54 protein-coding genes and 3 pseudogenes (1 of these 57 running past the window's edge) are annotated in these 56386 nt (G+C 56.0%); 35 read left to right on the top strand and 22 right to left on the bottom strand.

Annotation, left to right across the window (positions count from 1 at the left end; genetic code table 11):
• A partial coding sequence (locus tag DSM25558_RS16440) for a LysR substrate-binding domain-containing protein (protein WP_244554202.1) occupies positions 1-227 on the top strand: 227 nt, incomplete at its 5' end.
• 546 nt (positions 228-773) lie between these two features.
• Here DSM25558_RS16440 and DSM25558_RS16435 read toward each other — a convergent pair.
• Positions 774-1874 carry an RHE_PE00001 family protein gene (locus DSM25558_RS16435; RefSeq protein WP_077105771.1) on the bottom strand — a complete coding sequence of 367 codons (1101 nt, stop codon included), beginning with the start codon at positions 1872-1874 and terminating at the stop codon, positions 774-776.
• A gap of 187 nt (positions 1875-2061) precedes the next feature.
• Here DSM25558_RS16435 and DSM25558_RS16430 point away from each other — a divergent pair, with 187 nt between their 5' ends.
• The 4 genes and pseudogenes from DSM25558_RS16430 to DSM25558_RS16415 all read left to right on the top strand — a co-directional run.
• Positions 2062-2349, top strand: coding sequence for a type II toxin-antitoxin system Phd/YefM family antitoxin (locus tag DSM25558_RS16430; protein WP_077105770.1), 288 nt, complete (start codon positions 2062-2064; stop codon positions 2347-2349).
• Positions 2346-2723, top strand: coding sequence for a type II toxin-antitoxin system VapC family toxin (locus DSM25558_RS16425; protein ID WP_077105769.1), 378 nt, complete (start codon positions 2346-2348; stop codon positions 2721-2723). The genes DSM25558_RS16430 and DSM25558_RS16425 overlap by 4 nt, the downstream gene beginning before the upstream one ends.
• A gap of 7 nt (positions 2724-2730) precedes the next feature.
• Complete coding sequence (locus DSM25558_RS16420; RefSeq protein ID WP_077105768.1) at positions 2731-2979, top strand: type II toxin-antitoxin system Phd/YefM family antitoxin; 249 nt, start codon at positions 2731-2733, stop codon at positions 2977-2979.
• Positions 2976-3263: pseudogene (locus tag DSM25558_RS16415) on the top strand (integrase); the annotation flags it as partial. The gene DSM25558_RS16420 and the pseudogene DSM25558_RS16415, both read left to right, overlap by 4 nt.
• A 65-nt stretch (positions 3264-3328) precedes the next feature.
• On the opposite strand, the gene DSM25558_RS16410 reads toward DSM25558_RS16415, so the two are convergent.
• The 5 genes from DSM25558_RS16410 to DSM25558_RS29430 form a co-directional block, all read right to left on the bottom strand.
• Entirely contained in the window at positions 3329-3895 is a 567-nt protein-coding gene (locus tag DSM25558_RS16410; RefSeq protein ID WP_077105767.1) for a recombinase family protein, read from the bottom strand.
• Positions 3896-4130: 235 nt separating this feature from the next.
• Positions 4131-4949, bottom strand: coding sequence for a diaminopimelate epimerase (gene dapF, locus DSM25558_RS16405; RefSeq protein ID WP_077105766.1), 819 nt, complete (start codon positions 4947-4949; stop codon positions 4131-4133).
• Between the two features lie 109 nt (positions 4950-5058).
• Entirely contained in the window at positions 5059-7968 is a 2910-nt protein-coding gene (locus DSM25558_RS16400; RefSeq protein WP_077105765.1) for a Tn3 family transposase, read from the bottom strand.
• Positions 7969-8164: 196 nt separating this feature from the next.
• A complete protein-coding gene (locus DSM25558_RS29435) occupies positions 8165-8818 on the bottom strand; it encodes a transposase (protein ID WP_244554231.1) in 654 nt (217 codons plus the stop codon).
• Positions 8819-8829: 11 nt separating this feature from the next.
• Positions 8830-9603, bottom strand: coding sequence for a transposase (locus tag DSM25558_RS29430; RefSeq protein ID WP_244554229.1), 774 nt, complete (start codon positions 9601-9603; stop codon positions 8830-8832).
• A 63-nt stretch (positions 9604-9666) separates the two neighbouring features.
• Between DSM25558_RS29430 and DSM25558_RS16390 the strand changes: the two genes are divergently transcribed.
• On the top strand, positions 9667-10245 hold the full coding sequence (locus DSM25558_RS16390) for a nucleotidyltransferase family protein (protein ID WP_077105764.1): 579 nt from the start codon (positions 9667-9669) through the stop codon (positions 10243-10245).
• A 244-nt stretch (positions 10246-10489) separates the two neighbouring features.
• Positions 10490-11272, top strand: a complete 783-nt coding sequence (locus DSM25558_RS16385; RefSeq protein WP_244554228.1) for a LysR family transcriptional regulator — start codon at positions 10490-10492, stop codon at positions 11270-11272.
• Between the two features lie 263 nt (positions 11273-11535).
• Here DSM25558_RS16385 and DSM25558_RS16380 read toward each other — a convergent pair whose 3' ends face one another.
• The 5 genes from DSM25558_RS16380 to DSM25558_RS16360 form a co-directional block, all read right to left on the bottom strand.
• Positions 11536-12621: an ABC transporter ATP-binding protein gene (locus DSM25558_RS16380; protein ID WP_077105762.1), complete on the bottom strand. Its 1086-nt coding sequence runs from the start codon at positions 12619-12621 to the stop codon at positions 11536-11538.
• 3 nt (positions 12622-12624) lie between these two features.
• Positions 12625-13509, bottom strand: a complete 885-nt coding sequence (locus DSM25558_RS16375; RefSeq protein ID WP_077105761.1) for a carbohydrate ABC transporter permease — start codon at positions 13507-13509, stop codon at positions 12625-12627.
• The gene (locus tag DSM25558_RS16370; protein ID WP_244554227.1) at positions 13506-14366 is read right to left on the bottom strand and encodes a carbohydrate ABC transporter permease; all 861 of its coding nucleotides are present in this window, start codon (positions 14364-14366) and stop codon (positions 13506-13508) included. Before DSM25558_RS16370 ends, DSM25558_RS16375 begins: the two co-directional genes overlap by 4 nt.
• A gap of 114 nt (positions 14367-14480) precedes the next feature.
• Positions 14481-15725: an ABC transporter substrate-binding protein gene (locus DSM25558_RS16365; RefSeq protein WP_083716525.1), complete on the bottom strand. Its 1245-nt coding sequence runs from the start codon at positions 15723-15725 to the stop codon at positions 14481-14483.
• Between the two features lie 36 nt (positions 15726-15761).
• The gene (locus tag DSM25558_RS16360) at positions 15762-18155 is read right to left on the bottom strand and encodes a beta-glucosidase family protein (protein ID WP_077105759.1); all 2394 of its coding nucleotides are present in this window, start codon (positions 18153-18155) and stop codon (positions 15762-15764) included.
• Between the two features lie 240 nt (positions 18156-18395).
• On the opposite strand from DSM25558_RS16360, the gene DSM25558_RS16355 reads away from it, so the two are divergent.
• Complete coding sequence (locus DSM25558_RS16355) at positions 18396-19433, top strand: AraC family transcriptional regulator (RefSeq protein ID WP_077105758.1); 1038 nt, start codon at positions 18396-18398, stop codon at positions 19431-19433.
• 380 nt (positions 19434-19813) lie between these two features.
• Positions 19814-20674: pseudogene (locus DSM25558_RS16350) on the top strand (site-specific integrase).
• Here DSM25558_RS16350 and DSM25558_RS16345 read toward each other — a convergent pair.
• Complete coding sequence (locus DSM25558_RS16345) at positions 20563-21180, bottom strand: IS110 family transposase (protein ID WP_256387075.1); 618 nt, start codon at positions 21178-21180, stop codon at positions 20563-20565. The pseudogene DSM25558_RS16350 and the gene DSM25558_RS16345 overlap by 112 nt on opposite strands.
• 64 nt (positions 21181-21244) lie before the next feature.
• Here DSM25558_RS16345 and DSM25558_RS27835 point away from each other — a divergent pair, with 64 nt between their 5' ends.
• The 3 genes and pseudogenes from DSM25558_RS27835 to DSM25558_RS16330 all read left to right on the top strand — a co-directional run bounded on the left by DSM25558_RS27835 (position 21245) and on the right by DSM25558_RS16330 (position 23272).
• A complete protein-coding gene (locus tag DSM25558_RS27835) occupies positions 21245-21787 on the top strand; it encodes an oxidoreductase (protein ID WP_083716523.1) in 543 nt (180 codons plus the stop codon).
• A 132-nt stretch (positions 21788-21919) separates the two neighbouring features.
• Positions 21920-22703, top strand: a pseudogene (locus DSM25558_RS16335) (IS110 family transposase); the annotation flags it as partial.
• 191 nt (positions 22704-22894) lie between these two features.
• The gene (locus DSM25558_RS16330; protein ID WP_077105756.1) at positions 22895-23272 is read left to right on the top strand and encodes an alpha/beta fold hydrolase; all 378 of its coding nucleotides are present in this window, start codon (positions 22895-22897) and stop codon (positions 23270-23272) included.
• 597 nt (positions 23273-23869) lie between these two features.
• Here the strand turns inward: DSM25558_RS16330 and repC are convergent.
• The 6 genes from repC to DSM25558_RS16300 all read right to left on the bottom strand — a co-directional run bounded on the left by repC (position 23870) and on the right by DSM25558_RS16300 (position 29873).
• Positions 23870-25084: a plasmid replication protein RepC gene (gene repC, locus DSM25558_RS16325; RefSeq protein ID WP_077105755.1), complete on the bottom strand. Its 1215-nt coding sequence runs from the start codon at positions 25082-25084 to the stop codon at positions 23870-23872.
• A gap of 162 nt (positions 25085-25246) precedes the next feature.
• A complete protein-coding gene (repB, locus tag DSM25558_RS16320) occupies positions 25247-26218 on the bottom strand; it encodes a plasmid partitioning protein RepB (protein WP_077105754.1) in 972 nt (323 codons plus the stop codon).
• A 105-nt stretch (positions 26219-26323) separates the two neighbouring features.
• The gene (gene repA / locus DSM25558_RS16315; protein WP_077105782.1) at positions 26324-27520 is read right to left on the bottom strand and encodes a plasmid partitioning protein RepA; all 1197 of its coding nucleotides are present in this window, start codon (positions 27518-27520) and stop codon (positions 26324-26326) included.
• A 355-nt stretch (positions 27521-27875) separates the two neighbouring features.
• Complete coding sequence (locus DSM25558_RS16310; protein WP_077105753.1) at positions 27876-28325, bottom strand: hypothetical protein; 450 nt, start codon at positions 28323-28325, stop codon at positions 27876-27878.
• Between the two features lie 77 nt (positions 28326-28402).
• On the bottom strand, positions 28403-29071 hold the full coding sequence (locus DSM25558_RS16305; protein WP_077105752.1) for an acyl-homoserine-lactone synthase: 669 nt from the start codon (positions 29069-29071) through the stop codon (positions 28403-28405).
• Between the two features lie 79 nt (positions 29072-29150).
• The gene (locus DSM25558_RS16300; protein WP_077105751.1) at positions 29151-29873 is read right to left on the bottom strand and encodes a helix-turn-helix transcriptional regulator; all 723 of its coding nucleotides are present in this window, start codon (positions 29871-29873) and stop codon (positions 29151-29153) included.
• A 766-nt stretch (positions 29874-30639) separates the two neighbouring features.
• On the opposite strand from DSM25558_RS16300, the gene trbB reads away from it, so the two are divergent.
• The 19 genes from trbB (at position 30640) to epsC (ending at position 49248) form a co-directional block, all read left to right on the top strand.
• Positions 30640-31632, top strand: coding sequence for a P-type conjugative transfer ATPase TrbB (gene trbB, locus DSM25558_RS16290; protein WP_077105781.1), 993 nt, complete (start codon positions 30640-30642; stop codon positions 31630-31632).
• Positions 31622-31987 carry a TrbC/VirB2 family protein gene (locus DSM25558_RS16285; protein ID WP_077105749.1) on the top strand — a complete coding sequence of 122 codons (366 nt, stop codon included), beginning with the start codon at positions 31622-31624 and terminating at the stop codon, positions 31985-31987. Before trbB ends, DSM25558_RS16285 begins: the two co-directional genes overlap by 11 nt.
• A complete protein-coding gene (locus tag DSM25558_RS16280) occupies positions 31980-32279 on the top strand; it encodes a conjugal transfer protein TrbD (protein ID WP_077105748.1) in 300 nt (99 codons plus the stop codon). The genes DSM25558_RS16285 and DSM25558_RS16280 overlap by 8 nt, the downstream gene beginning before the upstream one ends.
• Positions 32280-32282: 3 nt before the next feature.
• A complete protein-coding gene (locus tag DSM25558_RS16275; RefSeq protein ID WP_077105747.1) occupies positions 32283-34721 on the top strand; it encodes a conjugal transfer protein TrbE in 2439 nt (812 codons plus the stop codon).
• Positions 34696-35484 (top strand): P-type conjugative transfer protein TrbJ, encoded by a 789-nt coding sequence (trbJ, locus tag DSM25558_RS16270; RefSeq protein WP_083716521.1) that lies wholly within the window; start codon positions 34696-34698, stop codon positions 35482-35484. Before DSM25558_RS16275 ends, trbJ begins: the two co-directional genes overlap by 26 nt.
• A 4-nt stretch (positions 35485-35488) precedes the next feature.
• A complete protein-coding gene (locus DSM25558_RS16265; RefSeq protein ID WP_077105746.1) occupies positions 35489-35740 on the top strand; it encodes a TrbJ/VirB5 family protein in 252 nt (83 codons plus the stop codon).
• 16 nt (positions 35741-35756) lie between these two features.
• Complete coding sequence (gene trbL / locus DSM25558_RS16260) at positions 35757-36863, top strand: P-type conjugative transfer protein TrbL (RefSeq protein WP_077105745.1); 1107 nt, start codon at positions 35757-35759, stop codon at positions 36861-36863.
• Between the two features lie 40 nt (positions 36864-36903).
• Complete coding sequence (gene trbF / locus DSM25558_RS16255; protein WP_077105744.1) at positions 36904-37569, top strand: conjugal transfer protein TrbF; 666 nt, start codon at positions 36904-36906, stop codon at positions 37567-37569.
• A gap of 18 nt (positions 37570-37587) precedes the next feature.
• Positions 37588-38409, top strand: a complete 822-nt coding sequence (gene trbG, locus DSM25558_RS16250; RefSeq protein WP_077105743.1) for a P-type conjugative transfer protein TrbG — start codon at positions 37588-37590, stop codon at positions 38407-38409.
• Positions 38410-38412: 3 nt separating this feature from the next.
• A complete protein-coding gene (gene trbH, locus DSM25558_RS16245; RefSeq protein WP_077105742.1) occupies positions 38413-38868 on the top strand; it encodes a conjugal transfer protein TrbH in 456 nt (151 codons plus the stop codon).
• A 13-nt stretch (positions 38869-38881) separates the two neighbouring features.
• A complete protein-coding gene (gene trbI, locus DSM25558_RS16240; protein ID WP_077105741.1) occupies positions 38882-40225 on the top strand; it encodes an IncP-type conjugal transfer protein TrbI in 1344 nt (447 codons plus the stop codon).
• The gene (locus DSM25558_RS16235) at positions 40226-40840 is read left to right on the top strand and encodes a hypothetical protein (protein WP_077105740.1); all 615 of its coding nucleotides are present in this window, start codon (positions 40226-40228) and stop codon (positions 40838-40840) included.
• Between the two features lie 411 nt (positions 40841-41251).
• Positions 41252-42652, top strand: coding sequence for a KamA family radical SAM protein (locus DSM25558_RS16230; protein WP_083716520.1), 1401 nt, complete (start codon positions 41252-41254; stop codon positions 42650-42652).
• A 67-nt stretch (positions 42653-42719) separates the two neighbouring features.
• Positions 42720-43895, top strand: a complete 1176-nt coding sequence (locus DSM25558_RS16225; RefSeq protein ID WP_083716518.1) for a SidA/IucD/PvdA family monooxygenase — start codon at positions 42720-42722, stop codon at positions 43893-43895.
• Positions 43896-44143: 248 nt separating this feature from the next.
• Complete coding sequence (locus tag DSM25558_RS16220; protein ID WP_077105739.1) at positions 44144-44512, top strand: cupin domain-containing protein; 369 nt, start codon at positions 44144-44146, stop codon at positions 44510-44512.
• Positions 44505-46109, top strand: a complete 1605-nt coding sequence (locus tag DSM25558_RS16215; protein ID WP_077105738.1) for a class I tRNA ligase family protein — start codon at positions 44505-44507, stop codon at positions 46107-46109. Before DSM25558_RS16220 ends, DSM25558_RS16215 begins: the two co-directional genes overlap by 8 nt.
• Positions 46110-46113: 4 nt before the next feature.
• The gene (locus DSM25558_RS16210; protein WP_077105737.1) at positions 46114-47283 is read left to right on the top strand and encodes an NAD(P)/FAD-dependent oxidoreductase; all 1170 of its coding nucleotides are present in this window, start codon (positions 46114-46116) and stop codon (positions 47281-47283) included.
• Between the two features lie 41 nt (positions 47284-47324).
• Positions 47325-48446, top strand: coding sequence for a type 1 periplasmic-binding domain-containing protein (locus tag DSM25558_RS16205; RefSeq protein WP_083716514.1), 1122 nt, complete (start codon positions 47325-47327; stop codon positions 48444-48446).
• Positions 48412-49248: a serine O-acetyltransferase EpsC gene (epsC, locus tag DSM25558_RS16200; RefSeq protein WP_200800771.1), complete on the top strand. Its 837-nt coding sequence runs from the start codon at positions 48412-48414 to the stop codon at positions 49246-49248. The genes DSM25558_RS16205 and epsC overlap by 35 nt, the downstream gene beginning before the upstream one ends.
• Positions 49249-49256: 8 nt before the next feature.
• On the opposite strand, the gene gcvA is transcribed toward epsC, so the two are convergent.
• The gene (gene gcvA, locus DSM25558_RS16195) at positions 49257-50135 is read right to left on the bottom strand and encodes a transcriptional regulator GcvA (RefSeq protein WP_083716512.1); all 879 of its coding nucleotides are present in this window, start codon (positions 50133-50135) and stop codon (positions 49257-49259) included.
• Positions 50136-50369: 234 nt separating this feature from the next.
• On the opposite strand from gcvA, the gene DSM25558_RS16190 reads away from it, so the two are divergent.
• Positions 50370-51059, top strand: a complete 690-nt coding sequence (locus tag DSM25558_RS16190) for a glutathione S-transferase family protein (protein WP_083716511.1) — start codon at positions 50370-50372, stop codon at positions 51057-51059.
• A 58-nt stretch (positions 51060-51117) separates the two neighbouring features.
• Positions 51118-51876, top strand: a complete 759-nt coding sequence (locus DSM25558_RS16185; protein ID WP_077105734.1) for a GntR family transcriptional regulator — start codon at positions 51118-51120, stop codon at positions 51874-51876.
• On the opposite strand, the gene DSM25558_RS16180 is transcribed toward DSM25558_RS16185, so the two are convergent.
• A complete protein-coding gene (locus DSM25558_RS16180; RefSeq protein ID WP_077105733.1) occupies positions 51868-53106 on the bottom strand; it encodes an MFS transporter in 1239 nt (412 codons plus the stop codon). The two genes, DSM25558_RS16185 and DSM25558_RS16180, sit on opposite strands and share 9 nt — an antisense overlap.
• Before the next feature lie 99 nt (positions 53107-53205).
• Between DSM25558_RS16180 and DSM25558_RS16175 the strand changes: the two genes are divergently transcribed.
• A complete protein-coding gene (locus DSM25558_RS16175) occupies positions 53206-54114 on the top strand; it encodes a LysR substrate-binding domain-containing protein (protein WP_077105732.1) in 909 nt (302 codons plus the stop codon).
• A 26-nt stretch (positions 54115-54140) separates the two neighbouring features.
• The gene (locus DSM25558_RS16170) at positions 54141-54344 is read left to right on the top strand and encodes a hypothetical protein (protein ID WP_077105731.1); all 204 of its coding nucleotides are present in this window, start codon (positions 54141-54143) and stop codon (positions 54342-54344) included.
• Positions 54345-54617: 273 nt separating this feature from the next.
• Here the strand turns inward: DSM25558_RS16170 and DSM25558_RS16165 are convergent, their stop codons facing one another.
• Both DSM25558_RS16165 and DSM25558_RS16160 read right to left on the bottom strand, forming a co-directional pair.
• Positions 54618-55328 (bottom strand): lysozyme family protein, encoded by a 711-nt coding sequence (locus DSM25558_RS16165; RefSeq protein ID WP_077105730.1) that lies wholly within the window; start codon positions 55326-55328, stop codon positions 54618-54620.
• A 13-nt stretch (positions 55329-55341) separates the two neighbouring features.
• Positions 55342-56386, bottom strand: partial view of a conjugal transfer protein TraB gene (locus DSM25558_RS16160; protein ID WP_077105777.1) — the 3' portion only. 98 nt of this gene lie beyond the right edge of the window; only the last 1045 of its 1143 coding nucleotides appear in the window; the start codon falls outside the window, past its right edge; it ends in the stop codon at positions 55342-55344.

The raw sequence follows: 56386 nt of genomic DNA, 5'->3' as shown, positions 1-56386 counted from the left end.
CTTTGAACGACGACCGGTTGATCATCGAGGCCGCGCTGGGAGGGGCCGGCCTCGCCTATGCGTTCGAAAGGCAGGTGCTCGATAGCATCCAGTCCGGCGCGCTTGTGCGCGTCTTGGAAGACTGGTGCGAGCCGTTTTCCGGGTTCTTCCTTTACTATCCCAGCCGCAAGCTGATGCGGCCCGTGATGCGGGGGTTTATCAACGGCATTCGCTCTTCATGTCTCTGAGAGGGAACGGTAGAGGCTATGTCTTCGACTGCGGTCAGAAGGAGCACATAGCGGTTGTCGCAGATGTCCCGATTAAAGTTTCAGTTTTGCGGCTGATATTTGCAACGTCGCAGAAGTAGAACTTTTGCAACAGCCGCCGCTGCGCCTCACGGCTCGCCAATAAACTCCACGCCGATATCAGCCAGCTTTCGCCAACGAAAGACGCAGTTCTTCCGAGAGCCGTCTTCCAAGAACAGCTCGAAGCTGTCCGGAATTCCGACGTTCACCCATCGCTCGTCCTGTCGCAGCCATCAAGTTTCAGGGACTTCCGCCAACCAGTAATACGTGCATCTTCATCCTTTTCAAGGGCGGGATGAAGACTTGCGCGGACGATCCCCAACCGTCCGGAAGGACCCTCGCATTGCGGCTTGGATGGCTAACGTCCCGCCGCCGGCCGCGGACACGGCTCGTCTGACATTAGTCGAACCCGCCGGGTCGGAAGTCCAAGTCACCGTCGTCGGGATCGACATCCACGATGCGGTTTGATGAGATTGCCCGGTGCCCAGCTTATAGAATTCCCCAAGCCCGAAACCGCCCCCTTCCCGTCATCTCCCTGAGCGGCAGCTGCGCAGCTAGATGCCGTGCGCCCTGCGGCGTGACGCCAAGCTCCTTGGCGATGAGGTTGGCAGACACAACGGGCCGCGCCACGACAAGGTCGACGAGCCGTGACAGGTTCGAATTGGTCCGTTTGGCGGATGCCTGACGCTCCAGCTGCTGGCGGGCCAGCAGAATGCGGTCATGCTCCTTCATCCCAAGTTCCGCCGCCGCCGCGAACGCTTCGAGCAGCGCCAGCAGCCGCGTCATCCGACTTCTGGAATGCCGCAGTTCGCGTCGGACGCTGCGCAGCCCGAAATTGAGCGCCGGCAGGTGGGCGGGAGTCGTGCCCTCGCGGCGCAGGAGTGAGGCGACCAGCTGGCGGCCGAGCTCGGTGCGGTGCTTTAGCACTTCGATCGCGCTCCACGCATCGAGCAGGATTACGCCGCGCAACACCGGTGAGAGGCCCTCGGTTTCGTTAAGCCCCACACGCCACTGTCCCATTCGCTCGTCTTCATCCCAGTCGGCGTCATAGACCAGTGGATCGCCGGCATCAGCCGGTCGGGGGATGGCCGACCCGTTGAGAACCGCGGTGCTGCGCGCCAGCACCGCGTCAATCTCGGCGAAGTCGTCGCCGTGCGGGTCACCGTCCAGCGTCAAACCGCCGTCATCTGCGCCGACTAGGCTCGTCAAACCGGATCGAGCCGGAACGGGCTCGTCACCTGGCACTCCCCTGCCCCGCAAACGAGCAATGCCGGCGGCGCTCAGCGCCCAGTCGGGCGGATGGGCAAAAATCTGCCGGCGGACCCGCAGGATCGAGTGCGCAATGGTCAGTTCGTGGGTCGGCGTGCGGATATCGAGGCGCGCATCGTGCAGGACGATGTCCTCAAGGTGAACGAGTTCGCCGTCGACCCAGAGCGACGCGATGGCGTCGGCAAAGTTCTGCCGCTCGAGAAAGCCGTCGCGGATCGGCGAGCGGGCTACGCGCTCATCCAGACGTGCCAAAGCTTCACCGGCACGGGCGGCGGGGGCATTCAGCTCTCTCATATCGATTTTGGCGAGATCATAAGACATTGAAATAATTATGCGCGATTTCCGCAACGAAAGCAAACTTGCCCGTCGCTAGCGTCATAGATTGCCGCGCCCAGCGATGTACCTAACCATCGATAAGTACTCCTTATCGATTCTTATCCGTACGTCTTGATTGTACACTTAGGCACCCCGTGATATACTCGCTTCCATAATGAATTCGGAGCTCACAATGCCCCAGACCAGCTACAAGATCAGCGAAGCCCGCAAGAATTTTGCGGAAGTCCTCGAGCGCGCCAATCAGGGTGAAGAAATCGTGATTATGCGCGGCAATGAAGTCTACGCCCGGATTGGACCGGCCGTCGATGGCAATAAGCGTCCCTTTGGCCTTTTGCGCCATCGCGGCCTTCCCGACGACCCGTTCGACACTGTTGATGCCGAGCAGGCTGCGATCGACGCAGGCGACTGGAACGACGAGACCGGTGTCTGGCAGGGCAAGCCTGGCGAAACAGCGCAATGAAGATTCTGCTCGATAGTCATGCGATCTACTGGTGGGCAATCGGAAGCGAAAGGCTTTCTGCACGGGCGCGCGCGCTGATCGAGGACAAGACGAATGTCGTTCTGGTCAGCGCCGTTTCGTTCTATGAGCTGGATAACAAGATGCGGCTGAACAAGCTCGACCTGAAGCCACAGGAGTTGCGGGCAGCCGTGACAGCCAGTGGCCTCCAGACTCTTGCCATAACCGATCTGCATGCCGAATTGGCAGCAAGCTTCGACTGGGTCCATCGCGATCCCTGGGATCGCATTCTTGCGGCGCAGACAAGACTAGAACACTGCGTGCTGATCTCAACGGATGTCGTGTTCGACACTGTGCTGCACGAACGGATCTGGTGAGGTAGGGATGAAAGTGTTTGTTGAAATCGAAGAGGCCGCAGAACGGCTTGAGGATTTGATTGAGCTGGCGCTGCTCGGTGATGAGATCGTGATCTGCAGAGACGGGACGCCGGCTGCCACCTTCATACCGATCGAGAAAAAAGAAGAGGCGATGGACAAGATCCTGGCTCTTGCTACAGAAGGTCGCAAGAACGTTCCAGTCGGGGCCACATCCAACCACGACGACGTTTATGATGAGCATGGATTGCCAATATGAGTGGTCTTGATCGCCGCTTACGTGAACTCGACACGATTGCAGCGGTCCTGCCGCTCGAACGTCGGGATGAGCTGGCTGAGCTTTTGACCGATCAAGATATCGAGACGCTTCGCCATCTGGTCAATGAGGGCATGGGTGCCAACACGCTGCGGGCACTGACGTCAGACCTTGCTTATTTGCAAGCCTGGTCGCTAGCGGCAACCGGAACCTCCCTCCCCTGGCCTGCACCTGAAGCTCTCCTGCTCAAATTCGTTGCCCATCATCTGTGGGATCCCGAAAAGCGTATTAGGCCCAGTCGGCCCGAAGCTGCGATTTTGGCCAACTCAAAGAACAGGTGGAGAACTCGTGATCACATAGAGTCTGATGGCGAACCTTGATCTTCCAAGGCGCGGTAGACAGTCATCCTGGAAATGTTCAGCTCACGAGCAACGGCGGCTTTCGTTGCGCCAGCCGCGATCCGCCTGCGGATTTCCGCGTCGTCGACATTCTTCTTCCTGCCCGTGTAGATGCCGTCAGCTTTTGCCGCGTCGATGCCCGCGCGTTGCCTGTCTTTGATGAACTTGAGTTCCATGTCGGCCACCATACCGAGGATGGTGATGACCATTCGCCCCATGCTTCCGGCTGTTGTGACTTCGGGCTCTAGAATGCGGAGTGACGCGCCCTTTTCGTCAAGCTCATGAACGAGATTGAGAACGTCGCGTGTGGAACGGCCGAGCCGATCAAGCCGTAGAACCACCAGTTCGTCGCCCGCGTGCAAAAACTGCATGATGGTTTCCAGCTCGGACCGCCCCTTTCGGGACGCCCCTGATCCGGTTTCCGAGCGGATGATTTCGCAACCTGCGGCCTTCAGACGCTCGTTCTGAATATCGAGATCCTGATCTGTGGTGCTAACGCGAGCGTATCCGATACGGGCCATAGCGATTCTGTAACATTAGGGTGGTTTCGATTGTGTAACGTCACTTTGATCGAAAATCCACCCTTTTGTTACACTCCGTCCACGTCACATTTGAATGTCACTCTAGGGCGTACCCAAAAGTGATGCTGGGCAAAGGGCTTTCGCAAAAGCCACCCACTTCCGGCGGCCTTTTGCGAACGATAATTGCGACACGAATTTGAGCGCGCTTCCAGCTCCCGATATTTCCAGTGAAAAGTCAGGAATTTTGCGAAAAGTCGTCAGACCAAACACCGCTAAAACTAGGCTCGATCGGCCCAGTCAAAAATACGCTCCCCGCGCCATCCCACTTCACCCTAACGATTCCGCCATCACATTCGACTTCGACATCGTTGTCCAGCAAACCGCGCCGGATGCCGTTAACGACTGCACCGCAGGAACATGATCCCGAGCCAAGCGGCATGCCGCCGCCGCGCTCCCATATGCGGAGACGAATCCGCGCGGGACTGATGACTTGAACGAAGTGAACATTAGTCTTTTGTGGAAACAACGGGTGTGATTCAGTTGCGGGTCCAAGCATCTCCACATGCACCGTTTCCACATCTTCGACGAAGAAGGTGCAATGCGGATTTCCCATACTGCAGGCGGCGGGATCACCCGGCAGAGGCAGCTTCAGAGTATCTGTTTCCTCGGCGATTGGAATATCCTGCCACCGTAGAAGCGGCTCGCCCATATCAACTGAAATCAGGCCATTCCCTTCCTTCGAACACGTCAGGAGCCCGCGATTGGTTCTAACGGCTATGGAAGAAAAGCCCGTTTCGAGCAGCAACTTCCATGCAACGCCTCGGGTGGCACTACCACAAGCATCAAGTGTTGAACCATCGGGGTTCCAGAACGTAAGCCGAGCCGCTGCGTCGTCGCAATCCGACAAAATTGCGAGTTGATTGAAACCTATCCCACGGTTTCGATCTCCTAGTCGTTTGGCAGTATCTTTATTGAAGAAGTTTGCCTGCCCGCGTAGGTCAACAATGACAAAATCGTCCCCGTTCGCATGCATCTTCTGGAAATTGAAAGGCATTTCTTGTTCCCAAATCCAACTCATTATGAATGATCACATCGTTGCAAAAGTCTCAACAAAAGTTGGAATTTCGCGCCTGAGTTTTGCAACACTCATTCTGCACCGATGCTTACGCGGCGATTTTGCCGAAATCTATCCGGTTGTCCAGATCGAGATCGAACCGACCGTAGGGATTGACGTGGGCATAGATCAGCGGCGTGAGGCCGCGATAATCTTCCTGTGCCATACGGCCGTGCCAGACTGGCTCGGCAAGCACCGTTTGCAGCATGCGCGTGTTCACATAGACGAGCGAGGCTTGCAGAAGATGCAGGGCCAGCGCCGAAACCTCCTGCTCATCGATGCGGTTGGTCGCCATTTCGCCGCCCTTGCCGAAGAAGACGAAGCCGTTGGCGCTGTTCCAGTTTTCAACGACGTTGAGCCCCTCATGGATTTCCCGGCGGAACGGTTCTTGGCGCAGGTAACGGCATAGAAAGATCGTCTTGACCGCCCGCCCGAGTTCGCTCAACGCCTTGTAGGTCGGATGCATCACTTCCGCCCGCGCGAAGCGGCGCAGGATCGCCTCCGGATCGGCTGTGCGCGTCTGCATGGCAGCAGCATATTTGACCATTTCGTCATATTGCTGCTCGATCTCCTCCCAGTTGATCGGGTTGGAAAGAATAGGAAGTAGGTTCGGCAATCTTGTCCGGGAGCACGCATCCGGTAGCGCCAGCTTCTGCCGGGCAATCGCCTTCAGGCGGGGGGCGAGTTCAAAGCCGAGCAACCGGCAGAAGGCGAAACCAACGGCGCTCTGGCCGTGGCTGTCGACATATTGCCGCTGGATTTCCAGATCGGTACAATGTCGAAGAACCCCTTCGATCATCGATGCAACTTCCGACGACGAGCACCGTTTGAGTTGAGAATAGACGCAGGTGGCACGCTTTTCGACATGCCAGTAGATCATGACGCCGCGCCCGCCATAGCGGGCGTGCCACTCGGTCATCAGGTTACGATCCCAAGCCCCGAACTTCGTGGAATCAGATGCGCAGGCCGTTCCGGCGTCACCCCAGACCGCTGCATTGCGAATTGCAAGCGTGGCATTGGCAACCCGAAAGCAAGCTTCCCGCAAAGCGCCCGCGTGAATGAAGCGGCGATGCACATGAAGAAGTTCCTCATAGCTGGCATCCGTGGTGGCTCCGGCGACCCGCTTCAGCCCGGCATTGGTGCCGAGGCCATAGAGGCAAAGAAGCAGTCGTTGATCCAGAACAGGCTTGGGAAGGGCGACACGGGAGGCCGAGGTCTCGAATGCGTCGAGAAATCCGGTGTCGAGGGCTGCTTCCTTCAGGACGTCGAGGAGGCCCGTCATCGGCCAGCGTTGACCAATCTCCGATTTGATCGCTGCCAGACCCTTCGGTTCCGGCGCTGGCTTGAACGGCGTGATCGAAATCCTGTTTTCGCCGCGCCACAGGATTCTCACCTTCTCGTTTCGCGGGATTGTTTCGTTCAGAAGCAGTAACTCGTGTTCCAACTCCTTGCGAACCATTGCCACAAATTCGCATGCGTCCTGTGTCAGGTTCAGCTTGGAAAAATAAGAGGAGCGTCGAGCCGCAAAATCCTTCGGCAGATCATCATCGGGATTGCGGTAACGGTCAGCGCCGACAACCCAGATTTCCTTGGACCGGATGCATTCCCGCAGTTGGGTCAGGACGCAGAGTTCATAGCTGATCCGGTTGACGCGACCATTTCCATCGATGACCGAATTGCGCCACTTTGCCGGGATCACACCGTCTATCGGCACATCCTTCTGCGGCACGAACCGGCACCCGTCCTCCAGCTTCGCTCTGATCCAGTCGAGGGCAGACAAAACTGGTCGCCAAACCGCATTGTTCGACCGGAACTCCAGCACGGAAAGCAGGCTTGGTAGCATCCGGCGATAATGATTGGCCCATGAATTGCGCATGACTGCATAGATGCGGCGGTCTAGCGCACCCTTGGCACTGCTTTCCTTGATGATCGCCGCCAGCTTTTCCTTGCCGACAACCGGAAAGATAACATCGCAGATGCGACCGTCCGGATCGTCAATCGATGCGGTTGCAATGTCGACGAGCAGCCGTTCCTTGCCATAGACCCGTTCGACATCCTTGGCGATGTCACCCACCACCTTCCGTTTCGACCGGGTTGTGATCTTGTGCACCGTTTCCACAAGCAGTTCGACCATTGCATCGGTCATCGCCGTTTCCCGCGCCATCAAATACACCGCATAAAGCGCAAGCTGGCGTGTCTCCGTGTGACGGCGCATCTCCGACGCCTTTTCGCCGGAAACGCGGCGGGCAACACGCTCGATCCACACCGGGTTGATGTTCGAAAACATATTCCGTGGGAGGTTCAGTTTCCGGATGAACGCCAGCCGAGCGGTCACCTCAAGAATGTTGTCGAGCGTTGCTCGCCCCGCATCGGCCTTTATCGCATTGAAGCCCGTCGGCCCTTCCGCGTCAGCCAGGGAGCTTTCCATCGCCACTACAGTCTCAGGCGGAAGCGCGGCGTTCACCTCATGAAGCCAGCCGTCGAGATATTGTTGCCGTTGCGAACGAACGAGCCGTTCAAGCTCCTTGGCAGACGGACCATAGATATTGCGATCCCGGCACCAGAGGAAGACCGCCTCAAGCATGGCGCTGACGGATTGTCCGGACGGGCAAAGCTCGCCGATAATCCAGCAAGAAAGCGCTTCGCGGTCTCGTCGCGTCATGCGGCCAAAGCCGAGATACTGCAAAATTTCTGCGCAATGCCGACGTGCTGTCCTCCCGCCGAAATCATAGCTGGACAGCTCGTCGGCTCGGACGCCGATCTGCTCAGCCAGGTATTCGACAGCATCGTTTGGGATCAATGTGCCATCGTCAGCGAAAAAACCGCGTGCGCTGAAAAACTTCAACTGCGAGGCCAAGCCGAGCCTCGTCGCGGCCGGTTTGGAATTGATGAAATCAATGTCGGCGAAGCTCAGGCTCCATTGGCCGACAATGTCCGAACTCGAAATACCCTTACTCATTAAAACGCTCCTCAAATTGGAGCGCAATGTCACGACCGGGCACTTCTCGGGTCAATCCTCCACGCCGCGTTCCCACAACGTTCTGCGAGTTGGCCAAAGTCACAGCTTCGGGCCGACTGGGCCAACGAGCTCGATAAGGCACTGCTGAGCACTTTGACACCGTATTGGGATCGGAAAGTCCGCACAGAGAGGGCTGTCATGGCCTGACGGCGGCGATCAGACCCGCAACGCCGACAAGGGTAATGGCTCTTTTGATGTTGTAGGCCAGCGCCGTCAGGCTGAACTCCCCGCGCACGTTTTCCAACCTGCGCATCAGGAATGTGCCTTGGTTCATCCATTGTTTGATCGTGCCGAACGGATGCTCGACGCTTTCGCGCCGCCGGTCCAGAATGTCGGGCCGGACGGCGAGACGCGCCGCCATGCGATCGAGCACCGCCTCCTTCTCAAGGCGCGACACGCGACGGAAGCTTCTGGTGCAGCGTTCGCGCAGGCTGCAAGCCTTGCAGGCATCGCGGTTGACGTAGTCGATCTTCACATTGTCGCGTGACTTGCCAAAGTGACGAGGTGAGAGCACCTGGCCTGCTGGGCAAAGGTAAATGTCCTTGTCCGGATCGTAGCGGAATTGCTCCTTGGAAAAGAAGCCCTGAGCGACGGCCGGACCGCGGATCGGTTTGGGAACATAGGCGGTGATCCCGGCCTTCTCGCAAGCCTCGCTATCCTCGATCTTGAAGTAACCCCGGTCCGCCACCGCCTCGATCCTGTCAACGCCGAGCGTGTCCATCGCCGCCTCAACCGTCAGCGCTAGAAGCCCCATGTCCAGCACTTGGTTGCAGACCTCCTGCTCGGCGATCAGCTTGTGCTTTACGTCAACGGCGAGTTGTAGCCTACGCCGATCTTGGTCATGCGCGCCATGGCGCGGGCATCGGGATCGGTCAACGAGATCTGGTCCTCGCCGGTTTTGTCCAACTCGTCCAGCAGCGCGTTGTGACGGTCACGCTTGTCTTTGATCGCCGCGATCTTTTCCGCGAGTTTGCCATCGCCGCGGCCGCAATCGCCGCCATTGCTGCTGGCTTTCTCCTCTTGCGCATCGCCCTCATCGAGCCGCTTCATGTAGTCAGCCAGTTTCTCATCGGCCTCGTTGATGAACTTGGTCAACGCTCCCCGTGTGAAGTTGCGATCTTTGTTGTTCACCGCCTTGATGCGCGTGCCATCGACCGCCAGCAGTTCCCGTCCGAACAGATCGAGCTGCCGGCACAGGATGACAAACTCCCGGAATACCTGCTTGAAGGCCGATCGGTTCACACGGCGGAAATCGGCGATGGTGCGGAAGTCAGGCTTCAAGTGCCTCAGTAGCCAGATTACCTCGATATTGCGATGGGCCTCCGCCTCCAGCCGCCGGCTGGCTCGCACCCGGTTGACGTAGCCATACACGTAGAGCTTCAGTAAATCGGCTGGATCGTAACCTGGACGGCCGGTCTCTTTCGCAGCCACCCGGACAAAGCCATCGGCAGCAAGATCAAGGCCATCCACGAAGGCCTCAATGAAGCGTACCGGGTTGTCCGGGCCGACGTAATCATCAACCGCTTCCGGCAGAAGCAGCAATTGCGTGCGATCTGTTCCTGAAAGGTGTGCCATGGCAGAATCTAGCGCAAGAGAGTGCTATTTGGAATCAGCCAAGCTGTTTAAAGGAAAATTTATGTGAGCGAAGAAATACATCTGGAATTACAAGCGATCGTCTCCAAGAGCCCCCTCCTTTCTTCGGTCCTTGGCAACTGGGATGAGATTGCCCTGCCTGATTCCTGGCTTGTGGCTGGTGCTATCGCCCAAACGGTTTGGAACCACGTTTTTGGTTTCCCGCACGCTTATGGCATCCAAGACATCGATATTGTTTATTTCGATCCCGATGATCTTTCCGAGGACTCGGAAGCCGAACACTCGGCCCGCATCCGAGCAGCACTCTCTGGATTGCCAGTCTGGATAGATGTGAAAAACCAGGCCAGAGTACACTCTTGGTACGAGGCTAAGTTCGGGTATCCAATTAATCCGTATACCTCGACAGCCGAGGCCATAACCACTTTTCCGACAACTGCGGCAGCCGTGGGGCTACGCCCTGGCCACGCGAACCTGGAGCTGTGCACTCCATATGGACTTTCCGACTTGCTTGGTGCTGTCGTCCGCCCAAACAAAAAGCAGATCACACGCGAAATATACGAAAAGAAGATCGATCGCTGGATCAAATTGTGGCCCGAGCTCACGATCGTCGGCTGGGATCAATAATTGCGGCAAGCAGAGTTTTTGGACGGTCTGTGGGAGTTTTGCGACATAATCCATTCAACCGGTCTCTGGAGGTTTACCTCACAGGCGCGCGAGCGTTCAACCATATCCGCCCTCGTGGTTGCATCAGCGTGATCGCTACCACTAACCGGACTTTCCCATCAACTTCGGAACGGTCCGGGACTGGGCTAGACAACAGCATTATGAACCGCTCTGATATTTGGATAGTTCATGCTAGTTTTATTGCATGACACCAATGCATCCATCCCAAAGCCGCGCCGAATTCTCGCTGACCCATATCGATCTTAATCTACTGCGAGTGTTCGATGTCCTCATGCAAGAGAGAAGCGTCACCAAAGCGGCTTCTCGTCTCGGGAGAACGCAATCGGCAATCAGCCATTCCCTTGCGAAGCTTCGGGAGATATTCAAGGACGAGCTGTTCTCGCGAGATGCGGGCGTCATGGAGCCAACACCGCGCGCACGCGAGCTAGCCGTTGGGTTGTCTCGTGCCTTGGCGGATATACGATCCGTAGTCGACCGGCATCTCAATTTTAAACCCGAAGAGACCCAACGGAACTTTCGCATCGGTCTCTCGGACTACACGGCCGTCGCGATTTTGCCCCGCCTGATCGAGGCCTTTTCCAGCTCTGCGCCGAATGCCACTTTGAATGTGTTGCACGTCCGGGAAACAGATGTATCGGGATTGCTTCGGAACGGCGAAATCGAGTGCGCTATTCTCGGCAATTCGACCTTGCAGAATGGCCTGCTTGCGGTCGAGGAGCTATCAAGGGATGAAATGGTCTGTGCGGGATGGCGTGGCAATCCGATGCTCGACGATATGACAGTGGAGAATTATCTCGCGTTACCACACCTGCAAATCTCTGCTGACGGAACAGCCGTGGGTATCGCAGACGTTACGTTGAAGGCAATGGGACTATCGCGTCGGGTGGTTGCTACTGTGCCCTGTGATCCGGTGCCCAAGGTTCACCCCTTTCGGCGCAGAAGAGTGACCCCAGATGCTAGGAAGTAAGGTGCTGATGTGCATTAATTTTTTGTTATCCCAGCTGGGGTCATCTTTCGGCACCTATGGCGGGGTCAAATGACTCGCCGAAACACATCTATGACCTTTCAAATTTTATGGCTATTAAGCCTTAATGCCGAGGTGGCCACATCTCGTCGAACGAGCCAATACGGTCGCCGACCTGATCCGGCGCGAATGCATGACTGGTTAAGATGGGCATCGAGCTTCCCCGTTCCCGAAATTTTGATTCCACCCGGAAACGAAAACGACAACTATAGGCGTTCTTCAGTTCTGGTGCAGAACACATGAAGTCGGGCTGGATCGAGAGAAACCCGTATGGCGCCCTCGAGGGTAGGCGCATGCGACGCCGGCAGCTTCATCGACCAACGCAGATCCTGTATGTTCAGCCAGACTATGATCTCTGATCCCTGCATCTCCACGGCTTCCACCGCAGCGTCCACCACTATACTGGCCGGAATGTCGGACGAGGCAAGGGCGATGTGCTCGGGACGAATGCCAACGATGACGTCCGTGTCGGACATCGCCTCGTTCTTCAGGTGGTAGTGATTCAGGGGCAGCGACAGTCCCCCATTCGTTGTCGCGGTACGCCTGGATGCGTCGTAGCGACCTTTGACCAGGTTAATCGCCGGATTGCCGAGAAATGTCGCGACGAACAGTGTCGCCGGATTGTGGTAAATCTGCATGGGGCTGTCGAATTGCTCGATCCGTCCCGATTGCAAGACCGCCACGCGATCAGCCATCGTCATGGCTTCGACCTGATCGTGGGTCACGTAGACCGCCGTTCCATGGAGCTTTTGAAACAGTCGGCGGAGTTCGAGCCTCATCGTATTCCGCAGCTTCGCATCCAGATTAGACAGAGGTTCGTCGAACAGGCATATCTTGCTTCCCCGCACGAGCGCACGTCCGATCGCCACGCGCTGACGCTGCCCGCCAGAGAGATTTCCGGGCTTGCGATCCAGCAACACATCGATCTGCAGTAACTCGGCCGCCCAAGCTATGCGCCGCGCGATCTCGTCGTTCGGCAGTCCCGCGACCTTCAAGCCAAACTCCAGGTTCTTGCGCACCGTCTTCGTTGGATAAAGGGCGTAGGACTGAAACACCATCGACATGCTTCGGTCTTTGGGTTCAAGATCCGTTACATCCTTTTGGTCTACGAAAATCCGGCCGGAATCGATGTCATCCAGACCTGCGATGGCGCTGAGCAAGGTGGATTTTCCACATCCAGACGGTCCTAGCAGCACGACGAACTCGCCCTCTTTCACATCAAAATCGACGTGGTCCAGAACGGTGAGACCACCATAGGATTTTGAAAGGCCCTGTATGGAGAGAAAGCTCATGATTTATCCTTTGACCGCGCCTGCCGACAGACCACGTGCGAAATAGCGCCCCGCGAGAATATACAGCGCAAGTGGCGGCAGCGCCGTCAGCACTGTCGCAGCCATGTTAACGTTATATTGGCGGATGCCGGTCGTCGTGTTGACGACATTGTTGAGTTGAACCGTCATCGGGAAATTGTCGCTACCGGCAAATGTCAGCCCTAATAGGAAGTCATTCCAGATTCCCGTCGCCTGCATGATCACAGCGACAATGACAGCATTGAGAGACATCGGGAAAATGATGTCGAAGAAGATTCGGAAAAATCCCGCTCCATCCATTTTGGCAGCCTTTACCAGTTCATTCGGCAGGCCGGCGTAGAAATTGTAGAACAGGATGCTGACGTAAGGGAGGCCGAGCGCTATATGGATGATGACGATACCTGGTAAGGTTGCATAGATGCCGATTGTACTGAGGATTTTAACCAGCGGATAAAGCAAAATCTGATACGGAATGAACGCACCGAGGAGCAGGGAGCCGAGCAGCCAGGCACTCAGTCGCCCCTTGTGTTGGGAAAGCGCAAAACCGGTTATCGCACCGACCAAGATCGATAACACGACAGACGGGATGGTTATCATCACGGAATTGCGGAAACCGACCTGCAGCCCCTTACATTCAAGGCCCGTGCAAGCGCTGAACCACGCCGTCTTCCATGCAGTGAAATCTACCGCATGCGGCAGCGTGAAAATGGTTCCGGCTCGGATTTCGTCCATAGTTTTGAAGGAGGTCATCAAAACGACGACGAGAGGCATCAGGAAGTACAGCGCGGCCAAGCCGAGAAAGAAATAGATGACGCCGATGCCGACAAGTTTTTTCCCAGACGTTTTCCTCAAGCGGAGAAGACTGCTCATTGGGCGGCCCCTTTCCGGATACGGGTAACTAGAAAATACGGAATCAACGCGCAGATGACGGACAACAGCATGATAACGGCACCGGCAGCACCTCGGGCGATGTTCCCGCGTACGAACAGAAGATCGACGACGTACTTCGCCGGCACATCGGTGCTGTTTCCAGGGCCGCCTCCCGTCATCGCCACCACCAGATCATAGCTCTTGACCACGGCGGTCGCGAGGAGAACGACGCAGGTCACCAGCAGCGGTTTCTGCATTGGCAAAACGACGCTAAGATAGGCGCGGGGAAGCGAAGCCCCTTCCATTCTCATCGCACGCCAAATGCCTTGATCGACGGACCTTAGCCCGGCCAGCATAATGATCATCACGAGGCCGGCCATTTGCCAAACGGCGGCGATCGATACCGTGTAGATAGCGTAGTCGCGCTGAACGATCCAATCGAAGGTAAACGTCTCCCAGCCAAGCGATCGTACAAATTGTTGGATGCCTGTCGTGGGGTTTAAGAGCCATTGCCATGCCATGCCAGTGACCACGAACGACATCGACATCGGATAGAGATAGATCAGCCGGAACACAGCTTCGCCGCGCGATCGGCAGTCGAGGAGGACCGCGAGAAATGTCCCCAGGACAAGCGACGCGGTGATGAAGATGCCGCCGAAAACGAACATGTTGGCAAAAGACGTTCGCCATCTGGACGATTGCAGAAGCGTTACATATTCCGCAAAACCCTGCAGCCGATAAACCGGCACGAGGGTCGAGGTCGTCAGCGAAATATAGGTTGTCCACAGAATCGCCCCGTAAAAACAGATCAGCACGATGATGCTCACGGGGAGGAGAACGAGCTTCGCACCTGACATCATGATGATCCGGCCTTCCTATGCGCCATTCGGTACGTATCCATAATATTCATTCAACATCCCCAGCGCCGGTCCGGCGCGGGGGAAGAGTCAGATTACATCCATCGTTGACGTTTATTTGTCGTTTGCAACGATCTCGCCGAAGCGGGTGGCGGCGTCTTCAGGTTTCATGTCCCGATTGTCCCAGAACTCGGTCACAAGATCCCGGATGTCGCCGACGCCGCTCGCGGTGAACGACATGTCCGAACTTGGCAGCAGCGCCTTGGGATTGCCGAGCTGCTCGACGACCTTCTGCGAGCATCCGTCGAAGCCCTTCATATCGACATTCAACACAGGCGGAACGGCGCCTTTGGCCAAATTAAATGCGATCTGGACTTCCGGGGCAATGATGACACCGGCCAGCTTGTCTCGGGCCTTGACGTCCACATTCTCGCCTTTTGGAAAGACGATCGCATCGACGCTGACTTCGAGCGCGCCATTGGCCCCGGGCGAAATGGCGCAACCGTAGTCGACATCGGCCTTCTTTCCAGCGGCCAAGAACTCGCCCTTGGCCCAGTCTCCCATGATCTGCATTCCTGCCTTGTCGGCGATCACGAGCCCGGTCGCGTCATTCCAGTTACGGTTGGCAACGCCTTCATCGACATAGTCCCGCAGCCGCCCGAATGTCTGGAAAGCTTTAATCATGGTCTCGCCGGACGCTGCCTCGGCATTGTGTTCGGAATAGACGATGCGATAGAAATCCGGCCCGCCCTGACCGATCAGGATCGTGCGGAAAACCAATGCCTCCTGCCAAGCCTGGCCGCCGAAAGCGAGCGGCAAGTAGCCCTTCGCCTTGATCGCGTCGGCGACCGTGAAAAATTCGTCCCAGGTTGCGGGAGGCTTCACGCCGACCTCATCGAAGATCTTCTTGGAATACCAGAGCCAGTTGCTCGTTCCAAGGTCGACGGGCAGGGCGTAGAGCTCGTTATCGACGCTGACGCGCTCGCCAAGAAGTGGTGGAAACAGCTTCGGCCACTGGTCTTTCAGCGACGGCAAATCGCCGATGGGCGCCAGCAGACCTTGCGTGGCCAGATCCTTGACCTCGCCCAGCGAAACGACAGCAGCCCCCGGTGCTTCTCCGCCGGCAACCCTGGTGAGAAGCGAGGCTCGCTGTGCCTCCGACCCGGTCACGGCGCTGTCCTTCCATGTCCCTCCACGCTTCTGATAGGCATCAGCAATGGTTTTCAGTGCTGTAGCTTCGCCACCCGATGTCCAGTAGTGCAGAACGTCGATGGTTTGCGCCATGGATGACGTCGTTCCCAGCATCGTGGCAAGGTAAAGGCCTCCGATGCGAAGGCAGGATTTATAAGATTTACGCATGGTCGATTCCCCTTTTATGATTGAGTTCTTCGTCCGTCAGTTGTGCGGTTGCCCACGCATGGACCCCCGCGGCTTCGCCACCCTGGTCCAGCCATTGGTGGTATTGATGTCCTCCAAAACTTCCTGCAGCGCGGTTTCCGAGATTGCATCTCCGGCAAACCATGAAATGGAATTGTAAATCCCGTGGAAGGACGTCTCACAGAAGGTCAGCAGTTTGTCGGCCGTTTCGCGATCGAGAGACAGCCTGTCCAGGAAGAAGGACACCAGCTTCTGGTGAGCGACGGGATCGGCTAGAAACAGGTATGGCTGGGTATCCATAGTGAAATGGAGCGAGCGGTAGGTAGGCTCGATCCTGATTCCATGACTGAGACGGATATCGCGCGACGATGCGCCGACGTCAAAATGAATCATACCGCTGTCGAGAACCCAGGCTCGTTGTGCCGTATCGTAGTACCGCAAGTCGGACGCATCGATCTCGAACTCGACGCGACGGCTTTCTCCAGGCTCCAGCGCAACCTTGCCGAACGCTTTCAGTTCGCGCAATGCACGCGGTGCCCTTCCGGATTCCGGCCGGATATAAACCTGGCAGATTTCCTTTCCGAACCGCGAGCCCGTATTGGTCAGGTCGAACGCGAGCCTGACGCACTCTCCATCAGACACTGTATCCTGGTCGATCGTCAGATCGGAATAGGCAAACTGCGTATAGCTCAGGCCGAAGCCAAAGGGGAAAAGTGGCTCGATGTCACGCTTGTCGTAGTACCGATAGCCGACATAGATGCCCTCGCCATAGTGATGGTGATTGTTGTCCCCCGGATAGTGAAGATAGCCGGGTGTATCGCTCAGGCGCTTAGGGAATGTGACGGTCAGCTTCCCGGACGGATTATGGTCGCCGAAGAGGATGTCCGCCACGGCCTGGCCCACGCCCTGCCCACCGAAAAAGGTGGCGAGAACCGCAGACACTTCACCGATCCACGGCATTTCTACCGCATCCGGAGACGCCAGCACGACGATAGTCCGGGGATTGGCCTTTGCCACAGCGGCAATCAGTGCATCCTGTCCAAGATCGAGATGGAGATCGCGACGATCTGATCCTTCTCCGTCGTAGCCGTAGCTGGTGTTTGCAAACACGATAACCACATCAGCCTGCTCCGCTCCTTGAACCGCAGATTGATGCTGCGCCGCTGCGCTTTCGCCCGAGGCACCGTCGAAAGCATGGAAGGAAACGTCGACGCTGTCGCCAGCGCGTCTCCGGATGGCATCGAGAGGTGCGTCGATGAAGAACGGACGCGTGGTTGCACATCCCGAGCCCTGGATAACCGGCTGGATTGCGGCGTCGCCGATAATAGCGATCCGCTTGACGTCAACCATCGGCAAAAGGCCATCGGCGTTCTTCAAAAGCACCGCCGACTCGGCCGCCATTTGACGGGCCAGTGCGTGGTGATGTTCGAAGTCGGCCGAAACAGTTCTGTTCTCACCGGCTTTCAGTCTACGCACCAGTTCCAGCACCCGCAGGCACGCGCGATCGGTGACATCCAGCGGCAAGCGTCCAGCCTCAATTCCCCTGAGAATCTGTCTTTTGCGCGCCGCCCGCTCGGGCATATCGAGGTCGTTGCCAGCCAAAAGCGCAGCGACCGAATCCTTGATCCCGTTCCAGTCTGACATCACGAGGCCTCGATAGCCCCACTCCTCGCGAAGAACGGTGCTCAGTAGCCATTCGTTTTCCGACGCATGGACGCCGTTGACGCGATTGTAGGAGGTCATGACCGTCCAAGGATCACCCTTGCGAATGGCTCGTTCAAAACCCGAAAGGTAAATCTCGCGCAACGCGCGCTCGTCCACGTCGGAACTCATCGTAGTGCGCTGAACCTCGGAATTGTTGCAGGCGAAATGCTTGAGCGATGCGCCGACCCCATTGTCCTGCAGGCCGCGAATGACGGCAGCGGCGATGTCGCCGGAGATGACCGGGTCCTCGGCATAATATTCGTAGCTGCGTCCGGCCAGGGGCGTCCTGCGGATGTTGATGCCCGGCCCCAGCAGGAGGTTGACACCGAATGTCTGGCACTCCGCCGCAAGCGCCGAACCGAGCGAGTAGGCGAGATCGACATCCCATGAGCAAGCAAAGGCCGAACCGTTGGGAAAGCATGTCGCCGGGCGCGTCGTGCCGAATTCGCCTTCGACATCCCGGTCTGCCTTCTGGTTGACGACAGCGAGAAATTGCTCGAGATTCCTGCGCTCGTCATTCTCGCCTTCGATCTGCTCGATCGAGTAACGCACGCCATAGGTACCGTCCGTCATGAGAACCTGGGGAATGTTCAGGCGATAGTTTGCCGACGTTCTCCAGAGCCCGCTCCCGCTCAGAGTGGCAACCTTTTCCTCTGCAGTCATCTGTCCGACGAGTGCATGAAGTTTGTCGTCAGATTCATTCCACACTGCCAGTATTCCTCCAAATCAATGCCTTCAGTACATCGATTATTGACTTTCGATGCGCGGCACGCTCACATGGCCGTCTGCGGCCTAATCTTCTGAAGAGCATGCCAAGCTCCCATCACAGCACTCTAGCGCCTGTTGGAGCGCGGAAATAGATGCATTCCTTGTCGGAATTCACATCTGTTTTTGATATTTATCCGGATATGTGACCTGATACACTGAGATCGGAAACGGGAGGCCAAAATGGGTATTGAAGCTTGGCGAGGAACAGATAGCGATCCGGTGACGAGCCACGGGTTCCGTCAACCGATCCTCAATCAGATTTCTCGAACGCGCTCGTTCTTGCACAGTGCGATGGATATTCCGTTCCACTGGCACCGGGAGATGGAAATCCTGTTTGTCTTACGGGGGAGTGTACAGATCGTTCTCGAAGGGCAAATTTGCCACCTTGAAACAGATGATGTGATGATCATCAATGCTAACGTACCGCATAATTCCTTGTCCATAGCGCCGGACACTCTCATCTGCGGGCTGCATATCGACACGGCGCACTACCAGTCGATGGGTATCGCTGAATTCGCCAACCGGGCTTATAAATGCAAAAGCTTCCTACACGACAAATCGTTTCAAGAAAAACTGCGTCCGGTGAAGGCCTTTATGGCTCGCATTCTGCTTGATGACAGGAAGAATCCAAACAATTCGGCGATACAATTTTCGATGGTGATTGCGCTCTGTAGCTACATAGCCGCCACCTTTTCCTTCGATGCAAGACCGAGCCACTCGTCGGGAGCCGACAGGTCAGGACCTCTCCGCATTCGACGGATCATGGAAGCGATCGGCATGGGAGAGGATGTTGCGTCGTTGACGGATTTGGCCCGGAAGGAAGGGATCACACTCAGCCATCTGTCCCGCCTCTTCAAGAAACAGACCGGCATGCACTTTCGCGATTATCTACAAAATACGCGACTCGATCATGTCGCTTGGGATATTCTACACAGGAAGGGTCCCATTGCCGACATCATGCGCGAGCGCAATATCGGCAATCCGGCGCAGTTCTATCACAGATTCAAGGATCGCTTCGGCTGCAGCCCAGCAACTTTTCGCCGCACCATCCCGCTTGCACCCACGGGAGGGCTGGCCATATTGGACATCAAGGACGAGGCGATGGGGCTTTTAACTAGGCATCTGCAGGACATCGCGCCGGGCATCAATCAAACAGTGTCACCAAACCCCAGATTCAACCAAACGCATTTGGACGTTGTAACATTTCATCAGTTTTGAGGCTTAATTTTAATGGTGATTACCCGATAGGCGGTTAGCTAGAACTTGGCCGATAGAGGCCGATAAAGAATGAAACTGAACGCCTGCATTGGTCAATTCGTCTCGATCTCGTTGGTTTTCACTCCGCCCAGGTCGGTGAACGAGGCGATGCCCTCTTTGATTTCATTATCGGGGGACCCTGAGCGCTGTTTTCGGGAATACGATTCGAGGTCGGGCTTCAGTCTAGGCGGTGTGGACGGATTGCCGCATGTTTGATTTCTGCGATTCCCTCCAGATTGAACTAAGCCGCTGATCGCGGCGATTGGTGGCGGGCTTTGACGAGAGCGCCCTGACTGAAAGGATGGTTGTGTTGCAACCCACCCTTCAGACAGGAGGCCCCGATGGCTGAGATAAGCCCTCTTCGCCGCCGGATGATTGAGGACATGACGATCCGCAATTTGTCCCCGGCGACCCAAAGATCCTACATCAGTGCAGTCCGGAAGTTCAGCCGCTATTTCTCTCGATCACCTGATCTTCTTAATCTCGACGACATTCGCACATTCTAGGTTCACCTTATCTCGACGGGGATATCGTGGGCATCCTTAAATCAGATCGTGTGTGCTCTCCGATTTTTCTATGGCATTACCTTGGGCCAAGACGATGTCCCTGAGCGGATTCCGTATGCGCGCGAACCCCGCAAGATCCCTGTTATTCTGTCGGCGGACGAGGTGGCTCAATTTCTTGAGGCCGTCTCCAGTCTTGAGGCTCGTGTAGCGCTGACCACAGCTTATGCCGCTGGCCTTAGGGTCGGCGAGGTCTGTGGTCTGAAGATCGAGGATATCGACAGTTCCCGGATGGTGGTCCATGTTCGTCATGGCAAAGGCACCAAAGCCCGATACGTCATGCTGTCAAACGAGCTGCTGGGCATTTTACGCAGTTATTGGCGTCTATCGCGACCCACCGGGTTCCTTTTTCCAGGGCGCGATGCCGACAGGCCGATCGAACCGACCTTTTTGAACGCCGCCTGTCGCTCAGCGGTTGCCGCTACTGGCCTTTCAAAGCGGGTCACCGTCCATACGTTGCGGCATTCCTTTGCCACGCATCTGCTAGAGAATGGCACCGATATCCGGATCATCCAGGTCTTACTAAGTCATGCAAAACGCCAGTCCTTCACCGCATCTTCGATCGCCAGATCCAGCGTGCTGATACGCTCCTTAATCTGGCGAATGGCGCGTTTCAGTTCCTCAAAGGCCAATTGCTGATGTGGACAGCGGAATTTGCGGAATTCGTTGATCCATCGCCAGTGGATCTTTGTCCAATAGGTTGGCCGATCATAGCGAAGACCATGCCGAAGCAGGAAGCTCAGGAGTTGCTGCTTTGCAATCTTTAGCGCCTCCAGAGCCTGCTTGCGGGTGCGGATCAGATCCCGCATAGCTTCCTGTGCCTCATCGGGCGTCCAGATCGGTTTCAGTTCGCCGGCTCGCCATAGCCGCGCCAGCATTTCCGCATCGCGCCGATCGGTCTTGATCCGGTCCCCGGAGCGACGTGGGATTATGGCCGGTGAAACAACGGCGCAATCAAACCCCAGCTTTGTGAGCAAGCGATGCAGGCCGTAGCCACAGGGGCCGGCTTCATAGCAGACAACTGCCCTGGCACCGGGTGCTGCCAGCCGCTTCGTCAGGCGCAGTACAGAATCGGCGGTGTTTTCAATGACGCCTTGGAAGCGAACTTCCCCGTTTCTGCCTTCCTCAGTGGTGGCAACTGCAATAGTATCAGCAATCGGGACGGCATGGTTCCGGCTCCGCTGACATAGGGCCGCTTCTCAATTCCCCATAACAGCGTCAAACAACCCGCGTCAGAACGGCTATCTTATCGACCAGTTTCTAAAGCAGCATACCAACCGCCGTACCGACCGATGGGGCGGAAGCGGTGAGAACCGAGCGCGCTTTCTGCTCGACGTCTTCGACGCCTGCGCTTATGAGATCGGCGCGGACCGGATCGGCGTTCGCCTCTCACCTGCTGACTATATGTCCGAAATGCTTCACACAGAAGGCGATCAGGACACGCTGGTGTTCGCTTTGGGTCAACTCGAAAAACGACGAGCAGCCTATGTTCATGTCGGCATCGAAGAAGATGTCGTCTATGACTATCTCAGGGAAACCGCAAAGCAGTTCCTCCGTCGTCACTACGGCGGCATCCTGATCGGCAACGGAAGCTATACACCCGAGCTTGCGGCGGATGCTATAAGCCGCGGCGAAGCAGAGTTGTTTTCTTTCGGTCGTTGTTATCTTGCCAATGCTGATCTGGTTTCTAGGCTTAAACAGGGTTTACCGTTGGCGCAGTATTCGAGATCAATCTACGATTCTATGGAGTAGTCGCCGTAGCGGATCGAGTCCCTTTAGACGGCCCAGTCGGCCCGAAGCTGATGAGGTGGAACGGCCCTTCTCAAACGGCATCAAGTGCCTAACGTCGTGGTGTTGAAACGCCACAAAGAGGAAGGACGTTCCATGGAGAAGATTACCACAGTCGGGCTCGATCTGGCCAAATCCGTTTTTCAGGTTCATGGCATCGCCGAAGAAGGAGCCGTGATCGTACGTCGCGCACTGCGTCGATCGCAGGTGTTGGACTTCTTTCGCAAGTTGCAGCCTTGCCTCGTAGGGATGGAAGCTTGTGGCAGCGCGCATTATTGGGCTTGGGAAATTCAGGCCTTGAGGCATACGGTTCGGTTGATGCCACCCGCATACGTGAAGGCCTACCTCAAACGCAACAAAACTGACGCCGCAGACGCCGAAGCTATTTGCGAAGCCGTCACCCGCCCGACCATGCGCCACGTGCCGGCAAAAACACAGGACGAGCAGGCGGCCGGAATGGTGCTCAAAGCACGAGATTTGCTCATCCGTCAGCGCACTCAATCAATCAATGCTTTGAGAGCTCATCTTGCCGAACTGGGCATTGTCAGGGCGACTGGTCTGGTCGGAATAATTAGCCTCGCCGCCATTGTGCGCGATGAGAGTGACCTGAGATTGCCGGGTGAAGCCCGAATGGCTTTGGAAGAACTCGTCGAGCAAATCGAGACCGTGACGGCACGCATTGAAAGGCTCGATCGAAAAATCCTCGAAACGGTGAGAAAAGACGACAGCGCTCGACGCCTGACAGCGATTCCCGGTGTGGGGCCGATCATTGCCGCGACCATTCGAGCAGTTGTACAGGATCCCGCTGGCTTCCGAACCGGTCGCGATTTCGCTGCCTGGATTGGGTTCTCCACGCGCGCATTCCAGCGGAGGAAAAGAACGGATAGCGGCTTGCGGGTGTCACGTAACGCGAGCTTCAGATTGTGGCCACAGAGATTGTCCTTCGGCAACACGCTCAGGACGAAAATCTGAAGGTGAAGAGGGAGCATTCATGATGAGTGAAAAACGATAGAGACATCCCATGGACGGATCGCAGTCGTCGACACAACCGGCAGTGAAATCCCCCTCCTCATGATCCACGCCAATTCCGTCTGCAAGGGAACATTCCATTTCCAGATCGAGGCGCTGGCCGGAGAACGCCGGGTCATCGCCGTCGACCTACCGGGCCATGGTCAATCCTCCGACGCCATTGATCCGCTGCGCACGTACAATTTCAACGGATACGCCAGTGCCATCTGCGAAGTGATTGGAGCACTAGGCCTCGATCGTTTCGCCATACTCGGCCACTCTCTCGCCGGCCACGTCGCCCTGGAACTTGTGAGGCTCCTGCCGGAAAATGCCGCGGGGACGATGATCTTTAGCACACCGCCAATCCCTCTGGCCCCGAAGGTGCAGCGCTCGGCTTCCTTCCCAAGCCAGAATTCGCCTACACAGGGAAACAGATCCTGAGTGAAAAAGAAATCGACATGGTCGTCACGCTCGCGCTCGGATTCGATGCCGTCCACGATGCGTTTTGGAAAACCGCTGTCAGACGAACAGACGCGAACGCGTGTAAGCGACCCAATCTGAAACCTTTTGAACACCCCCTTGACGCTCCACCCGGTTCTGCATTCCTATAATGACACTGATTGGGTGCCCATTTCCACGTTCCGAGCGAAAGTTGCCAGCCGGAAACTTTAACGTAGTGGAACAATATTACTATGATATCAGACACTTAGTAGATCTGACCGGTGATAAGAAAGAGACCATGCTGCTACTCGGATTGAGCGGCGCGCCGTTGTCTCAACGTAGGGATCACCGGTTACGTTGGTAAAACCGTATGATCGCGGACGATTGCCGCCGAGACTTAGGCAACGTCGTTGCGGAGGTTCGCAAGGTTGCCAGTGGATCGAGCGCGATGTCTGCCGAGACAAAGCCGCCCGCTGTAGCTGATCATCGGTGGAAGAGCAGGAAGAAATAAATGGCGCTCGGCATCTCGCGTAAGTGTACGACATCTAAATGTCAGAAATTCAGCATGCCTCAAGGGTCTAATTTTTCAACAGACCTTCAGGCCGACCTTTTTCCAGCTTCCCCGTTCAACCGTAGCAGCGCCATCACCATCGGCCCGAGCGAAAACTCCCCACGCGCCGCTCGGTTGGTGAGATCACGCAGATATCCACCGGCGGAGTTGATATGCCCTGCCCTCTCCAGGATACAGGCAATCGCAACCGCTGCATTTTCAGGCCCCATGGTTTCGCAGGCCTCCTGATAGGCCGACGGGCTTACACCCAGCATCGATCTCACTACGACGGCGGCCGACATAAGATCGCGCCAACCACCCACAGAGCCAGCCGGACCATAGTCGATAATCTGTGGGCATGCCTTCAGCACAACACCGAGAGGAAAGGCCTTCAGCGTCTCAGTGTCAGGCCCGCGTCTTTTGCTCGGCTTTTCGCCCTGCTCTTTTTCAGAGCTAGGTTCAAATTCACTAAAGGATTCGGATTTTGAATTCTGTATGTGCTGCTCAATATGAGCATCATTGGTGCTATCAAATTCTGAATTTAACTGCGTATCCAACAGATTAAGGATTTCCTCGCGCAGAAGCTCGAGTTCATCGAGGATACTGGCGACGTCAGCGATGGTCGGAGAGCGTGGAATGCGGGCTACGAGGTCGATGTACATAGCCTCGATCGCCATCCAGTCACCGTCAGCCCCCTCCTCTATCGCCGCAGTGATGAGCTTGCGGACATCCCGGCGGCAGATTGTCAGGTTTTCTTTTGCCTTGCGGAATGCGGAACGAGCAGCGACGACCTTTTGCGCGATGACAGCAAGCTCTTCAGACCGGGCAAGGATTGGCGAAAGGTCGAATCCAAACGCATGCTCGATCTCGCCGGAACCGTTCTTCCTCGCGTAGCGCTTGCCGTTGGCACTATCCTTGCGAACGATGAGACCAGCATCGACCAGAAGCGCGAGATGCCGACGCAGCGTGGCGCCTGCCATGCCGTGGGCTCGAAGGATCAGCTGAGCGTTTGACGGAAACACGACGAGCTGCGCGTCCTGGCGCAATTCGTTTTCCGGATAGAAGCTCAGAAGAGCGTCGAGCACAGCCAGGCTGTTCGACTGCAAGCCGAGCTCTTCTCTCGCTTCCGAGGCATCACGGAAGACTTTCCATTTTTCGACCGTTTTCCCGGCCTTGATATCGTTTGTGGCCACTTGCCGCTTCACCAAGGCGAGCGTCATTGGCCGCCGCCCAAAGGGCGTCGTTACATGTCTAGTCTCCATCTCTCTCACCTTCCAAAAGGCAAAGAAAAGGCTACGCCGGGACGGCGTTGACTCTTGACTAGGATTCCGGGAAATGCGATTCTCTAAGCGACCAAACTGAGAGAGGCCTTCTGGAACATCGTTTCGGAGGGCTTTTTCTTTGCGCTATCGTTCCTTTCCTGGTTATGTTTTGCCTTGCTGCTTCGACTTTTTGAACGAAGCGTAGATTTCTGGAAGCGCCGACATCAGGTAATCCGCAAATTCCGGAGCGGCCTTTTTGTCGATCATCAAAGTCAGGGTACGCTTGTCATGCTTGTAACGAGCGGCCTTCGTGCCATCTTCAGCCTTCCAAACTTCCGGCTCCGTTTTTACTGCCTTTGTCTTTTTGGGGTTGACAGCTTCGAATACTCGAGCGAAACGCTCGTCGGAATTCAAGCCTTTCACCGCATCGTCATTGAGCAACGCACGGGCAGTCTCAGAAGCTCCATCTTGGCTCAGGCGGCCTGACAATTCGTACCAGCGGTCCCGGCCAGTTTTAGGGGCAGCACCTATCAAGCGGATGATATCTGCTGGAAGTTGCTTAGCAGCTTGGATCAGGCGCGAAAGATTGCTTTTATCCACTGCAAGAGCCGCCATTATGATTGGCCGCTGAAACCCGCTGGCTTCAAGCTCCGCGGCGTATAATGCGCGCTCGATGAATGAAAGATCCTGCCGAGCGCTGTTCTCTTGCCCTTGCGCCAGAACCAACTCGTCATCCGACAAAGCGCGAACTGCGGCCTTCACTTGGACGCCGACAGCCTTCACGGCTCTCAGGCGTCGGCGGCCGTAGGCAATCTGGTAGCGACCTTCAACAGATGGGTGAGGGCGCACAAGGATTGGGACCTGCTGACCATGCTCTTTTATGTTATGAGCGAACTCTTCGAACTGCTCAGGAGATTCTTCCAAACGGTCTGCCACGAGCGGTGCGTCAATGAGATCCGGATCGAGTTCCATGAGCGACTGAGACTTCAAAAGCTCAATGGAACGCGAGACAGCGCCGATCGCACCACGTGGTGAATACTGCGGAGTGGCAGCATCTGCTGCGGCAGAGAGTTCGAAGTTTCCGGTTGGCAACTTAGGTCCAGCCAGATCGGATAACAGGTGTTTTCTAGCCATTTGCAGCCCCCCCCGCCATTGTCGAAGTTGCCAACCTAAAATGTGCGGCTTCTCGAAAGTTTCCGGCTGGCAACTCGTGCGTCATTATGTGAAATGCAAACACCCTCATTTACGCCCCCATGCGTCTTCAATGAGCTGCGCAATTTCAGTATTCACGTTGTCGAGCGACTCCATCGCGCGGTCGTAGGTGGCGCGCGTAAATTGGTCGCGGCTGACCTCATAGAGCGTCTGCTTGGTAATCCCAGCGTCGGAAATAGCCGTGCTTTTCAACATTGGATGATTTAGGACGTGGTCACCGAACATCGTCCTCATAAACGACACCATCTGGTTCTGAGGACCATCACCAGGTTCGTAGCGAGTGACTAGGTACCGCATCCAATCGTAATTCATGCTCCCGCCTGCATCGGCGACGACGCTTAGCAATTCCGACGTCATCAAAAGAAACTGACACATCGACATGACATCCAGCATCTGCGGATGCACGGTAACCAAAACCGCCGTCGCTGCACAGAGAGCCGAAATCGTGAGAAAACCCAGTTGGGGAGGGCAGTCAACAACAACAACGTCGTAGTCGTCAGCGACTGAGGCGATTGCATCATCCATCCTAGTAAAGAAAATGTTTTTTCGATCATTTGACCCAAGTACCTTCGCGGTATCGTGCTCGAACTCCATCAGTTCAAGATTACCGGGCACCAGATCCAAATTTGTAAAATACGTCTTCTTGATAACGTCCTTCATAGGTCGACGTTCTTCGTCGTACCGAATAGCCCCGTAGAGCGTCTCGTTGTCCTTAACGTCAAATTCGGGCTGGAACCCGTGAAGGGCTGACATACTCGCCTGCGGATCCAGGTCGATTGCCAATACGCGATAGCCGTTCAAAGCCAAATATTGCGCCAAGTGAGCCGCTGTCGTCGTTTTGCCGCTGCCACCTTTAAAATTGACTGCCGTTATAACCTGAAGATGCTCAGTTCCGGTTCGGCGTGGCGAGTAACGGCGGTCACCCTTACCGTTCTCATCCAAATATTCGCGCAAGGCCTGCACGGTTTCGACGGAGTAAGACCGGCGATTGTTGTTTCCAATCTCGGGCTGGGGGCCCTTGCCTTCGATTGAAAGATGCCGGAGATAACCATCATTCACCCCGATGAGCTTTGCTGCCTCAGTGGAGGAAAAGGACCTGAGCGTCTTGCGTGCTTCCGGCGGGTAGAGTTTAACGCGATGCTCGTGCAACGCCCCGGAGAGATCTCGCGCGTGGGCCGCGATCAGTTTATGAATAGCTTTTTGAAGCTGGGCGGTATTTTCCACATCGTCCTCTCGTACACACGGCAAATTGCGTAAACACGCCTTATCGCCGTCGATAGGACATCCAATCTCGAATTTTTGCAAGATGTTTAAGGTTAACAAAATCTTAATCCGATATGTTTCGTGCCAGCCGCCTTCAACTGTCGTTAGATTCCAGTGAGTTACGATGTAACTGGAAGCGGTTAATCGCCCCTTTTTTCTGTGACTCAACCGCGACCGTAGAAGCAGCGCTGGTGAATTAATTCCACGTCGCACTGCAGTTGCTAGAATCACATCGCCTATTTCGGTCATCAAAGATTCTTCCCGCAAGCCATTGAACACGCCCTCTCCGCATTGCCATGCTCGCAACCGCGGCGTTTCAGTCGTTGCGCCAACTGTGACAACCGCTTTCAAGTAAGGATGAACGATGTGCGTCAACCCGCGTGCCAAGCTGTGCAAAAAAGCCACCTCGGTTCCCCCGGATCGCCTTTCGCGTGTACTCGATCAAAGCGTGGTCCGCATCAATGTGAAACTCCCTCGCTATCGAGTTCCGCGCGCGCGCAAGTGTCATCTTCACAAGACCAAGCGATTCCAGATAACGGACGTGGGGAGCAATCGCATTTTCCGTCAAGCCCGTTTCGCGGGCTAGCACCTGTCGAGTGACAGTTTCGTCGAACGCGCGCAGGCGAAGAATAACCGTGAACAGCCCTATACACTTCAGGGACTTTCCAGGTGTATCAGTTTTTGCGCGGCCGTATAAAATCAGGTCGAATGCTTTCTGCAGTTCGCTCATGGCGCAGGCATCTGTTCTTTTAACAGCTGTATCCATTTAATCGCGTGGCTCCATCATCTCTACAGGACCTGCCCCTCCTACGAGAGGGGAGGGGAAGTTTCAAAGGGTCGGAGCTATACCGCCGAGAATACCGAGACATCGAAAGCGGGAGCCTTCGCCGGAACGAACGGTTCGAGCCTTCCCCGTTCGATCAGGCTGCTGCTGGAAAGATTGGCGCGTCTGCGCACGCCTTCCAAGGCCTCAACAGACACCTCGAAATACGCTGGGACACACAAAACGCCGTCAATTTCGGCAGCGTCTCCAATCACATTAACCCGCCAGCCAAAACGCTTCCACAATGGCAACCAGTAGATCTCCTGGATGCCGCCGATCTGTTCGATGCCCTGATTTAGGCAATATTCCATGACGGCCGCGCAGAACTGCGCCTTGATCAAAAGACCGGCCTTCTCGCGGAATTCCGGGATGATGAAGCCGCGGGTCCACTCGGCGACACGTTCGTGACGAAGAACGCCTGGACGGGTGCAAAGGTGAGGGAACACCTCGCTGAGAAGGTGCGGTTGCGTGGTTGGGACAAACCTGGAGCCCGCAATAATTCGCCCATCTTGAATGCCTATGAGATGAACGGCATGCTCGGTGTCGAACTGGTCGCGTTCCATTCCATCAGGCGACGTTTCACGCCATCCCTTTTCTTCCACGTAGATCTTGTGGCGAATTCGGAACAGCTCGCTCAGTTCGTTTGAATATAATGCGCTATTTGAAGAAGTAATGACATGAACCAACATCGGCGCGTCCTCTTGAGTGAAGACGCAACTTTAGATGCCTGCTGGATTCGCGAAAGATAAGGTTCCTTATCTTGACAAGCTAGATCGGATTGATAAGGCCGAGCCGAATCGCTTGCGAAACAGTTTGCGGTCTGTTCGTGACGTCCAGAATTTCTCGAATTCGGATGAGCCTCTGGGTGACGGAGCCTGCGCTCATACGGAGGATGATCGCGATTTCCGAATCCGTCTTGCCGCGACAAACCCACTGCAGAATTTCTTTCTCGCGGTCTGTCAACCGATGATCCGCCTGTTCGGCGCGTCGAAGAAGATTGTTTGCCGTCATCGCACAATATGAGGAGAGAAGATAAAGGCCGCCAATGCTCTCTTTTGCCAACCCACCCTTGTCGTCTGTTGCGAGTGAGATCACCGACTGCCAAGAATTTGGGTCAAACATTGGGAAAACGATGCCATCGCACAAGCGATACCTGTCCGCTTCCTGTTGGATCTCTTTGGTGCGCGCCGTTGCCTTCGTCTCTTCTCTCGCGGTTTTCCAGGTAAAAGGTTTCGACTGGGAAAGAGACCATCGACTGACGGGATCATCGGCGAAATAATTAAGACCCTCGAATTGGTCGCTCCATCCCGGCGGCCACCCATTTTTGACGACATAATGCTTTACGTCGGTGCCCACCGCTGGCAGCCCCGTGTAAATGTAAGAATGAAAGCCGCGTCTACCGATGACCGTCCCAAAATCCGAAAACAGATATTCGACGCTCTCTTGATTGTCGCAGCGCTCCATGAATTCGTGAATGTCCTGATTTTTCACCGCAAATTTCCTTCCTACATCGCACAACTCCCGGTGCTATTCTTACCGAAAATCTGCGCCGTTGAAAGCTTCTAACGGACATCAACTTTTTGAGATGCCCGCTCCGGTTTACTCAGTGGGTTGGAAAGCTTCCCGCATTTGTACTGGGGGTGTAACCAAGGCGTTGGAGAAGGGAACATAAAATTCCCCGCAATTCGCACATCCTGCGTTGCGCTTCCGAGAGCCGTTGGCAGGCGTCGGGTGGACAATCGCAAGTCGCCTGCCGATCGCATGCAGCCTGCAAGGCCTCAACCCTGTCCAGCTGATCGGCATACTTGTCCATGATCCGTAGCGCCTCATCTTCCATCTGGGTTTGACTCAAGCCCCGTTCTCCTCATCGAAAATCGACATACAACGTCCAACCAATGACATTCGTTCAAGTGTGCGAGATAATGCATGGCCCTCCCGTGATCCCGCCGGTGCACTAAGACCTACCGTAGAGAGCTCAATATGAGAAGATCAGCTTCCCCGATCAAATTTTATGTATCACTGGTTGTGGTTGATTTTCAGCCGCAGCATTCTGAGCCCTTGACCGCAGCAACCGTTGCCCAACGACGCAGATTTCTTATGTTACTGTTTTAAATAGATTTTCATGTATTTTTTCTTGATTGACAGCCGATTTATCGTCGTCTAATCCGGGGAATATTAGTTTTTTCCGGTTGTGCTCGTAACAGATCCCTGTGCTGTTTGGTTTTTTACAAAGGTGCAGGGCGCGAAAGGTGGATCCGTGCATCCAAGTCGTTCTGGTGAATCCGAAAGGCGGTTGATCGCCAATCTACGAGACGCCCTTGGCGATGTCATTGTTGCCGCCCTGAACGACTTGGCCGTGGTCGAGGTCATGCTCAATCCGGACGGAAAATTGTTTGTCGAGCGTATCGGAGAGGGCATCAGACCCGCCGGGGACATGGTTGCCCATGACGCAGAGGCCGTGATCGGCCGTGTGGCCCATGCGCTCAGCACCGAGATCAACCGCGAGCGACCCATCATCTCGGGCGAGCTGCCGCTTGGAGGACATCGGTTCGAAGGAATCTTGCCACCCGCTGCGCCAGCGCCAATGTTCACCATCCGCAAGCGAGCGTCGATGCTGGTAGCGCTCGATCGCTATGTGGAGGATAGGATCCTGACCACGGCGCAGGTCGCCGTCATCCGAGACGCCATTGCCCAGCGGCTGAACATCGTGGTCGCTGGTGGCACGGGGACCGGCAAGACCACGCTGACGAACGCAATTCTTAGCGAACTGGTCGATGTTACGCCCGAACATCGTTTGGTCATCCTCGAAGACACTGCCGAGATCCAGTGCGCGGCGAAGAACTACGTTGTCCTGCACACCACCGATACCGTCGATATGAACCGGCTCTTGAAGTCGACGATGCGCTTGCGGCCGGATCGCATCATCGTGGGTGAGGTTCGTGATGGCGCAGCGCTTACGCTCCTCAAAGCGTGGAACACCGGACATCCGGGCGGTATCGCAACGGTCCATGCGAACAATGCCAAAGCCGCTCTTACTCGTCTCGAGCAGCTTGTCGCGGAAGTGAGCTCCCAGCCTATGCCAGAGGTCATCGGGGAGGCCGTCGATCTGCTCGTCTCCATCGAACGCACCCCCAAAGGCCGCATCGTGCGCGAGATACTCAGGGTCGATGGGTTCCAGAACGGCACTTATCAAATCACTCCGGTTGGTAATTCCAACTCAGACAATCAGGGAAAACTCCATGTCGCGTAGATTGCTTACATTTCTCGCCCTTGTAGCCGTCTCGATGCTGATGATCGAACCGGCCCTTGCTGCCGGGGGAGGGGGCGGTCTGCCATGGGAAGGCCCGCTTCAACAGATCCAGCAATCCATTACCGGCCCCGTCGCCATGGCAATCGCACTGATCGCAGTCGCGGTCGCAGGCGGCATGCTCATCTTCGGTGGCGAGATCAACGACTTCGCCCGTCGTCTCGCTTACGTCGTTCTGGTCTGCGGTATCCTTCTTGGTGCGACGCAGGTAGTCGGCCTGTTCGGCGGGGGAGGGGCCTCGATTGGTGTTCCGCTCGAGGCAAAGCAGGGCATGACGCTGGACAGGGCGCATGGCTGAAGGGATTAGCCGCCTAGACAGGGTGCGAATTCATCGCGCTCTCTCACGTCCGGCCCTGCTGTTTGGGGCTGACCGTGAGCTGGTCCTGATGACCGGGCTGACTGCGGTCATTCTCATTTTCGTCGTCCTGACGATGGTTTCCGCCGCAGTCGGCTTTACGATCTGGGTTGTCGTCGTCGGCCTGCTGCGCATGATGGCGAGGGCAGATCCCTTTATGCGCCAGGTCTATCTCCGGCACATGAGATACCGCGCGCACTACCGGCCAACCTCCAGTCCATGGAGGAAATACTGAGCGATGGTTTCACTCAAGAAATTTCGTCATACCGGCGCGTCTTTCTCCGACCTCATGCCATATGCCGGTCTGGTCGATAACGGCATCATGCTTCTCAAGGACGGCTCGCTGATGGCGGGCTGGTATTTTGCCGGCCCCGACAGCGAAAGCTCCACCGACTTTGAGCGCAACGAAGTTTCGCGTGCTATCAACTCGGTTCTCGCCCGCCTCGGCACGGGCTGGATGATCCAGGTCGAAGCGGTACGCGTTCCCACAACCGAATATCCCGCCACGGATCGTTCGCATTTCCCCGACAGGGTGAGCCAGCTGATCGACGATGAGCGGCGTCAGCGATTCGAAGCTGCTGAAGGTCATTTTGAGAGCCAGCACGCCATCATCCTGACCTACCGTGAACCGGACACACGCAAATCCGGTCTCGTCAAATACATCTATGCGGACCCTGAATCCCGCACCACGAGCAATGCCGATCGCATTCTTGAACATTTCAAAACATCGATCCGCGAATTCGGGCAATACATGCAGAACGTGGTTTCGATCCGCCGCATGGTCACTCAGGAAGTGCCGGATCGCGGCGGCTATCGTGTCGCCAGATACGACGAGCTTTTCCAATTCGTCCGCTTCTGCCTCGTGGGCGAAAACCATCCCGTTCGGCTGCCTGAGATCCCGATGTACCTCGACTATCTGGCAACGGCGGAGTTTCACCACGGCCTGTCGCCCATGGTCGACGGCCGCTTCTGCCAGGTCGTGGCGATCGACGGCTTTCCGGCCGAAAGCTGGCCGGGGATTTTAAACGTTCTCGACCTTATGCCGCTGACCTATCGGTGGTCCTCGCGCTTCATGTTCATGGACGAAATCGAAGCCATTCAGCGGTTGGAGCGTACCCGTAAGAAGTGGATCCAGAAGGTGCGCCCCTTCACCGATCAACTGTTCAAGACGAACAGCGGCTCGGTGAACCAGGACGCACTTGCGATGGTCGGCGAGGCCGAGGATGCCATCGCCGCGGCAAATTCCCGCCTGGTTGCTTACGGCTACTACACGCCTGTTATCGTCATGTTCGGTGACGATGACGCCAAGCTGCGCCGCCAGGCCGAAAGCGTTCGCCGCCTTATCCAGTCCGAAGGCTTCGGCGCCCGCATCGAAAGCCTGAACGCAACCGAGGCGTTTCTGGGCAGTCTGCCGGGCAACTGGTACGCCAATATCCGCGAGCCGCTGATCCACACCCGAAATCTGGCGGACATGATACCGCTGAATTCGGTCTGGTCCGGAGAGCCGGTTAATCCAAACCCCTTCTATCCGGAAAACTCCCCGCCGCTCATGCTGGTGGCGTCCGGCTCGACACCGTTCCGGCTCAACCTGCATGTTGGCGACATCGGCCACACATTGATTTTCGGGCCGACCGGTTCGGGCAAATCGACACTGTTGGCTCTGATCGCAGCACAATTCCGGCGCTATCAGGACAGCCAAGTTTTCGCCTTCGACAAGGGCCGGTCCATGTATCCGCTCACCCGCGCCGTCGGTGGGGATTTCTATGACGTCGGCGCCAGCGAAAACCTCGCATTCTGCCCTTTACAGGATCTCGATACGGACGCCGACAAAGCATGGGCGGCGGAATGGCTCGAAACGCTCATCGTCATGTCTGGCGAGACGGTGACGCCTGACCATCGCAATGCGATCGCGCATCAGCTCGACCTTATGTCGAAGTCGGAACGCCGGTCGATCTCGGATTTCGTATCGGGCGTGCAGATGAAGTCGATCAAGGAGGCACTGCGCCACTACACGGTCGACGGTCCCATGGGCCATCTGCTCGATGCGGAGCGCGACAATCTCAAGCTCTCCAATTTCCAGACCTTCGAAATTGACGAGCTGATGAACATGGGCGAGCGCAACCTTGTCCCGGTTCTGCTTTATCTGTTCCGGCGCATCGAAAAGCGCCTGACCGGTTCACCCAGCCTTATCATTCTTGACGAAGCATGGATCATGCTCGGCCATCCGGCATTCCGCGACAAGATCCGCGAATGGCTGAAAACCCTCCGTCGGGCCAATTGCGCGGTCGTGCTCGCCACGCAGTCGATTTCCGATGCCGACAAGTCCGGCATCATGGACGTTCTCAAGGAGTCCTGCCCGACCAAGATCTGCCTGCCGAACGGCGCAGCGCGCGAAACGGGGACACGTGACTTCTACGAGAAGATCGGTTTCAACGATCGCCAGATTGACATCATCGCCACCGCCACACCCAAGCGTGAATATTACGTCGTCTCCCCCGATGGCCGCCGGCTGTTCGAAATGGGCCTCGGTCCTATCACCCTGTCCTTCGTCGGCGTCTCCGGCAAGCAGGATCTCCAGCGCATCAGCGAACTTTACGACCACTATGGGGATGAGTGGCCGCGCCATTGGCTTCAATCAAGAGGAATCGAAAATGCTGCGTCGCTGTTTGCTTCGTAATGCCTTTGCCGGTCTGATCCTCACCGTCAGCACCAGTGCCGTCTTCGCCGGTGCTGCGACGGGTGGGGCTACCGAGTGGACCCAGCTTCTGAACAACGCCCAACTTCTCGAACAGTCGGGGCAGGGGGTCGAACAGATCGCCAATCAGGCGCAGCAGATTGCCCACCAGGTCACGCAGATCCAGAACCAGCTCGACCAGTACAGGACGATGCTGCAGAACCTTGAGAAGCTGCCTGACAACATCTGGGGTCAGGCTGAGAAGGACCTCAACCGGCTTCGTCAACTGACCCAGCAGGGGCAGGGCATCGGCTTCTCGATGGGCAGTCTCGATGATGTGCTGAAGCAGCGCTTCCCGAGTTTCGAGGCGTTCGCTTCTGGCGTCCAGGGCGGGCAGAACTTCTCGGAGCAATATGGGCAGTGGTCGAAAACCAATCGTGACACGATCGGCGGCACACTCGCACAGGCCGGGATGACGGCGCAGCAGTTCGACACCGAACAGAGCACCATGAAGCAGCTGCAACAGCAGTCGCAATCATCCGTCGGCCAGATGCAGGCGCTACAGGTCGGCCACTCGATCGCCAGCCAGCAGGTCGAACAAATGCAGAAATTGCGCGGCCTGATCGCCCAGCAGTCCACGATGATGGGCACATGGTATCAGTCCGAACAGGCCGCCAAGGATCTCGCCCAGCAAAAGCGGGAGGCATTCTTCTCGAGCACCCCGCCGTCGACATCGGGCGGTCAAAAGATGCAGCCACGGTGGTAGTCGGATGGCACAGGTGAAACTTCCCGTCGTCATCCTTGTCGCCCTTCTCTCCGCCGTGGCCGGCGGCGCGATGTCCTATGTCGCTTTCCCCACTGCCGATCCGGAAATGAAGGCGTTGCTCGCAAGACATGTTGCGCTTGCGGAAGAGGAGGCGGCGGCGCGCGCGATCACGAACGAGCGCACGCGCAAACTGATGAACTCCAACCCGGATGATTATCCGACGACCGGCGGGCAAAAAATGGCCCCCCGTTGGTGACCTGAAAGGTGTTCTCATGAGTCCCGCATTGATTTTGAGATTAGCGCCTTTCGCCATCGTCGCAATCGCTGTGGTGCAACCCGCCATGGCAGCGGATGGATCGATCCTCACAAGCCTTGAAAACAATGTCCGCACGGCCACTGAAGGGTGGCAAGACACCGTCATGAATGCGGCAAGGTCGCTGTTCTGGATCCTGGCCGGTATTGAGTTTGGTATCGCCGCCGTGTGGCTCGCCATCGCATCGCCATCGCTCGATACGTGGGTCGCAGAGCTGATACGCCGTATTATCTTCATTGGCTTTTTCCTGTTTGTCCTACAGCAGGGACCCGACTTCGCGAAGGTTGTCGTCGACAGCCTGTTTCAGCTCGGCGCGCAAGGCGGGACGGCTTCGCCAGCGGATGTCTTCAATGCCGGCATCAAGGTGGCGAGCACGCTCTCGGAAAAGGTCAAGTTCGGCATTTTCGAAGACAACGCGATGGCGATCGGCATTATCATCGCCATGATTGTCGTGGTGATCTCTTTCTCGCTCGTCGCCGCAATTTTCGTTTCGGTGCTGGTGGAAATGTATGTCGGATTGCTCGCCGGCATGATCATGCTCGGCCTTGGCGGCTCAAGCTTCACCAAGGATTTCGCGATCAAATATCTCGTCTATGCCTTCTCGGTGGGCATGAAGCTGATGGCGCTAGTGATGATCGCGCGTATCGGCTCGGAGATCCTGATTGGCCTTTCGAACGATGCAAACACCGGAGAGGAGTTGCTGGCGAGCCTTGTCATCGCGGGCCTGTCGGTCGTCGTCTTCATGATTGCGATCTACGTGCCCAATATCATCCAGGGCGTCGTACAGGGCGTGTCAGTCAGCAGCGGCATGGAAGCCATGAGATCCAGCGCGCAGGTCACGGCCTTCGCGGCATCGACGGCGGCGGGTGTCGGTGCTGGCGTCGCAGCGGCAGGTGCCGCGAAAGCCGCCGGCGCCGGCATTCTCGGTCAGGCCTCCGCGGGCATGAGGGCAGGCGGTTCGGCATTGGCTGGTACGGCGGCGAAGGCCGCCATGGGTTCGCATGGCTCCGGCGCGGGAGGCTCATCGAGATCGATGGGACTGCGCAACCACAAAACATCGAAATAGGCGGCATGGCTCGCAACTTGTCAGGAAACAGGATCAGTCCATGGCCAAAAAGCTGAAGCATCTCGACAACCCGTATCTGGCGGCGCGTCACGAATGGAATGAGCGCATGGGCGGTGCCAACCGCGCAGTCAGAGCATGGATGACCGTCGGATCGGTGTCGCTGGTGATGGCGACGGTGGGTTTCGGGTTCGCGCTCTATCAGGCCAGCCAGGTCAAGCTTGTCCCTTACATCGTGCAGGTCGACACGCTCGGAAATTCTGTTACGGGCGGGTTCCCGGCACAAATCGAGTATGCCGACGAGCGCGTCGTTCGCAATATGATCGGCCAGTTCGTCTATAACTTCCGGTCGATCACGCCGGATAATGTGGTCCAGAAGGGCTATATCGACCGCACCTATGCAATGCTTCGGCGCACTGACCCCGCCACGGAGAAGGTCAACAACTGGTTTCGGAATAACTCGCCTTTCGATCGCGCCCGGACGGTGACGGTGTCTGTCGAGATCAACAACATCGTGGCGCTCTCGAACCAGTCGTACCAGATCGACTGGACCGAAATCGAGCGCGACCGTGCCGGCAAGGAACTGCGGACCCGGCGCTGGCGCGGCGTTGCTACCGTTACCCTGTCGCCGCCCCAGGACGAAGCCATCATTCGCCTCAACCCAATCGGTCTTTACCTTAAGGACTTCGATTGGACGGCCCAACTTTAAGACGCTCGCGGAGAGACTATGTTCAAATTGACGAAATTGCGTGCGAGCTTTGCGACCGCACTGGTCCTACTGACTGCCGCGCCCACCCTGGGCCGTACTGCCGACTACAACGCAAGCAAGGGCACCCGGCTTTCAGGCCAGTGGCAGGACGCCGGCGCGGTCATGACACGCGGACCTGATGGGCAGGTCATCTACCTGTTTGGCGAAACGCAGCCGACTGTCGTCTGCGCCCCCTTGCAGCTTTGCGAGGTGCAGTTGCAGCCGGGCGAGGCGGTGCGCGATGTTCTCGTCGGCGATACCGTTCGCTGGCAGGTCGAACCCGCATCGTCCGGTTCGCCGCAGGGACAGCGTATCAGCCTGATCGTCAAGCCTGCCGAAGCCGGTTTGAAGACGTCGATGGTCATTACCACGTCGCGCCGGACCTATCATGTCAATCTGCAGTCCGACGCAACGCGCTATATGGCGCGCGTCGCCTTCAAATACCCCGAAGACGTTCGCCAGCAGCTCGCGGCGGTGAACCAGAAGATCTCGGACAGCATCATTCCCGGCGCTGGCATTCCAGCCGAGAACCTCCGCTTTGACTTCTCCATGCGAGGCTCCGCGCGCTGGAAGCCGACCCGGATCTATACCGACGGGACAAAGACGTACATCCAGTTTCCGGGCCAAATGGGCAGTGGCGATGCGCCAGTCCTGTATGTCGTGTCCGGAGGACAGAACCAGATCGTCAACTACCGGCTGAACAACAACATGATGGTGGTCGATTATCTGATCGATCGGGCCGTGCTGATTTCGGGCGTCGGCAGACAGCAGCAGAAAATCACCATCAGCAGGAGGGGGTAACCCATGCAGGGAAATTCGACACTCTCACGCGTACTCACGGTCGCTCTGGTCTCGGTCTCACTTGCCGCCTGCACGACATCGGGCGGATATTTCTCGCCGCAAGCCAGCATGGATGCCGCCAATCTCCAGGCGCCGGCCGCCGATGCTGTTGCCGCCGACATGGTTGCACGGCTTGCCGAACAGGTTGGCCCGGGAACCGGCACCATTGTTCTCAAGGCTGATAAAACCGCCTTCGCGTCAGCGTTCGACAAGCATTTGCGAGAATGGGGCTATGCGGTCGATCCGGCCGCAACCGGTCCGAAAGCTATCGCACTTGCCTATACCGTGGATTCGCTGGATGGCGACGTGATCGTGCGGGTTTCGACCCCGGGCGTCGAGCTGGCACGCCAATATCAGGCGACGACGACAGGTGCTGTGGCCTCGAGCCCGCTTTCGATCATGAAGCACGGCGAAACGTAAAGAGGGCAGGGGTATGAGTTCAATCGATCTTGGATCTGCCGAGGATGGTGAAGGGCGGCCAAAAATTCGCCGGCTGAACCGCCTCCCGATTTTCTTCTTTATCGGCCTGATCGTCATTCTCGTGGTTGTCGTGATCTGGGGCATGGCGCAACGCGGCCTGATCGGAAATCGTGGTGCCCAGCCGGAGCAATCGGCTGGCCAACCGGCGTCCGATTTTGCCGACGAGCTAAAGCGAAATATCGGTGACGGCGTCAACGAGCCGCCAAGGCAAGATCCGCTGATCATCACGCCCGGCGAGACACCGATTGAACGCGCGGAAGGCGTCAACCCGTTCCAGCCGGGATCTCGCCAGCGACCGACGACACAGCAATCGGAAACAGCGCTTGAGCCGGAAGCGGACTGGCGTGAACGGCTCAAGCGTGAGCATCAAGAGGCCCTGCTGCGCGAGCAGAACCGCCAAAAACTTGCGGCGATGCAGGCGCAAGTGAATGCCCGCAACAGCCCCATGGCCGTCGACGTCGGGAAAGTCACCCAGCAACAGGGCGTCGGCCAGCAAGGGCAGGGGCAGGGGCAGGCGAACGGCCTGACAAGCCCGAACGGTACGGCCGACCTGCTCTCGGCCGCGATGCGTGCGGCAGGTGCCGCGCCGGGCGGAATGGCCGATCCCAACAACCAGCAGGGCAAGATCACGTTCCTGAACAAGGATATTGCCGATGCGGGCTATCTGCCCAACCAGGTCGTTCCGCAGCTGTCGCCCTTTGAGCTAAAACGGGGCTCAGTGATCCCGGCAACATTGATCACCGGCATCAACTCAGACCTGCCGGGGCGGATCACGGCGCAAGTACGCCAGCACGTCTATGACAGCGCGACCGGCCACAGGCTTCTGATCCCGCAGGGGACGAAACTGTTTGGCCGGTACGATTCCGAAGTCTCCTATGGTCAGTCACGAGCCCTGGTCGTCTGGACCGACATCATCTTCCCGAACGGGTCGACCCTTCAGATCGGCGGCATGGCTGGCGTCGATAGCCAGGGTTACGGCGGGTTCAAGGACAAGGTGAATAACCATTTCTGGCGTGTTTGGGGCTCGGCAATTCTGGTTGCCGCGATCGGAACTGGCGTTGATATGGCTCTGCCAGAGAGCAAAAGCAATGCCTTCGGCGTCACGCAGAACGATCCCACAGATGCGGCCCGCCGCAACTTCGCAGAGACGTTTGGCCGTGTTGCTGACCGGACGATCGACAAGAACACAAATATCCAGCCGACGCTGGAAATTCGTCCGGGATACCAGTTCAACATCCTTGTTGATCAGGACATAGTTTTCCCGGGCGCTTACCAAACTGGCTACATGGAGAGATGAATGACCAAACTGACGCGCGAAGGGCTGCAACTCCCGGTCCTCCTCGGCATGGCCGCTCTTCTGACCGGCTGTATACTGCCTGAAAAGTTGGACGCCAATATCGTCGTGACGGGTTATCATTATGATGTTGCCCTTGAGGGTCGTTTGGCGGAACCACGAACCGTTGGCGCGCTGGCCAAGGGACAGGCACTGCCCTCCAATCACGAAGCCCAGATGAAAGCGCAAGAAGCACTGGCTCTCCAGCTTCCCGGCATGAGTCGCTTCGCCTATGTGGGCGGGGGCCGATATGACTTCGCTATGAGGATTGAAGGCGAGCTTTCGCGAGAGACGCCCATCATTGGTTTTCCGAATACGCGGGCTGGCAACAATAACTTCCTGACGATCCGCCGTAATGAAGACGGGACGGTTGTCATTTCCTCCCCCGACGTCCCGGCCAAAGCACTGGCTGACCTGGAAGAGGTCGGGCTGGCCGCGAGCGGTACAATCAGCATCGATATCGATGGCCAGGTCCTGGAAAGCAACGCCGACGACCAACCTGCCGAGGGGCCGCACATCTGGAATCGTAAAAGCTGGAGCCATCGAATTTCTCTGAAATTCGCCCCAGAGAGCAAATAGTAATGGCAGCGTCTCAAGATGCGAGAAGAATCACGCCCACAATAGAATCGCGCAACCGAGGATACGCCACAGGCGAACGACTTTGCGCAGGATAACCATTCCCATTACCGCCCCGACCATCACGAACATTTTGTGCATCGGTGCCACCACGCTGAGTGGGGCACCCATGTTGAGCGCGGTCAGCACCAGAATGTAGGAAAGCGAAGATACCGCCCCACACCAGCCACCAGCATCCAGCCACCAGCATCCAGTATCGTCGCATCACTGCTTTGGCGCGTGCCTTATCAGCGGTCGGACAGTTTATTTTTCAAATAATATTCTAAGATAGAAAATATGTAATAATTCCATTCTAGGCAATATAAGCGCAGGCTCTCACCCAGTTTACTGAATGAATTTGTCGTGGAGTAGGGTATGCTTAAATCTGGGATCGATTTACTTACGTCGAATATTGACTCGACCCCTCCTCCACCACAGATTTTACTTAATGAACACCAATTTACTCCCTCGTGGAGGGACCTCCGGCGTGACGAGTTCTGGAGACAGATCTCGATATGGCGTGATCTATCTGAGGAAACATTCCTCGACACCCTGTGGCAGGAGAAAAATGCCGTAACCAGTCGTGAAAAGCTGTCGATTCTCGTTGGAGACCTGGTTGGACCCACCTTTCTTGAGGACTTGGCTCAGGGAATGTCGCGGGCACCAATGGCTTTGCGTGTTTCTCCCTATATTTTGTCGTTGATTGACTGGTCCACCCCCCTGACCGACCCATTACGTCGTCAATTTCTCCCGCTGGGATCAGAGCTTGAAGACGATCATCCACTTCTGCAATTCGACTCCCTTGGCGAGCAGAACGACTCTCCAGTTCCCGGGTTGACGCATCGCTATCCGACAAAGGCCCTGTTCCTGCCGATCACCAGTTGCCCAGTTTACTGCCGTTTCTGCACCAGAAGCTATGCAGTTGGAACCGATACCGATCAAGTTGTAAAGGTCCATTTGTCCGTGGATCGCGAACGTTGGAAAGCAGCGTTCGATTATATTGCGAAGCAGCCGGAGCTAGAAGATATCGTCATCTCTGGCGGCGACGCGTTTCGCCTCAAACCGGAGCAACTGAGGATAATCGGACATGCCTTGCTCGACATGCCGCATGTCCGTCGGATTCGTTTTGCGACAAAAGGGCTGGCAGTTCAGCCTATGAAGATACTCCGTGATGTGGCGTGGGTCAGCGCTTTGACGGAGGTAGCGGAAAGGGGCCGACGCCTTCACAAAGAGGTATGTATCCACACACATTTCAATCATCCAAGCGAGGTGACGGGGATCACCGAGGACGCGTCCGCTTTATTGTTCGAACGGGGCATTCCAATTCGGAACCAAGCTGTTCTGTTGAGGGATGTCAACGATGATGTAGGCAGCATGATCGAACTCGGTCGACGTCTGGGAGCTTTAAACATCCATCCCTACTACGTCTATTTGGGGGACCTTGTAAAAGGGACCGAAGATCTGCGAACGACGATAAGTAAAGGTATAACGATGGAGAAAGCGGTTCGCGGATCGACCGCTGGCTTCAATACCCCGACTTTTGTTGTCGATACACCGGGGGGCGGCGGGAAGCGCGACGTTCACAGCTTTGAGTATTACGACCCGGAATACGGCATCGCAGTCTACACCGCTCCTTCGGTGAGGAGGGGAAAGCTATTTATTTCCGTTGATCCCTTGCGGGATCTTCAGCCTGCCGTCCAACAAGTCTGGCGAGACGCCCCCGCCCGGGCAGAGCTCCTAAGCAGCATACTGCAAAAAGTCGGTAGCCCTGGTTGATTTATGCCGTTGGCGGGTCGGCAGTCGCGTCCTTTCTTTTAGTCCACTTCCGAGGGAGATATCTAATATGCCGCAAAGTGCCGATAAAAATTTTACCAGGTTGGGCGTCGAACCCTCTGCTGTAACGCCCCATGCCCCCCGATTGGAAAACGACCGGGCGGACATCATCGCCATCGGTTGTGGGCCAGCGAATCTGGCATTGGCTGCGGCTGTTCAGGATGGTTTGGAGCAACAACCGATCCGGATGATGATTACTGACCGCGCCGCAGCGGTGCACTGGCAACCGGACATGCTGATCCCTTGGGCGAGAAGTCAAACTTCGTTCGTTAAGGATTTGGTGACGTTCCGCGATCCGCGAAGCCATTTTTCCTTCCTTAATTTCTTGAAAATGACCGGGAGGCTTGTCGAGTTTGCAAATCTCGGCACACTCTATCCCTATCGGCTCGAACTCTCAAACTATCTTGCCTGGGTAGCAGAAAACCTGAGCGCTATCGACATTCGCATGAATTGGGATTGTGTTTCGTTGGAGCCAATTGCCGTTGGAGATCGGGTAAGGGAGTTCCGCGCCGTCTATCGAGATGGCCGGACGGTTCAGGCGCCCGATATTGTAGTGGGTATTGGCAGAACGCCCAATATCCCTGATGCTTTCTCGACGCTCCCACCAGATCGTTGTGTTCACAGCAGCGGCTTTCTATCGGCGGCGCGCTCTTGGCGTGATCAAAAGGATGCACGCGTAGCAGTCATTGGTGCAGGCCAGAGCGCTGCCGAGATATTCCTGAGTATACCAGAGGAGATCACCGGCAGTAGTGTCACAGTTATAATGAGAGGCCTTGGCTTCCGAAATTCAGAGACAAGCAAATTTCTTGATGAATTCTACTACCCCGACTTCGTGGACGTTCATTTCGGCTTGTCGGCGGGCGGGCGCAAGATCATTGCCGACGAGGTGAGGCACACGAACTATGCTGGCGTGACACCCGTTATGTTGGAAGCTTTATATATGAAGCTATATCTCGAACGCCTTCAGAAAACAAACAAGCACGAGATGTTGATAGGGTCGGAGGTAATTGAAACATCTCTGGTCGATGGTTCCGTTCGCCTTCGAGTGCGAAACCGCATGACCAACGAAGTTTCAGACCGGGAATGCGATTCCCGTCGTATTAGCAACCGGCTATCAAGCCAGCCAGCCGGCAATCCTTGGGGGCATTTCAGACGTCTTGGTTCACTCTGCCGACGGGCATTTTGAGATGACGCGAAACTATCGCCTTCAAACAGCTCCGGATGTCGACGCAGGGATTTATCTACAAGGTAGTAGCGAAGCGACGCACGGCATCACCGAGGGTGTTCTCAGCATTGTCAGCGTCCGGGCCAACGATGTCCTCCAAGAGATTATTCAGCAACGAGCAAGCCGCAAATTTTTGTCACAGGAAAAAGTGCGCGCAGTTACCTGAGATTTCAAATCACCGGATTGGTAACCACTAAGAGGATTGGGCCATGATTTTGAACGCTATGAATTGGGACACCCTCAAGCACGAATATGGTCTCGATGCCAAGAGGCTCATGCCGTGGGCGACGTTAAAGGCGCCGTTTGAAGGGGCTTGGTGTGTCGTACGACCGAATTCCCAGACGACGCGCCACGCTCATTCAGATCGAGAACTGTTCATTGGCGTCGAGGGTGAGGCTTTGGTGACCGTTGGAGACGAGGTACATCGCATCCGAAAGGGCGACTTTCTCGCTATTCCTCCTGCAGTCGAACATCATGTCGAAAATCCAAACTCGGTTGACTTTCAGATGATGAGCCTGTGGTGGGACAATGATCTCGCCTCCCGCTATCTCGAAGGGGAGAACGTCTCGCATGGCTAGGCTGATTGTTACTTGTGCGCCGCCGACATCAAATGGTGATCTGCACCTTGGCCATCTCGCCGGGCCTTATCTGGCATCGGATGTTTTCACGAGGACGAGGCGGCTATTCGGTGACGACGTTCACTATATTTCCTACTCCGATGACTATCAAAGCTATGTCGTGAGGAAAGCCCTTGCGCAGCAAAGAGAGCCCGAAAGCGTGGCGCGTGAATACGGCCCGCTAATGGGTGAAACGCTGGCAAAAGCTCACATCAAGCTCGATCACTTTATGCACACCCTAGGGCTACGCGATCACTATCTTGAAGCGTTGCGGACCTTTTATTTCGCACTACGAGACAGAGGTGCGTTGCTTAGGCAGAGGGTGACGGTGCCCTTCTCACGGGAGCACCAATTGTGGGGCTATGAAGCATTTGCACGTGGAACGTGCCCGAGTTGTGGCGAGCAAACGGATGCAAGCCAATGCGAGGGCTGCGCCATGCCACCGGATCTGACACGTATGCGTGATGTTCGCTGCGTGATCGACGGTACTGCAATGGAGTGGACGAAGGTCGAGCAGCTTTTCCTCAATGTAGAGGCAAACAGAGAGGTCTTAAGCGAATTGTATGGGCGCGCTCCATTTCGGCCGGCGCTGCGACAATTTGCTTCCGCACTCCTCGGTGCTCCGTTCCTTCCTTGGGCAATTTCACGCCCACACGATTGGGGGCCTCGCGTGCCCGATGATCCTGCAGCAATTCTGCACACATGGTTCGGAGGTATCGCGGGTTACTACGCGGCATCACGGGAATGGGCGAATAGCCAGAACGATGAGGGGCTGTTCACCAAGTACTGGTCAGACAAGGAAACTCAGCTCATACATTTCGTGGGGATCGACTGCGCATATAGCCATATCGTGGCCTATCCAATCCTCCTGGCTCACCTACCTGTCGCGCCGACAGTAACCAACATCGTAACCAACCAATTTTTAAGCCTCCACGGCAACGATTTCTCGACGAGCCGGGGGATTGCCATCTGGGCCAACGAGTTTCTTGATGAGATCGACGTGGATGCAGCTCGATTGTATCTCGCTTTGCGCGCTCCCGAAACGACGGAGCAGGATTTTGACCTTGACGATTTTCGCAAGATTATCAACGAGAAGTTTGCTACCGCCCTGAATCAGGCGATCGAGCGCTTACCCCACGCCGGTACAGGGAACTTTGATGCTGCCCCCGTGTCAACAAGTGTTGGGGATGTTCTCCAAAACCTCCGTCAGCGGTTCATCGACGCGAGTGCACCGGCGACCTTTTCAATGAATGCCCAGGCTACGTTGCTTGTTGACCTCATCGATTTGATGGCCTCAGTCGATCCGGCTCAGATCAGGATGCTGGTATCCATTTACAGTGTTCTCGCTCGGCCGATCCAGCCAGGCTTTAGTGGCCGCTTGGCTCGGTATCTTGGACTGGCCGACGAATGGGGTTCGTCGTGGTTAGTCGATGGCGGTGACCTGCCCCCGGCTGCTAGGAGCCCCCTGGAGGGGCAAGTTCCATCGATCCAACCTGTCGCAAGCGAGGTGATATCGAAATTCCGAAGCCGCTTCGAAGCCGCAGTTCGAGCAGCTTAACCCGATGAAGAATTCCGACACATTCGATCTTGTGGTCATAGGCGGTGGAGTGATTGGCACAGGTGTCGCATGGTTCGCCATCGATTGCGGTGCACGGGTGGCGCTGGTCGAGCGTCTTGAATTTGGAACGGGCGGTGCAACCGCCGTTTCTGGAGGAATTTTGCGCGCTTTTGACCGGGACAAAACCGCAGCGCAGGCCGCCAGACATGGGATGGAGATATTCAGAAATTGGAAGACGTTGGGCCTGCCGGGAGAGACCGGATACTGTGCGGCAGGCTCTGTGTATCTGCTAGACAACGACAGTATTCAAAGCGCGCGCGTCATCAGAGACATGCTCCATTCTGAGCCATATCCTGTCGAGTTCGTTGAGGCACAGCGACTGAATGCCACTTTCAAGTGGCTGAAAGGCGGTGCTTGGGGAGGTGCCATATACGAAATGCGGGGAGGATATGGCTCGCCGCGGCAGACGGCGAAAAGCTTGGCGGAGGCAGCCTTGGCTCGAGGCTTGGAATATTTTCCAGCCCAAGCTGTCGCGCGGGTAGAGCAGAACGGAGATCGGCTGAGCGTTATCACCGATCGGAGCGTCATCCAGGGCGCCAATGTTATCGTCTGCGGCGGAGCTGGCACGGAAGGTATCCTTGCGCGCAGCGGCCTCGCCCTCCACCTTGATCAGCGTATTCGTCCTCGCGCGATTGGAGTCCCGAGCTTTGACGGCTCGCAGGAGTCGGTGCAGCTGGAATGCTCGATCGTCGATGAAGTGAACATAACATACGTCCGCCCGCTTGGCGGAATGAGATATATGGTTGGTGCAAACCTGGACCGATGGGTGGACGATCCCCACTCCGAGCCGTCACTGACCTGCGAGCAGGTCAGTGACGGCCTTGAACGAGGAGGGCACGTTGCAAATTGCCTCGATCAAGCCGTTTCCACGGGAGGCGTCTGTGGCGTAGATGGGTACACGGCGAGCCGAAAGCCGGTGGTTGGAAGAGTTGAGGGCTGCAATGGGCTATTTGTCGCCTCGGGATTTTCAGGCGGTGGGTATAAAGTAGCTCCCTATGTAGCGGCTGTGATCGCAACTGAGATCGTCGGGCCGCTGCGATCGGCATCGCTGAGAATAATTGTCAAGAATGGTTTAGGTGAGTTCGCTCAGCGACCGGCACTCGCGGCCTTCTAACCGCAATAGTCTTTCTCGTTCTCGGTTTAAAGTAGGTTGCCATGAAGCGTATAGATGGAAAAGGTCCCAGGCGGATTGGAATATCCGCAGCCTTTGGAAGGCCGCTGTCCGTGCATTCCCGAACGGTCTTCGAGGCTATCCGCTTTGCGATCAACAGACAGCCAATGGCGAAACGCAAGAATTTTAAATTCTATTGGATCTCGGACGCAATGTCACGGTTCGGCGGCATGAGCGCTGCCCGCTATTTGGTATCGCACGACGTTGAGATCGTTGTTGGGCACTTTTCCTCAAACGCCGCCCATGCAGCTCGATCACTGTATCGTAGTCATGGCATTCCTCTGATCCTCCCAGCCGCCAGTGACGATCGGCTAACCCACCGCGCCATCGGCACGACAAGATGGCCCGACACATTCCGGCTATGTGCGGCAAATAATGTGATTGGAATGGCGGCGGTGGCGGCAGTCAATGCCGTCCGCCCGGGCGCTAAAGTCCGCATTTTAATGGACAATTCCAGATATGGCAAAATACTTGGCAGCGCAATCAAAGCAGCGCTGGCAAGCGATGCCACTCTAACATTTGCTGGAGAGAATCAGCCGGCAGATTGTTGCATCGCCGCAGGCCATTTCGAGGGCGCGCATCAGATACTTACTCAGCAGGGAAAGAATACACCGGGCGAGATTTTACTCCTCGTGGACGACGGTGTTCATCCGTCCGTCGCAGACTTCTTCCCAGCGGTTTATCACTCCCGCCTTTACGGTGTTGCGGCCACTCAAGCGGGCGGAAATGGGCCTAGTCGATCAGCTTGGTCTGGGACAGGTCACGGCGCAAATCGGCCACTGCCTCCTTTTTTCATTGAAACCGCAGCAGCGCTCGAAATCGCCATGGGCCTGACTGGCAAAGGTGCCATCCGGCGAAATCGGAGCGATCTGCATAGGCGGCTGGCTCGTGAGCTTTGGAAAACCTCAATGGGGCTAGTAGGTTTTTCGGACACTGGAGACAACAGAGACATTTCGTTTTCTCTTTGGTCCGTTCAGCATGGTCGTTTTCAACCCGCCGCAATGCTCGAAATAGAGAAGAATGGAGGCGATCGTCATGATCCTCACGGAAGGTCCACAACGAGGGTCAGATATGATGAAAGTATCGCCAATCTCGAAAATCGATGATTGCCAAATTCCGATCAGCGAGCGGATTTGGGAAAACCTTCTGGACGAAGCGAGGTTGATGTGCGTTCGTGAACCGGGCTTGGAGCAGTTTCTAGAAATCGCAATTTTGGGCGCGGGATCCTTCCGGAAGGCGCTGAAAACCCAGATCGGGGTTAGATTTTCTGGCCTCACTCTACCGCGGGAGCAACTAGACGAGTTAGTGGAGGAAACATATGAATGTGAGCCGAATTTGATCCAGGCCGCTGCGTCCGATCTTGCGGCCTATAAAAGCCGCAACGCTGCCTTCAGCAGCTATCTCGCACCGTTCCTGTACTTTCGGGGCTATCAGGCGCTTCAAGCACAACGCGTTAGCAACTATTTGTGGCGATCGGGCCGGCACGGTATGGCAATCCATGTTTATGACAGGATTTGCCAAATGTCGGGGACGGACATTCATCCAGCGGTCACCTTCGGAACAGGAATATTCATCGACCATGCCATAGGGTTGGTGATCGGGGAGACGGCAGTAGTCGAGGACAACGTCTCGCTCCTCCATAACGTAACATTGGGTGCAACGGGAAATGACAGAGGTGATAGACATCCCAAAGTCCGTCGGGGTGCAATCATTGGCGCCGGGGCAACAATTCTCGGTAACATCGAAGTCGGAAATGATGCGCGGGTCGGGGCCGGCAGTGTGGTGCTGCAAACGGTACTACCGCATGCGACTGTAGTAGGCATCCCTGCAAGAACGGTAAGTCGGCTCAAGGTGTCGAATATTGCCCCGCGCGGAGGGAACGCCGATGATTTTGATTGGGCAATTTGATGTGCATCTCAATGACCTCGAATCTCTTCGTGTAGCCACGAGCGGAATGCCCTGATCTTCTGGCTGCGTAATCCTTCTTCCGGAAATACACAATAGTAGGCGAACTTGCTTGGCCACTTGAGGTCTACGGGGCTAACGAGCCGTCCTTTAGCAATATGATCGACGACAAGGACATCTCTTACGAGAGCAACCCCTTGCCCCGATATCGCCGCGTGGACAAGCGATGTATCATCGTCGAAACTAGGGCCACGCGAGCAATCAACCTCGTTGAATCCGTTGGCTCGAAACCAAAGAGCCCAATCTGACCTTTCCGCTTCGTGAAGAAGCGGAAGCATTGTAAGATCAGTAATGTTGTTGGCCTTGGTGCCGAAGTCCGGGCTACAGACAACGACCATTTCCACCGTAAAGAGACGCTCGCTATATAAGCCTCTATATTGTCCCAAGCCATGCCTGATGGCAAGATCAACGTGGTCGCTTTCAAAGCGAACAAGATCTGTGGCGGTATTGACGTGGACATCGAATTGAGGGTGCCGTTCGCGAAAACGACCCAAACGGGGGACCAGCCATTGTGACGCAAAGGATGGCATTGTACTGACGACGATCTTGCCGCCTCCAATGTCTTCCGTCACTGCTTTCGTCGCGACCTTAATGAGGTCGAAGGCGGACTGAACACCTTTAAGATATTCTGACCCCTTAGGGGTCAACCGAATGATGCGATTTGACCGATCGAACAGCGCTATGCCCAAGGTTTTTTCCAGGTTTTTGACGTGCTGGCTAACAGCGCCTGGGCTGACATTCAAATTTTCAGCCGCGACTTTGAAGCTCTCGTATCGACCTGCCATTGCGAACGCACGCAACGCGGAAAGTGGGGGAAGATTCTTTGGCATATTCAGGATAGTTTTTCTACGTTTCCGGTAAGGATATTTGAGTTGTGCGTTGCGGGCATTTCGGGTGATAATTGTATGAGAGATCGAATAATCTACCTATACGCGCTTTGAACATCTACCGCTCTCCGCCATTTCCGTTATGAACGCAACTACCTTGTCCAGATTAATCTCTTTATAAATCAGTATTATGTGGCTTTTGGTCAGCGCCGATAGGTGAAAGCGGAGGAATTTTCCATGTCGCTTCAACGTGACGACGCAGTGGCAACTGAGAATTCCCGAGTTAGGCCGGACGAGGCCTTGCCACTCAGATTGTATGGGAACCGCAATTCTGGGCACTCTTACAAGGTCGCTCTCTTCCTGCAGCTGTCCGCCATCGACTACGAGTATGTTCATATCAATCTCGACACCAATCGAGCACATCGCCCTGCTGCGTTTCGACGTCTCGCCAAGTTTGATGAGGTGCCAATCGTGGTTTACGGCGATATCGTTCTTAGCCAGTCCAATGCTATCCTCCTTTACCTATCGCGCAAGCTGCGCCGCTATGAGGCAATGTCAGAGTATGATCAGGAGCTGATCCATCAGTGGTTGTTTTGGGAAGCCAATAGGATCGGCTTCAGTCTGTCGAACCTTCGTCACATTAGACGCCTGGGCCTCACCGAGCCGGAACTTGAAATTTACTACAGCAACCGAACAAAGGACGATCTGGATCGATTGAATCAGGAGTTTTCTCAGGGCGAGAAATCATTTTTGATCGGGGAGCGACCTACCATCGCTGACATATCCTGTTGCGGTTATCTTTTCTGGGCCAGGGAAGCCGAAATAAATGTCGATCAATGGCCAGCTGTTTCTGCTTGGCTATCACGGATACGTGCACTTCCGGGTTGGATTGAGCCATCAGCTCTCATGGCTGCGAGAAATCCATAGGGCTTCGACCGAAGGTAGTTCACCGGCCATGTTACGCAACCTCGGAGGAGAAACTAAAATGATCGAACGCCACGTCTTGGATGGAAATTTAGGGACCGCAACTTGTGGGCCGAGCAATGTTAAAAGTTTGAACAGTGTCTACTGTCGGCTGAAAAAGATGCTGATCCACTACGAGTTTCGCCCCGGTCAGCAACTTCACATCGCCGAACTTGTTGAAACACTCTCGACAAGCACAACGCCCCTGCGTGAGGCACTCATGCGTCTGCAAGCAGAGAGATTCGTCACAGCGACCCCAAACAAAGGGTTCTTTGCGAAAACGTTGTCTAGTATGGAAATGAGAGCGTGGTACGAGGCGGCGTTTCTTGTGTTAAAGTACTCGATACAGTGCGCGTCACGTGCAGATCGTCCTTGGGGAATCGCGGGGTCGATCTCCGCTTGGTTGCCCTTGAGACCTTTTGCAAGAGACGCCGATCTTATTGAAATTTGCGCCGCTAAGGAATCACTTTACGAAGATATTTCGCGTTGGTCTAACAATCAGATCATGCTCGATCATATCCGAGATTTCAATGCGCACAGTCGCTTTGTTCGAATGCTCGATCTCGAAATACCAGAAAATATCGAGGCTATTACGGACGATATGACAGAGCTAAGTATGGCGTTGCGTGATCTTGACGCAGAAAGCGCTATTGCAAATTTGGAAGGGCAATTGGAGAAGAAATTGGGGCGCTTGGATCTCCTAGCGAAGGAAGGTACCGTTCGTTCTCTAGGCTTTGCCAGCATTCCACATCAATCTTTCAATCGCCACCCGCTAATCTAGCTTTGTAGCGGAATGCATTGATCTCGGCTCGTTTCTGAGTGCGAAAACCATCAGGCCAGCCCCGACAGAAAGCGCAATCGAGATCAGCCAAACCCACTCATATCTCATGGTGAGGTCGAAGATGTATCCGCCAGAATATGCGCCAGCGGCAGCGCCGAGCGAGTGGCCCGCCGAAATCAGCCCCATCGCAAGACCCATAACGCGCAAACCAATATGGCTAGCGACGAGGCTGGCGGTGACCGGAACAGTCGCGTAGTCCACAGCGCCAAACAGCGCTGCGAAGACGACCAGCATTTCATAGCTGGCTCCGACGTTCATCAAAACCAGAAATGTCAGCCCACGCAGGAGATAGATTGAGCCAAGCAGAACGACCCGGTTCATACGGTCGGTTAGCCAGCCGGCTCCGATCATGCCAAGCAGGTTAACCGCCGACAGCACGCCGTAAGCCGCAGCGCTTGGAACCGGCCCGAAACCGCAGAAAGAAGCGTAGGGCAGAAAATGCGTCTCGATTACGCCCGCCGTTGTGTAGCCGCAAAGGAAGAAGCTCCAGAACAGGATATGGAAAGCCGGCTTCCGGACGATTGCTGATAGATCATCATTTAGAGAGGCGGCAGGGATAGGAGATGAAACTTCAAGCTTGGGGCCACCCTTGGTCGACAGGGTCCGCCACAGGAGCGGGATGAGGACGAGGCATGCAATTCCGATGGCGAAGAAACTCCAACGCCAACTGAACATTGTCAGTACCGCCGCCACCAAGGGAACGATCAGGAATTGCCCGCCCGTTGAACCGGAGGTGGCAATGCCCGTCGCAAGCCCCCGGTTTTTGTCAAAATGTTTTGCGATAGCCGTCGATACCACATGGGTTGCCACAATCCCGAAGCCAAGCGCCGACAATCCGCTGAAAGCCAATACGAAAACGATGGCATTGCTGGTTGCCGAGACGATCAGGCAGCCGACCCCGACAAGCGCGAGACCGAGCGTCAGTGTTGACCTAACGCCATGCCGATCGACCAGACGGCCAGCGAATGGAGCAACTCCCGCCATGACCAGCAGCGCCGCTGCCGCTGCCCCCGAAACAAAACTGCGCGACCAGCCAAGCTCCTGCGACCAAATCGGCATCACTAGTCCGAGAGTTGCCCGGGCCGAAAAGGCGAGCGACAGTGCCAAGAAGCCAAAGAACACAATAAACCAACGCGCATATTTTTCTCTACCGACCGAAGGAGTTATCATGGTATTTCCTCGTTTTCTGATGCATGCAGAAACACATGGTAGTTGTGCCGTGGCAAACGATGTTTTTCGTTTTGAGTTTAGTTGTGCTAAAGAGAAGACATGGTTAGTTCGCTTTCGCTTTTGCATACATTCGTTCTTGTAGGTCGCGTTGGTCGAATGCGCGATGTTTCGACTGCGATGTCTGTAACGCCAGGAGCGATCAGTCAGCGCATTCGCCAATTGGAAGATAGGCTCGGTTACCGGCTGTTCACGAGATCGAAGGCCGGTGTGATGCTCAATCCGGCAGGGCAGGCCCTTTTTACCTCACTTGATGAAGCCTTTCGCAAGATTGAAACAGTGGATCAGCGTCTCGATCGGCGACTTGGCAAACGTGTGACTGTGACAACCATGGGCTCGTTTGCTTCAAGCTGGCTCGTGCCCCGTCTGAAAGACTTTGCACGTCGCTACCCAGAGACCGATGTGATTGTCGAAGCAGAAAGTAGGGTGGTAGATCTTGCAAATGAACCAGTTGACCTAGCGATCCGCCATGGCCTAGGCGACTATCCGGGGTTGCTATCAACATGGCTGATGGCACCAGAATTGATGGTCGTCGCGAGTCCTAGTTTGCCTAAAGTTGATACGGTTTTGTCACCTGCCGACTGCCTTCGCTTCCCCCTACTACATGATGCAGATCGCAGCGACTGGCGGCTCTGGTTCGAAGCTCATGGCATTGCGACCGAGAGAGACTTAAAGGGACCATCTTTCAATGATGACTATCTACTGGTTCGAGCGGCAATGTCTAACCAAGGACTCGCGCTCATACGGGACGTATATGTTGATGAGGAACTACGCAGCGGTCAGTTAGTAAACGTACTGAATATTCGATGGCCTAGCAAATTTGCCTACTATGCCGTCACAACGGCGAAAGTGCTTCAGAGGCCTGCGGTACGCAACTTCGTTGATTGGCTTTCCGAGCAAGCCGATTTGGCTCGGCGCGATGACTGGCGACAAAAACACGAAGAGCGATGACGTCGACGTTATATTGAAATGGACACATGACCCAGATGGGAAAGCGGCCATTGGCGCCAGACCTCATCAAGCGCATCTTTTTCTTCCGTAAGATCGCAGAGTTTCTTGGCGTATTCGGGCAGATTTGCGAGCCTACCAAGCTTTTGCTGCTGCTCGAGAGGATGCTCGAACTTGTGGTTTACTGGGAACGCCTGCCCATTGTCAGAAGCGAATTCGTCCGGCGCGATTGACATCGGAATGGTCGAAGCGAATGCCGGATCAAAGAACAACGGCAGAACCCGAAAAAACAGGCGCTGGAGAGGAGTATCATATGTCGCAATACTATCTCATCGACACGCTAGATCGTTTTCATAGCGGCATCGTACTTCGATCTCGGGCGCGTCGATGTTGAAACTTCTAACTGACCCTCCGCGTGAACTACCCACTCGCAAGGTGTCGCCATCCCAGATGCGCAGGTTGGCATTGCAAAGCGCAAAGAATGACAGAAACGACGATATGACCGCTCATTTTGCAGGCGAGCCCGGTTCAACGTTATGAACCTTGATGCCGGTCAGATTGATCCGCATCGGCGCCCGGTTGGGATCCTGATTGCTCAACGGCTGTTCTGATGCTCCTTGCCCTTCGATGGAGCCCTTTTGGCCTGAATCCTGACCTACAGCCATGACCTCGCTGACCGGATCGGAAGATTGCGCCGGCACGTCTTCGCCTGTGATGCGGCCTTGAGCCGCCGCAAGCTGTTCGGCCGGTGCAGGTTTCCACACAGTGACGTCGCCGGGACCTTCGGCTTTGAACACGTTCTGTCCCTCGAAATATCCGCTGGCGTAGGACAGCATGGCGTCCTCGAATGCCTCGGGCCGTGGATTTCCGTACCATTTCGACACGATGCGGTAGACCTTGCTGAACAATGCGGTTCCCATGCGGAGATTTTCGCAAGGTTCGAACAGATTCATGCTCAGCTCATCCGCGCTCTGGATGCCAAAACCGGCAGGATATTGCGTGAGGCCGACGCGAACGACGGCCTGGCCGAGATACTGTTTCGTGAGGTCCATGGCTTCCTCGGCAGTTTTCGGCGTCGGTACGGCGAAGGTGCGGTTGCCGCTCTTTACGGTAACCTGATGGGGATCCGTCACACCGATCTCTTGGACGAACTGCTGAACGATTTCGACGCTCAGCGTCGGATCGGCACACTGTTTGATGAATGCGGCATCGATCATGGCAGATCCTTTCTTACTCGTTGAATGCCATTACCAGGGGGATATCGAACAGCGAGGCCCAGGCCTCCCCGCTCGCTTTCAGGATGGAAACGATGTTGGAGCCGCCGGTCCACCAGCCATTGCCGACAGCCACGATCATATCAGGCTCGTACATCATGGATTGCAGCACAGGCCAGACCAAAAGCAGCTCATAGCAGATGAGTGACGCCGCACGTTTACCCTCGACCATCACATAGGGATTGCCAAAGACTTGCGCGTGCGCGCCGCCTGTTGTCCATGGCTGCCACATCGAAACCGGGACCGGCATTCGCTGCCTGTAGAGAACCTGCGATGTGTTCGGGGTCAGTTCCATTATCGTATTGTCGTAGCCGGTGGGATCGACCACCGCCGCACCGCCTATGATACGGACATCGAGACCGGCTAGCTCGCTTTGCCACAGGTTCTCGGTCGTTTGGCTCCACAGTCCAAAGGTGCTCTCGGGAAGGACAACGACCGACGCCCCCTGCGCCGCGGCCTGCCTCATCATTCGGATTGTCTCGAGATGTTGGGCGTAGTCGGCATATTGTCCCGCAGCGGTAAATTTGAACTGCGTGTTGATCCCGACCCATCCCTCCGGTAGTGCTGGCGGCGTCCACATTGCGGCGGACCATGCGTAAAATCCTCCCAGGACGAGCGCAGCGACCGGCCAGGCTCTTGTCGTCATGGCGAGAAGGCCGGTCGCCATCGCCGCCAAACCAAACCACTTCCAGCCGGGGAAAAGGATGCCGGCGGCCGTAATCGGGCTGGCCCAGCCGGTAATCCCGAATGGTGGCACACTCATCAAAATGACCGCGACCGCATAGCGCAATGGGCGACGCCACCCGCCCTTTGAGGTCCACAGGGAGGCATGAACGGCGACAAACAGGATCGACGCCGCAAGCCAGAACGAAATCCCGATGGCGAGCTGCTCGCCAAAGAAGATCGACGTCCCAACCGGCAGGCCGCGCGAGGCTCCCAGAAAATGGGCGGCAGCCACAAGCGCCGCTACACGGCGCGAGGGCGCGAATGCCCAGAGCGCC

Origin of the sequence: Agrobacterium sp. DSM 25558 (genome assembly GCF_900100825.1) — a bacterium.
GTDB lineage: Bacteria > Pseudomonadota > Alphaproteobacteria > Rhizobiales > Rhizobiaceae > Agrobacterium.
The sequence above is the reverse complement of the archived record's forward strand: the minus strand, read 5'-3'. Positions and strand labels throughout refer to the sequence as shown.

Coding starts and splice junctions, on each gene's coding strand:
- DSM25558_RS16435 (WP_077105771.1), bottom strand. CDS start 1,874: ATGTCTTATGATCTCGCCAAAATCGATATGAGAGAGCTGAATGCCCCC.
- DSM25558_RS16430 (WP_077105770.1), top strand. CDS start 2,062: ATGCCCCAGACCAGCTACAAGATCAGCGAAGCCCGCAAGAATTTTGCG.
- DSM25558_RS16425 (WP_077105769.1), top strand. CDS start 2,346: ATGAAGATTCTGCTCGATAGTCATGCGATCTACTGGTGGGCAATCGGA.
- DSM25558_RS16420 (WP_077105768.1), top strand. CDS start 2,731: ATGAAAGTGTTTGTTGAAATCGAAGAGGCCGCAGAACGGCTTGAGGAT.
- DSM25558_RS16410 (WP_077105767.1), bottom strand. CDS start 3,895: ATGGCCCGTATCGGATACGCTCGCGTTAGCACCACAGATCAGGATCTC.
- dapF (WP_077105766.1), bottom strand. CDS start 4,949: ATGCCTTTCAATTTCCAGAAGATGCATGCGAACGGGGACGATTTTGTC.
- DSM25558_RS16400 (WP_077105765.1), bottom strand. CDS start 7,968: ATGAGTAAGGGTATTTCGAGTTCGGACATTGTCGGCCAATGGAGCCTG.
- DSM25558_RS29430 (WP_244554229.1), bottom strand. CDS start 9,603: ATGGCACACCTTTCAGGAACAGATCGCACGCAATTGCTGCTTCTGCCG.
- DSM25558_RS16385 (WP_244554228.1), top strand. CDS start 10,490: ATGACACCAATGCATCCATCCCAAAGCCGCGCCGAATTCTCGCTGACC.
- DSM25558_RS16380 (WP_077105762.1), bottom strand. CDS start 12,621: ATGAGCTTTCTCTCCATACAGGGCCTTTCAAAATCCTATGGTGGTCTC.
- DSM25558_RS16375 (WP_077105761.1), bottom strand. CDS start 13,509: ATGAGCAGTCTTCTCCGCTTGAGGAAAACGTCTGGGAAAAAACTTGTC.
- DSM25558_RS16370 (WP_244554227.1), bottom strand. CDS start 14,366: ATGTCAGGTGCGAAGCTCGTTCTCCTCCCCGTGAGCATCATCGTGCTG.
- DSM25558_RS16365 (WP_083716525.1), bottom strand. CDS start 15,725: ATGCGTAAATCTTATAAATCCTGCCTTCGCATCGGAGGCCTTTACCTT.
- DSM25558_RS16355 (WP_077105758.1), top strand. CDS start 18,396: ATGGGTATTGAAGCTTGGCGAGGAACAGATAGCGATCCGGTGACGAGC.
- DSM25558_RS16330 (WP_077105756.1), top strand. CDS start 22,895: ATGATCCACGCCAATTCCGTCTGCAAGGGAACATTCCATTTCCAGATC.
- repC (WP_077105755.1), bottom strand. CDS start 25,084: ATGGAGACTAGACATGTAACGACGCCCTTTGGGCGGCGGCCAATGACG.
- repB (WP_077105754.1), bottom strand. CDS start 26,218: ATGGCTAGAAAACACCTGTTATCCGATCTGGCTGGACCTAAGTTGCCA.
- DSM25558_RS16310 (WP_077105753.1), bottom strand. CDS start 28,325: ATGGATACAGCTGTTAAAAGAACAGATGCCTGCGCCATGAGCGAACTG.
- DSM25558_RS16305 (WP_077105752.1), bottom strand. CDS start 29,071: ATGTTGGTTCATGTCATTACTTCTTCAAATAGCGCATTATATTCAAAC.
- DSM25558_RS16285 (WP_077105749.1), top strand. CDS start 31,622: ATGTCGCGTAGATTGCTTACATTTCTCGCCCTTGTAGCCGTCTCGATG.
- DSM25558_RS16280 (WP_077105748.1), top strand. CDS start 31,980: ATGGCTGAAGGGATTAGCCGCCTAGACAGGGTGCGAATTCATCGCGCT.
- DSM25558_RS16275 (WP_077105747.1), top strand. CDS start 32,283: ATGGTTTCACTCAAGAAATTTCGTCATACCGGCGCGTCTTTCTCCGAC.
- trbJ (WP_083716521.1), top strand. CDS start 34,696: ATGCTGCGTCGCTGTTTGCTTCGTAATGCCTTTGCCGGTCTGATCCTC.
- DSM25558_RS16265 (WP_077105746.1), top strand. CDS start 35,489: ATGGCACAGGTGAAACTTCCCGTCGTCATCCTTGTCGCCCTTCTCTCC.
- trbL (WP_077105745.1), top strand. CDS start 35,757: ATGAGTCCCGCATTGATTTTGAGATTAGCGCCTTTCGCCATCGTCGCA.
- trbF (WP_077105744.1), top strand. CDS start 36,904: ATGGCCAAAAAGCTGAAGCATCTCGACAACCCGTATCTGGCGGCGCGT.
- trbG (WP_077105743.1), top strand. CDS start 37,588: ATGTTCAAATTGACGAAATTGCGTGCGAGCTTTGCGACCGCACTGGTC.
- trbH (WP_077105742.1), top strand. CDS start 38,413: ATGCAGGGAAATTCGACACTCTCACGCGTACTCACGGTCGCTCTGGTC.
- trbI (WP_077105741.1), top strand. CDS start 38,882: ATGAGTTCAATCGATCTTGGATCTGCCGAGGATGGTGAAGGGCGGCCA.
- DSM25558_RS16235 (WP_077105740.1), top strand. CDS start 40,226: ATGACCAAACTGACGCGCGAAGGGCTGCAACTCCCGGTCCTCCTCGGC.
- DSM25558_RS16230 (WP_083716520.1), top strand. CDS start 41,252: ATGCTTAAATCTGGGATCGATTTACTTACGTCGAATATTGACTCGACC.
- DSM25558_RS16225 (WP_083716518.1), top strand. CDS start 42,720: ATGCCGCAAAGTGCCGATAAAAATTTTACCAGGTTGGGCGTCGAACCC.
- DSM25558_RS16220 (WP_077105739.1), top strand. CDS start 44,144: ATGATTTTGAACGCTATGAATTGGGACACCCTCAAGCACGAATATGGT.
- DSM25558_RS16215 (WP_077105738.1), top strand. CDS start 44,505: ATGGCTAGGCTGATTGTTACTTGTGCGCCGCCGACATCAAATGGTGAT.
- DSM25558_RS16210 (WP_077105737.1), top strand. CDS start 46,114: ATGAAGAATTCCGACACATTCGATCTTGTGGTCATAGGCGGTGGAGTG.
- DSM25558_RS16205 (WP_083716514.1), top strand. CDS start 47,325: ATGAAGCGTATAGATGGAAAAGGTCCCAGGCGGATTGGAATATCCGCA.
- epsC (WP_200800771.1), top strand. CDS start 48,412: ATGATGAAAGTATCGCCAATCTCGAAAATCGATGATTGCCAAATTCCG.
- gcvA (WP_083716512.1), bottom strand. CDS start 50,135: ATGCCAAAGAATCTTCCCCCACTTTCCGCGTTGCGTGCGTTCGCAATG.
- DSM25558_RS16190 (WP_083716511.1), top strand. CDS start 50,370: ATGTCGCTTCAACGTGACGACGCAGTGGCAACTGAGAATTCCCGAGTT.
- DSM25558_RS16185 (WP_077105734.1), top strand. CDS start 51,118: ATGATCGAACGCCACGTCTTGGATGGAAATTTAGGGACCGCAACTTGT.
- DSM25558_RS16180 (WP_077105733.1), bottom strand. CDS start 53,106: ATGATAACTCCTTCGGTCGGTAGAGAAAAATATGCGCGTTGGTTTATT.
- DSM25558_RS16175 (WP_077105732.1), top strand. CDS start 53,206: ATGGTTAGTTCGCTTTCGCTTTTGCATACATTCGTTCTTGTAGGTCGC.
- DSM25558_RS16170 (WP_077105731.1), top strand. CDS start 54,141: ATGACCCAGATGGGAAAGCGGCCATTGGCGCCAGACCTCATCAAGCGC.
- DSM25558_RS16165 (WP_077105730.1), bottom strand. CDS start 55,328: ATGATCGATGCCGCATTCATCAAACAGTGTGCCGATCCGACGCTGAGC.